The sequence below is a fragment of the Candidatus Eremiobacteraceae bacterium genome (genome assembly GCA_035295225.1).
In the GTDB taxonomy this organism is placed as follows: domain Bacteria; phylum Vulcanimicrobiota; class Vulcanimicrobiia; order Eremiobacterales; family Eremiobacteraceae; genus JABCYQ01.
Genome location: DATGJI010000056.1, coordinates 57,672 through 105,215 on the forward strand (window position 1 = coordinate 57,672; position 47,544 = coordinate 105,215).

Here is a 47,544-nt window from a genome sequence, read left to right on the forward strand (position 1 = left end):
GCCGCACTCGAAGCCGAAGCGGGCGAAGCGGCGTACGTCGGCGACTCGCCGTTGGACGTGGAGGCTGCGGACGGCGCCGGCGTGCGGTCGATCGCGGCACTGTGGCGGCCTGTGAGCGAGAACGCGTTTTCCGCCCGTCAGCCCGATGCGTATGCGCGGACGCCCGCGGAAGCTGCCGATATTCTAGAGGCGTGGCGCGATGGCCGCGAGTTCGGCCTGCGCGAGGAGCATTTGCAGGGGGCGTAGCCGGGGTCACGCGCTGGAGGGAACTTGGGCTTCCTCTTCTCGTTGTTGAGATTCTTCCTCTCGGACACGCGCGGCGACAACCTCACCGCGATGTTCACCGACGACACGATCTCCGCAGGCAGCATTGCCCTCACACCGCTTGCTCCGGAAATGCCGTCCGGAACATTGTCGCCCCCCGATCAGGCGCACGCGCAGATCAGTTCGCTGCAGCAGATGGACCCGGACTTCAACGAAGTCGCGTTTCTTTCGGCCGCTGCGTCCGCGTACACAAAAGCCATCGAAGCCGAGGGCGCGATGTCGGCGGACGATGCGAAAGACGTCGCGACGCAGGCGTTCCACGACCGGCTCGCCGCGCGCATCGCCGATTGGCAATCGCAGGGGTACACCCGCGTCGTCAGCGGACTGAATATCGATGGCACAAAACTTTTCAAGGTCTCGATCGACGGTGTCGCGCAGTTCCTGACGGTAAGAATCACGGGATCGAGCGTGCGTTGCACCAAAGACATAAGCTCAGGCGTTGTCGCCGAGGGCAACATCGCCAGTCAGATGTTCACCGAATATGCGACCTTCACCAGACCGGCCGGAACCGTGACGCCGAAAACCACCGCTTTAGGAGGCACCGCGCACTGTCCGTCGTGCGGTGCGCCTGCTCCGGCCACCGCGACCGTCTGCCCGTTCTGCGGCACGCCGCTCACGCCCGGCGGCGCCCCGTGGCTCTTAGATAAGATCAGCCAAACCGCGTACGCCTGATTTAGGGCGGCGCTATACGGTCCGCCTCACGTCTTGTTTATGTGCGCTTCGTTGTATTCGCAAAACGGTATGCGCGGCAATACTTTGACAGCACCGTTTGCGAAAATCACCTTCACGTCGCGATAGACCGATGGGCAATGCTCGTATGAGTTCTGCTCGAGGCGTATATAGAATGAATGACCCGGCAGCACCGGGCTAGTCAAATCGTCGATACCCCAGAACGATTGGCCGGACTTGCGGTCATAGAGCTCGACGATCCGAACATTGGTGTCGTTGTAGATCGTGAACGTCACGTACTTCGCCGCTTGTGCGGCTTGCGCACGAAGTAGTCCGCATGCCGTGAGTGCGAAGATCGCAACCAAGAAAGCTCGGAGCGTTGTGTGCCGTTTCATGGGAATATTATTGCGGCTTATGCGGAATCGGAGGCGGCATCGGATGGGGGATCGGATGCGGCATCACCGGCCGGGGCATCGGCATCGTCGGGATCGGCATCGTCGGCAAAGGCATCGTCGGCAACGGCATCGCGATCGGGCGTACGAAAACCGAACCGCCCGGGTACATCACGCGGCCTTGCTTGGGATTTGTCGGGATGGGCCGCGATAAGATCGGATCGTAATGACGGCCCACCGGCAAACCCGTGACGCGCGGGATCCGCACCTCTATCGGGGCGCGACGTTCGATCGGCAGCGTATGGAACGCAACCGCGACGCGCGGTGACAATGGTCGATTGACGATCGACGGCATGACGGCATAGCGAAGATCGATCGGCGCAGAACGGCGCGTGCCATCGACATGCAACGGCGCAGTCGAATGCACCACGACCGTGCGCCCGTCATCCGTCTTGAACTTGGCGGCCAGAACCGACAATCGCGGGTGGATGCCGAACGGTACGGGTACCATGCCGAAGTAGTATCCCGGATATCCATACCACGGCTGCAATGGATACGATCCTGGGAAGCCGCCGATCGTGATAAAGCCATTTCCGTACGGAAAGAAGCGGCTGAAGAAAATCACTTCGACGACGTTGCCGCCGTACAGCCAGAGCGGCCCGGGTGAATAGAGCGAGAATCCCGGCGGGCAGAATCCGTAGCGGCGATAGCCGTAGCCGTATGATTGCGGATAGTAACCGATGACGGACGACGCATAGTCGTAACTGTTGCCGGCATCGACCGTGAACGTCCAGGTCTGATAGATCGGCGTGCCGTCAAGCGCTTCGCCGCTCACGGTCACGCTATGGGAGCCGTTCGCCAATCCGGCGCTCGGCGTATAGGCGACGTACGCGGAAGAGATCGTCGCGAGATTGGTGACGTCGCCGCCGTCCACTTCTAGTCGAACGGTGGACGGATCGATGGAGGAGTCGCCGCCACCGAGGCGCGCGTAGATCTGCGGATACGTGGAGCCTACGACGCTTTGCGGAGCGGGCTGCACGTCGCTGATCGTGGGCGGCGACGAGTACGACGAGGGCGCGCTCGGCACCGATGAATCCGACCCCGGCAAAGTCGGCACCGACCCCGTTGCGTTCGCGCGCGAATACGAGCCCTTGGCCGGACCAGAGAGCGTGGCGACAAAATTGCCGTGCGATTGACCGGTGACGATCGCAACGGTGTTCGTTCCCGCATCGTAGTCCGCGTTGACGTTGAAAGCTTCATTCAGGAGATGGAGCGGCACTTCCATGCGGCCTGCGAAGACGCGCGGTGCGACGTCCATGACCATTCGCGCGCCATCGACCGTTGCGATAAGCGAGCCGGCGTTTATCTTCGCATCGACGCCGCGCCACTTGATGTCGGCCGAGCCCGAGGCTGCATCGAACGAGACCGTCGCGCCGAGCTGCTCGAGGACATGGAGCGGCACGAGCATGTGCACGCCGTCGCCGATCGCGGGAACATCGGTGCTCGTCTCGTGGCCGTCGATCAGAATGGTCGGCGGGGCGGCTGACGCGGCAGTTCCGCGCGCAAAAGAAAGCGCGAGGACGAGACCGAGGGCGACGAAGTGGAGTGAACGCATGGCGGGAGATCTCCGTGCCCGCGGTCTTCGCGAGTCGCGCGCGGCCGCCCCCTGCTTTTTCATCTTGGAACTTGCCTAGGGCTTCCTGAAGGGGCCGACGCCAGTCGGCCCACTTTATGTTCGCCCGGGCCGACTAGCGTCGGCCCCTTCAGCAACAAAAGGCCGGGCGAAGGTCAGGGCAGCGCGATCGCAACCGGCCACGCGGCGAGCGGAATCGGTTCGGACAAGCCGTGCGTTCTTACGTCCACGACGACGCAGTCGTTGTCTCCAAGGTTGACGACGAACGCGCTCGCGCCATCGGGACTGATGGCGATCGCGACGGGCTCGTAACCGACGACGATCGGGGCGAGCGCAGTCCGCGTTGCGAGGTCGATCGGCGTCACCGAATTGCCGCCGGAATTCGCGACAAAAAGCTGCTTCCCGTCCGGTGACAGAGCCAACGCTTTCGGCAAAACGCCGACCGGCACGGCCAACGAACTCACGGCTGCGCTTCCGGTGCCGGACGCGCTTGCGATCGTCACGGTATTGCCGCCCTTGTCGCTCGAAAAGATCGTCGCGCTATCCGCCGAGACGAGCACCGTACGCGGTTGCGCGCCCACCGGGATCGGAGGCAATGCCTTGCCGACGCGCGTGTCCACCGGCGTGATCGCGTTGGCCGACTGGTCGGCGACGTAGAGCATGGCACCGTTCGGTGCAATCGCGATCCCGCCGGGCTGCGCACCAACCGCGATCGGCGCGCCGGCGAGGAGCGTCGCCGTATCGATAGGCTGCACGGTATTATCGCCGCTGTTCGCGACCCAGACGGTTTTGCCGTCGGGCGTCACGCGGATGCCCCACGGAGCATTGCCGACTTTAACGGTGGCGATCGTCTTCTGCGATCCAGTGTCCACGACGCTGACGTCGTTCGACCCGTTGTCCGCGACATACACGCGCGCGCCATCCGGGCTGAGCGCAAGATCGCGGGGATTCAAACCCACGGGAATATCTACGCCCGTCACATCGGTGTTGGGATCGATGGGCGTGATCGAATCGCCGAAGAAGTTCGCGATGTATCCGAGACGTAACGATTCGCCCGGGCGCACCACACGGACGACGATGGAAGAGCGCGGCAGCAATGCGCCGTCATCGGTTTTCCCCGTGGCATAGGCGCGGTAGAGTCCGGATCGTGCGCCGGCGGTCACTTGCACGTCCGTCACGTCACTCGTATCGCCGACCGGACCCAGGTGCGCCACTGGACCCACGGTGAGTACGCCGGGCACACCGGTGAACGATACCGCAATTGGAATACGCGGACCCGAGGGCATGCTTTCCGAAACGCCAACATTTGCCGAGCCTCCAGGCGCTATGTCGATTTCCTGCCGGCTGAATTCGACCGTCGCCGACGATGACGGCGGAAAAGACACCGGTCCAAGCGCGTACGATGGCGGCGCGTCCTGCGATGCCGCGGCCCAGCTCGTGTTCGGCCGCGTGCCGACCGCAATCGCAAGATGCATCGGATGTGCCAACGCGAACGGCACCCAGCTCCTCTGCCACGGGCTGCCGTTCACAGCGACCTTCTCGATGTACGCGGCATCGTCGGAAGCCTGCGGCGCATCGATGGAGATCTGCGCGCCGTCAGGAACGGCGATACGAGCGTGCGGAAAAAGCGGGGTGCCCAGATCGAGCACCGGCGCAGCCGGATTCTGCGGGTACAGCCCAAGCGCGCACCAGACGTACCACGCGCTCATCGTACCGAGGTCGTCGTTACCGGGAATGCCGTCAGGCGTATCGCCGTACAACTGCACGAGCGCGGCGCGCACGACCGTCTCTTCCTTATATGGCGCGCCGGCCGATAGATAGGCCCACGGGCTGCCGAGGCTCGGTTCGTTGCCAAGCCACGCAAAAGGCTTGTCTTGGCCGGCGTTGATCTGGCTGAAGTAATCGTCGAGCTTTGCTTGCGCGGCCGCATCGCCGCCCATACCGCCGATCAGCGCCGCGTAGTTCTGCGGAACCATCCACGTGTATTGCGCGGCGTTGCCTTCCTGAAAACCGCTCTGGCCTGCATCGGTGACCGGCGTCTGTTGAAACGCGCCGTCCGCGTCGCGCGGCGCGATGAGGCCGGTCGAGCGGTCGAAGAGCGTCGCCCAGTTCTGCGCGCGGCGCATCATCGTCTCGTAGGTCGTCCGATCGCCGATCGCTTTTGCGAACTGGGCGATGGAAAAATCGTCAAGGGAGTATTCCAAGGTCAGCGACGCCCCATTGGGCACCGGCGAGACGTTGGTGGTGTGCGTGTTGACGACGTAACCGCGCGTGAGATATTCGTCGAGCCCCGGCCGCTCCACGTACCACCCGAGGCCAGGCGGCGACGAGATATCCGTCGCGCCTTTCACCATGGCTTGGAGCGCTGCGTGCGCGTCGAAATCGCGTGCGCCGAATGCGTACGCGCCGGCGATCGACGGATCTGCCGGATCGCCGCCCATCACGCCGCTCTCGGTGTTCGCGAGCGACCAGCGCGGCAGAAAGCCCCACGCCTGCGCGGTATGCACGAACGAACGCATCATATCGCTCGTGCGTATCGGATCAAGCATGGCGATCAGCGGCATTTGGGTGCGATAGACATCCCAACCGGAGAAGTTCGCATACTCCACATGACCCGCGTCGGTCTTGTGGATCTGATCGTCAAAACCGCGATACGAACCGTCGGCATCGCTGAAGACGTTGGGATGCAGCAGCGTGTGATAGAGCGCAGTGTAGAAAATCCGCTCATCCTTATCGCTGCCGCCGCTCACGCTGATGCGGCCAAGCTCTTGCGCCCAGAGGGACTGTGTCACGCTGCGCACGCGGTCGATGTTCCACGTCGTGGCCTCGGCACGCAAATTCGCGTGCGCGCCGGCCACACTTACGTACGAGATCGCCGCCTTGATCTCAACCGTTGGGTTTTGCGTGGTGTCGAAGGTGACCCACGCGCCGACGCCGCTGCCGTGCGCGGCGGTTGAGTTCGGCGTGAGATTCGTGCCGCCGAGCATCCACGTGCCCGATGTCGCCCACTTCCGATTGAACTGCAGCGCGAAATACACGGTGTGCGTATCAGGCATGCCGCAGAACCAGCCGGTCTTGACCGAGCCCGTCAACATGTCGCCGTTTGAGAGCTGAACGGTTGTGTCGCCCGACCCGCCTTGATCCGACGACGCATTGATGATGATGTTCGCCATCGGCGATGACGGGAACGTGAATCGCCCAAGTCCGCTTCGCGTGGTCACGGCGAGCTGCGACAGGATCGGCTGCGCGCCGACGAGCGACTGGTAATATCCGGGTTGCGCGACTTCGGATGCGTGCGCGAATGGCTGCTGCAGCTTTGAGAGGTCGGGTGCGTCCGGCGGTCCGAGCGCCCCGACGAACGGCAGAATGCTGACATCGCCGCCCACGCTGCATCCGGGACCGCTCAAGTGCGTGAGACTGAAGCCGGTGATCGTGCCATCGTTGTAGTTGTAGCCGCCGCCTGCAGGTTGGGATGGCGTATCCGGGCTCCATTGCAGCATGCCGAATGGCGCGTCGGCGCCAGGGAACGTATCGATCTGTCCGCCGATGGCTGTCGTGGACGTTCCAACCAGAGGATCGACTTTATCGAGCGGCGCCGGCGGATCGGCCAAAGCCGGAGCACCGACGAGCAACGCGACACACACGAAAAGCCAACCGCGCATGCACACCCTCCGCTTCGTTAGATTCGCCAATTCTGAACGTTCCAGAAATCGGAGTTAACTGTTTCGGGCATAAATCCGCGCAAGTCGGTGTTGACGGCGTAGATGAAGCGCGGCCAAGCGATCGGGATGTCGGGCATATCGTAATTGACTTGGCGCTGCAGCTGCGCGTAGTACTGCGCCCGTTGCGCGCGATCGTACGTCGAGGCGCCTAAATCGATCAGGCGCTCCACCTGCGGCGTGCTGTAGCGAGCAAGATCGTTGCCCTTCGGCGGAAAGGACTGGCGGCTCAGAAGCGTGTCGCGCGACGGATCGACGTCGAAGCCGATCGTCGCGTAGAAAACACCGAACGTGCCGTTTTCGGCCGGGCCGCCCGGACCGCGGATGACGTTCAGCGGCATCGGCTTGACGGCGGCGTCGACACCAACCGCGCGCCAGTACGCCTGCACTTGCTGCGCGCCGGACAAGCCCGAGGCGCTCGCCGCGTCCACTAAGATCGCCGCCTCGAGACGGATGCCGTTCTTCGCGCGTACGCCGTCCGGACCCGCGACGTATCCGTCCGCATCGAGCAGCTTGCGCGCGGCCGCAGGATCGAAGGGCGGCGCGCCGTTGTCCTTCGTATAGCCCCAACTGTACGGCGGGATGACTGAATCCGCCGCGACCGCGAATCCATCGTACGAGCGCTGTGCGATGGCCGGACGATCGATCGCGAGCGCGAGCGCTTCGCGCACCGAGCGATCGTCAAACGGCGGGCGCCGAACGTTGAATTCCACGTAGGTCAGCGAATACGCCGGCGCCGCGATGACATTGATGCCGGGAACTCCGCGCAGTGTGACCGCCTGCGATGGGGTTGTCAGCTGTGCGACGTCAATCTCGCGCGAGCGCGCCATCGTCAGCGCTGTATTGGCATCGGGGATCGTGAAGATATCGACTTCTCGAAGCTGCGGCGCGCCGAGAAAATAGTGCGGGTTCGGCACGAGCACGATTTCGGTGCCGTGCTCCCAACGAGAGAATTCCAGCGGACCGGTGCCTATCGGATGGTTGCCGAACGGATCGGTTAACAGATTGTTGGAGTGGTCGAGGAGATGCTTCGGCACGATCTGCCCGTTCTCGCCGTCGCAGAAGAGTTGGTTGAGCGCCATCGCGAGCGGCTTCTTCAAACGCACGACCACGGTATATGCGTCGGGTGCAGTTACGGACGCGACGTCGGAGAACGTGCTTGCCGCCGGAAACGGTACTTTGGGGTTTGTCATCTCTTTATATGTAAAAACAACATCCGCCGACGTGAACGGCGCGCCGTCATGCCAGACCACGCCGCGTCGCAAGCGGTAGGTGATCGTTTTCCCGTCACGGCTCAAGCCGCCGTTCGAGAGCGAAGGAACCACTTGTGCAAGATCCGGCAAGACGGTACCGTTCGAATCGAGCTTGACTAAGCCATCGAAGATCGCTTCTTGGATATAATTCTCTATGTAGAGGCCGCCGATCAGCGGATTGAGCGTGTTCGGCGAATCCGGCCGCGAGACGCGCACCACGCCAGGAATTGTTCCGGACGAACGCACGGAATTGGTGGATTCGGAAACGTGCGAACAGCCGCACACGAGTACGGCGATGACCGCGCAAACGAATATTCGCTTGTGCATCAGGCAGAATTCGATTCGGTCTGGCCCAGGCGCGTTCCTCAACCTCTTGCGGGTGTCGATACAAATCGCCGAGAAGCGCGGCATTATGCAATCCCCCCGGTGTGCGTGCGGAAGGGTGGAAATCGAAGCCGTGGGCGCGCCGATCACGAGCGTTGTCTGCTATTGCGATTCTTGTCAAGAAGGCTCTCGGCAGATCGAGGCATTGACTAAAGCAGCCCCAGTCTTAGGACCAGACGGCGGAACTGCTTATATTCTTTACCGTAAAGATCGCATACACTACTCAAAGGGCGCCGAGCTTCTAAAAGGCTACAAGATAGACGAGAAATCGGCGACGAGTCGAGTAGTCGCTACGTGCTGCAATTCTGCCATGGTCATGCGATTTGACGATGCGAAGCACTGGGTCCCAGTGTATCGAACCCGATTTCGGGGCGATATCCCTCCGGTGCAATGGCGCATTTGCACGAAGTTCAAGCCCGATAATGCCGAGATTCCGACGGATGTTCCAAGTTCCGAGATGTACCCCGCCGGATTTATGTGGAAGCTTCTAGCCTCAAGACTCTCGATGCTGTTCGGCAGATAATTTCAGGTGTAGCGTCGCTCCATTTCTGACGGCAATCGCGCGAGGATTTCGTATGCGATCGTGCCGGCCGCAGCGGCTATTTCTTCTACGTCCAACTCGGCTGCATCGCCGCGCCGCACCGGCGGCTCAAGGTCCGTGATGTCCACCATGCATGCGTTCATGCAGATGCGACCGACGATCGGCGCGTACGACTTGCCGAAGCGGACGCGCCCGCGCTCATTGCCGGCGGCGCGCGGCAAGCCGTCTGCATAGCCCAAAGAGAGGACGGCAATGCGCGACGCGCGTGCGCATTTGAACTCACAGCCGTAGCCCACTGTCTCGCCGGCGGCCGCATCGCAGATGTGCACGACCGGCGCAAACCACCGCAGCGCAGGCTCCAACACAAATGATGGATCGCTCTCGCGCATCCGTTCGCGCACGCCTTCGGACGGCCAGAGCCCGTACAGCGCAATGCCGCCGCGCACCATGTCGAGCCTGAACTCCGGCCACAAGATCGCGGCGGCAGATGCCGCGATGTGACGTTGCGGCCGCGAACCGCTCGCAAGCCCGACGATCTCCACCGAATCAAGAAGCCGCGCCAGTTGCTCGCGCGCGAACGCGGCGTCGAGTTCTTCCGAATCGGCGAGATGCGAATACACGCCGACGATTCGCGCGCCGGCATCACGCAGTTCCGCGGCAACCGCGCTCACTTGATCCCACTGCAATCCGAAACGATGCGTTCCCGTCTCGATCTTCAGGTGCACCGTTGCGCGCACGCGCCCGATCCGGCCGACGTCGGAAGCATCGAGCAGCGCGATTTCCACACCCTCGCGCACGAGGGGTTCAAGATCGGCGTCGGCCACGGGACCGAGCAGCAGAACCGGCTCGGAGACGCCCGCATCTCGTAGTGAAATCGCCTCGTGCGGTGTGAACACGCCGAAGCTCAAATGAGGGATGCCGGCCTCGGAAAGCGACCGGGCGGTCGGAATCAAGCCGTGACCGTACGCATTGGACTTCACGACCGCGCAGAGGCTCGCCGGAGCGGCTCGAAGGCTTATCGCACGGGCGTTCGCTGCTAGTGCACGGGGGCTGATCTCGAGCCAGGGCCGCACGTCAAAACCCCCTTGTCAAAGCGAACGAGGCAGGATATAATGCCTTTAGCACTCAAGTGCCAAGACTGCTAAGACGTCGCAGACCGGCCGCTGACGAGCCTTTTCCCAGCACCCCGGTTCTTGCCGTCGCCCTGCGCGCCTCCCCTCTATCAGAGGGAGATGCGTAGGCGGCTAAGTTGTCTGCGCGGACGTCATGCGCCAACACCGCATCCCTCAGAAGGAGGCAACCTCCGTGCCCGAAACCGCGACGAGAACAGAATTGCAACCGCTCGGCGACCGCGTGGTCGTCGAAGCCGTCGAGCAGGCCAAGACATCCGCCGGCGGCGTCATCCTCCCGGATACCGCGAAAGAGAAGCCGCAAGAAGGCATCATCATCGCCGTCGGACCGGGCCGCAAGACCGACAAAGGCGAGATCATCAAGATCGATCTCAAAGTCGGCGACAAAGTCATCTACTCGAAGTACTCCGGATCCGAGATCAAGCTCGACGGTAAAGAGTACCTCATCGTCAGCGAAAAAGACGTTCTCGCGATCGTCAAACGCTAGCTTGCCCACCAGCACGTAAGGAGCACTAGAACACACATGGCTGCTAAAGAATTACTCTTCGACGAGAACGCGCGCCGCGCGCTCGAGCGCGGTGCCAACGCTCTCGCCGATGCCGTCAAGGTGACGCTCGGCCCCAAAGGCCGCTACGTCGTCATCGACAAGAAGTTCGGCTCGCCGACGATCACCAACGACGGCGTGACCATCGCGAAAGAGATCGAGCTCACCAACCACTTCGAGAACATGGGCGCGCAGCTCGTGAAGGAAGTGGCGAGCAAGACCAACGACATCGCCGGCGACGGCACCACCACCGCCACGGTGCTCGCGCAAGCGATCATCCGCGAAGGCCTGCGCAACGTCACCGCCGGCTCGAACCCGCTTGCCATCAAGCGCGGCATCGAGAAGGCCGTTGAAGCGGCAGTCGCCGAGCTCAAGAAGATGTCGCGCAAGGTCGAGACCAAAGCCGACATCTCACAAGTCGCATCCATCTCCGCCAAAGATAAGGCCATCGGCGACATCGTTGCCGACGCGATGGAGAAAGTCACGAAAGACGGCGTCATCACCGTCGAAGAGTCGCGCACGACGAAGACCGAGCTCGAACTCAAAGAAGGCATGCAGTTCGACAAGGGCTACATCTCGCCGTACATGGTGACGGACCCGGAGCGCATGGAAGCCGTGCTGCAGGATCCGTACATCCTCATCACCGAGCGCAAGGTCTCGGCCATCGCCGACATCCTTCCGCTGCTCGAGAAGGTAGTGCAGGTCCAGCGTCCGCTCGTCGTCATCGCAGAAGATGTCGAGGGTGAAGCGCTCGCCACGCTCGTCGTCAACAAGCTGCGCGGCACGTTCACGTGCGTCGCGGTCAAGGCGCCCGGCTTCGGCGATCGCCGCAAAGAGATGCTCAAGGACATCGCGATCCTCACCGGCGGCACCGTGATCTCTGAAGAGCTCGGACTGAAGCTCGACAAAGTCACGATCAACGAGCTTGGCAAAGCCAAGACCGTCAAGATCACCAAAGAAGACACGACGATCGTCGACGGCGCCGGCAAGAAGGAAGAGATCAAAGGCCGCATCGAGCAGATCAAGCGCCAGATCGAAGACACCGATTCCGATTTCGATCGCGAGAAGCTCCAAGAGCGCCTCGCCAAGTTGTCGGGCGGCGTCGCGGTCATCCAGGTCGGCGCAGCAACCGAGACCGAGCTCAAAGAGAAGAAGCACCGCATGGAAGACGCGGTCTCAACGGCTCGCTCGGCTGTTGAAGAGGGCATGCTGCCGGGCGGCGGCGCTGCACTCATCCACGCGCTCAAGGGTCTCGACCAAGCGAAGGCCGGACATCCGGACGAGCAGGTCGGCATCAACATCGTGCGCCGCGCGCTCGAAGAGCCGCTGCGTCAGATCGCCGAGAACGGCGGCTACGAAGGTTCTGTCGTGGTGCAGAAGGTCAAGACGCTCGACAGCAACCACGGCTTCAACGCCGAGAACGCAGAGTACGGCGACATGTTCAAGATGGGCATCGTGGACCCGCTTAAGGTCACGCGCTCGGCCCTCGAGAACGCCGCGTCGATCGCTGCGCTCCTGCTCACCACCGAGACGCTGATCTCCGAGAAGCCGGAAGAGAAGAAGAACGGCGGCGGCGGGATGCCCGGCGGCGGCGGCATGGGCGGCTACGACATGATGTAATCCCCGCGTGGGGACAACGGAGAAACAAGAAGGCCGGCGCAATGCCGGCCTTCTCTTTCTTTTTGAATGTCCTCTCGGACATCTCACTTGCAGCGCGTTAACGTCGCGTACGTTATGAGGTCGTCACCCTCTGAAGGCAGCGCCGATCCGACGGCCCAGACGCCGCGCGCGGCGTGAAAAAGCCCAGCCGGTTCGGACTGAAGCCCATTTGCGGCCGTCGCAATGACCGACCACGAAGAACCGTCGAAGTGCTCGAGAAACGGCAGTTCTGAATTGGTGACAAGCGTTGGGTTGTAGTGACCCGCAATCCAAACGTTTGAGGGCGACAGCTCCTCCACGCTGGTGAGAAAGACGCCTTGCAGCTCCGGCAGGTCCAACACGGTCCACGTCGATCCGTTCCAGTGCTCGACGAAGCTGCGAAGGTGTCTACCGTAGTGAAAGTTGACGACGCCGCCAACCCACACGTCCGAGTTATTTGTGGCCGCAACCGACGTCAATATGCCGCTCGTGACGGCGCTCCGTACTATTGTCCATTCGCGCCCGGTCCACCGTTCAACCAGAGGTCGATTGGAGTAGTCGCGCTTTTCGTCTGAGCCAACAGCCCACGCGCTTCCGTCCGGGAGGGAAACGACCGAATTCAGTTCACCAACCCCGGGATCCTGATCGACCGGCACCTGTTCCGATACCCAACGCGACCCTTTCGGTTGCCACCGCATTGCTATAGGAAAGGCGCAACCCGCTGGCACGCGGCAATTCGGAGGGTACGTGAAGAGCCCAACTGCCCAGACGCTCTCTGGATCACCCGCGACGCTCGATACCGCAAGCAGATCGTTAAACGAATTGCTCGGGATCAGCGTCCATGTGACGCCGTTCCAGTGTTCCGCGAGCTGCCTCGAAGAACCGCAACCGCTAGAGCACCACGTTCCAACCGCCCACGCATCGTTGCGTGAAACCGCGGTGACACTGTCGAGATTGTCGGACGTGGAGCCGCGAACATTTGGGCTGGGCACGATCGCCCACGAATTGCCGGTATAGTGCTCAATGAGCGTCAGAGACGTAGGGGAAACGTATGAGCCTCCAACCGCCCACACGTCGCTATCGCCCGATCCGCCAACGCCGGAAAGGGTTGCGTCGGTCGACGCGACGGTCGGAGTCGCCACAAGCGCGGATGTGCACGATGCGAATGACGGCAAGGGAATAGCAAAGACGACGGTTGCCGTCGCCGCGACCGCTCGGATGGCTTTATTCACGGTGACCCCCAATTTGAACATCGGGGCGCGAGCATATCGCATCCCGATAATGCGCCGAGGCTTCTCGCCACCTACGGAGATGTTCCTAGCATCTCGAAGCCAAATGCTATGCGGCTTCTCATATGCAACCGGACGAAATGAACGAAATCACTGTCGAAGCCGTCGGATCACTTACAGACGAAGTTCGAGCGCTGATCGGTGAACTCGATCAGACGCTCGCGCGCGAGTATTCGGCCGAGCAACAACACGGCTTGCGACCCGAGGCGATCTTCCAACCGCACGTGCGCTTCTTTCTCGCTCGCCTCGATGGTGTTGCTGTGGGCTGCGGCGGCGTCGCGTTGTTCGAAGATTTCGCCGAGGTCAAGCGCATGTACGTCCGCGATTCCGTGCGCGGTCAGGGTATCGGGCGCGCGCTACTTTTGCGCATCGAGTCGGCGGCGATCGAAGGCGGCCATGACGAGTTGCGCTTGGAGACCGGCGACAAACAGCTCGCCGCGATTCGGCTGTACGAGCGGGCCGGATTTCAGCGTTGCGCCGCGTTTCACGATTACAAATCGATGGCGCCGAGTGCGATTGCGACGAGCCTTTTCTTTGAAAAGCATCTGACCGGCACGAATATCGCTGAGCCAAAAAAAGACGGGCCGTAGTCAGTACGGCCCGTCGTTTCTCGTGATCCGTTATCGTCTCGGTTCTGACGTTCTCGCTCCAACTGCTCCAGTCACGGTGACGGAGACCGCCGCGCTATTGCCGATGGCGTCGCTTACCGTTATCGTGCATTTTCCATCCGCGACAGAAGTCACGACAAACGTGTTCGCCGGAGTTCCTTGCGCGACTGTCGCGACGGATGTGTTGGAACTGGCTGCCGTCCAAGCGCTCGCGCTCTTCTCGGTGACGGTGATATTCTGCATCGAACCTAGCGAGGTAAACGTGAGGTTCTTCGGAGCGACGGAGATGGTCTTGATGATGTAGACGTCGATCTTGCCGGCAGAATCCACCGCCCAGACGTTGCCGTCCGGACCGCTGGCGATGCCGTAGTCGAACGCGTAGTTCGTGGGAGGAAGATAAATGTTCAACGTCGTTTGACCGATATTGAACTCCGCTATAGCATTGCCAGACCCAAACGCAAACCAAGGATTTCCGTCAGGGCCCACTGTCATGCCCGATGGATATTGCGGCGCAGACGGCACAAAATACGAGGTCGTGTTTCCGCCCGGCGTCAAACGGACGAGTGTATCGTTTGTGCAAATGGTCCAGAGATTGCCGTCTGACGGGGCCACGAGTCCGTTCGGTGTGCAGGGAATTCGGTATGCGACAATGTCGCCGGTCTCTGGATCGACGTCGTCGACAACGTTTGAGCCGGAATCGCTGACCCAGACATCGCCGTTAGGTCCTGCCGCAACAGCCCCTTCAGAGTTGCCCGTTTCGCCATTGGGGTATGGATATTCGGTAATTACTCCGCTCGGAGTAATCCGCCCGATATGGGCAAGCTCCGCGAACCAGATGTTGCCATCTGGTCCAAGCGCCGGATTGCCGTCGTACATCCGGTCACCGCTTGGGATCGCGACCGTCGAGAACGAGCCCGATGTGGTAGCTATGCCGATTTTGGCCTGACCGTACAGACCCATGTAGAATTTTCCATCGCTGCCAACTGCGATGCCGATCGGCCCCGCGGACGGTAGAGGAAATGCGTGTGTGGCACCGCTCATCGTCATCTTGATAAGGTCCGAGTCGGAGTAGTCCGTGTACCACATGTTGCCGTCCGGTCCGGCGACGATGCCCTGCTCCTGGGGCCCGCTGGCACCGCCCCATTTGAACTGCGTCCAATTCACCGGCGTCTTACCGGACTGAAGTACTCCCGGTCGCGCGCCTTGAGCCATTGTGTGACCCGGTATTCCCGTCAGTCCCTGATGGCCGCCGCAGCCGGCGAGGACGACGAACGCCGCGGCCGCGAGAGCGAATCGCTTGATCATGTCGTTACCTTTCCAGCTCATTGCACAACGACGTGCACGGCGAAGCTATTGCCAATGGCATCGGTGACGACGACCTTTGTGGTTCCAGCGCCAACCGATGTGATGTTGAAGACCGAATGATTCGAAGTGGTCGCGACTGTCGCAACGGCCGTGTTGTTGCTGACGGCGGTCCAGGTTGTCGTGCCCTTCTCGGTCACGGTAACGCTTTGCATCTGGCCCGTCCCCGTAAACTTGAGACTTGCCGGACTGACGCCGATGATGTTAAGGATATAGACGTTTATGCCGCCGACGTTGTCCACCGACCATATGTTGCCGTCAGGTCCGGTGACGAGCGCTTGTTCCGCGCCATAGTTTGTCGGCGGATAGTAGACCGTGACCGTGTTGGTTTTTGTGGCAAATTCCGCTATGTTATTGCTGAAGAACGGAATGAACCACGGGTTGCCATCCGGTCCCTTTACAATTGTCTCTGGACTGTTTGGAGCGGATTCGCCCACATAGTAGAGAGTTGAAACGCCCGACGTGGTTACCTTCGCGATGTAGGGCGAGCAGTTTATCCAAAGATTGCCGTCAGATGCAGCCGCGATATCTGTGGGAGAACAGCCGAGGGGATAGTTGGTCATCGCGCCGGTCGACGGCACGATCTTGTCGACAGAGCCGGGGCTGTATTCAACCGCCCAGATATTTCCATCAGGCCCAGCTGCGAGGTTTGCATAGGGGTTTGAGGTGCTGCCGCCAGCATACGCATATTCGGTGATAGTGCCGGACGTCGTGATCTTCCCGACATGACCATATTCGCCGAACCAAATGTTGCCATCTGATCCGAGAGTGAGGCCCGCGGTACCGAATGTGTCACCGCTCGGAGCGGTGTGCGTCTTCACCACGCCGCCCGGCGTCACAACTCCCACAACGGTTGTCGATGCGGAATAATTAAGCGTGTAGAAATTACCGTCCGATCCGACCGCCAGTCCTTCGGGGGAGAATGCGAGCGCGATCGATTGCGTGTGCCCAGTCATCGTCATCTTGATCAGTTTTGCGTCGCTAAGATCGGTGTACCAGACGTTGTTGTCAGGTCCTACGACAATGTCGGGTAGCGTCGCGGAGTTCAAACCGCCCCAAGCGAACGTCCGCCACTGAACCGGAACTTCGCCGGACTGGCGTACTAACGGTCCGCCGCTGTGCAACGGGCCTTGCTGCGAACCGCCGATCGGAATCGAACTCCGGCTCGAGCAGCCGCTCGCACAAAGCGCGCACACGCCAAATACTAGGAGAATCTTTCGCATAAGAGCTCCTCTTCAAATGCCGAAATGCCCCGCTCGTCAGAGACGCCGGGGTCTACGCGGTACGTGCGTGCGCTGACGCCTACCTGCAGATGTTATGTAAGCTTCTTACAGCGTAGCGGCTATGTACGGACCGTTCGTGTCCGGTTGGGCGCGAACGCGGTTTACGGCTCGAGCTCGCGCGCGTGATACTGTCGCACTTCCTCGCGCAGCGTGCCCGCTGAGATGTTCACCTCCACGACGATCGTCGCGGTGGCGACGAACAACACGAATCCGCCGAGGATGACGATGATCGGCCCCGCGTACGGGTATCGGTCGCCTAAGATCTGATTGAGTGCGATGATCAGACTCGCCAACAAGAACATCGCGATCGCAAGATAGTAGCCGCCCAGTGCGCGTCTCGCAAGTTCGGCGCGACGAACCTGCACGTCGAGCCGCTCGCCGATGATCGACGCGGCCTTCATATTGCCAGCGCGGTGGAACAGATCGCCTTCGACGATCAACTGGCGCGTGCGATCCACGGTACGTGCAAGCCGCACGAGCGTCGAATTGGCAAGGGACCCGGCTGCGAGGATGAGGATAGCCGGTGTCAGCATGGCCGAGATGACGGCCAAAGCCGGGTTCGGCGTGCCTAAAGCGCTGCCCATGGCCCGCAGTTAGCCCTACGCGGCCGCCGCCCTGCGGGCGCCAGGGCCTGAAACTAACGGGCCGCGAAACGGTACTACTGAACATGAGGCGGGGCAACCGATGCCTGCCATACGAGAGCCCGCAGTAGGGCGAACAGCGGTCGCCCACCGCCCACGCAGGAGCGCACGTATGTCCCGAGTCGTCATCGTCGTCATCGTTCTTGTCGTGTTGGCAATCGCGCTTTCGCACGTGCCGTCGGCGCCGAATTTCGCATTCGCGTCGTGGCCGCACGACGGCGTGACGGAGAAATCCCAAGGATCGTATCGTTTCGCGCCGCAGGGCACGCTACAGATCAGCGACGCGAGCGGCGACGTCACGATCCACGGCTCCGACAGCAACGTGAGCACGATCGACATCACGGTCACCAAACACGCCGACAACCGATCGCAGCTCGAACAGCTCGTGCCGCAAATCGGCGCGTACAACGGCGGCGTCGCGATCGAATCGCAGTACCCGAGCATGTGCATGAACTGCGACATCTCGTACACGATTGACGTGCCGCGAAGCGCGCAGGTCGCTGTCAGTGACGACAGCGGCGATGTGAAGATCACGGGCACGAACGGCATCATCACCGTCAAGGCTTCGAGCGGCGGAGTCACGCTCGAAGACGACAGCGGCCCCACGAGCGTTGATCTCGACAGCGGCGACGCATCGTTGACCGACGTGACAGGCACAGTTCGGGTCGCCAATTCATCAGGCGACATCGACGCGAGCGGTCTTGAGAATAGCGTCGATTTCGTCAGCTCGTCGGGTGATATCAAGGCCAACTATGCGCGGTTTGACGGCGTGAGCACGGTGCACATGCAGGCGCATAGCGGTTCGATCGAACTAAAGCTGCCTTCAGGCGCCGGCGCGAAGATCAGCGCATCGACTTCGAACGGCAGCCTTGATTCTGATATACTGCCGGTTCACGAGAACGATTCGGGCGCCGATGCGAGCGGAACGATCGGCGACGGCCACGCGACCGTGAACGTGACCACCGATAGCGGCGACATCTCGATCAACGGCCACTCCTCATAACATCCGGGATTGAATCGCGCAAAAGGGCCGACTCGCGTCGGCCCCGTCAAATAAAAGGGCCGACTTGCGTCGGCCCCTTCGATTTATCCCTAACGTGTCAGAACGGCGGGAGCGAAGACGTCTGCACGACGCGTTCGTCGTGGAATCCAGTGACGCTCACCTGGACGTAGACGTCGCCGTGGTAGCCGCGCGGCAGCGGCAAGAGCAGCCGCGAACGCATGCCGCGGACGCCGCCTTGCGCGATCAAGGTCCCGCGCGCGTCGGTCAACTGAACAGCGGCGTTTGCTTGCGCGTACGACGCCCACGCGATCACGACGGCGCGGCCAAGCCGCGTGTACGTCGCGTCGACCGAGTCGATTTCCGGCAGCGCGCTGCGATCGATCGGCGCAGGACGCGGGGCAACCTTTCGGGCGATCGCGCGCGGCGACAACACCGCAAAGCTGCCCGGCGCTGCCGTGGCCGGCGATGCTTGAACAGGCTTCGTCTGCGCTACGGGTTTGGCTGTCGCTTGAACTGCCGGCGTCGGCACGGGCGCCGCTGAAGGCGCGACTTTTACCGGCGTCGCGGACTTCGCTTTTGCGTTCGCGGAATTCGAGCGCGCGGGCTGCGACTTGTGCGCAAGCGATGCTTGCCCTACGACGGGTTTGGAATCGGACTGCGATGCGGGTGCAGCCGCCGGTGCGGCGGCAACCGCAGCCGGTGCCGAGACTTGCGCTGTGTCCGTCGGTGCATGCGGCCGCGAGATGAGCACGATCAGCGCCAACGCGACCACGCCGCCCGCAACCCAGAGGCTGCCGCGCCCGATCGGCACTTTCGGCTTCTCCGGTTGCGTGGTGATCGGATGATAGATCGAGTGGGATCCCGTGATGACGACGGAGCCGTCGAGATCGCCCGCGACCAACGAGCCGGTTGAAGCGTGCGCGGGGTCGTCGTGCAGCGAGAGGCCGGTCTGCGGTCGGACGGCGGCGGCGGTAACTGCACCCATCTGGAACGCAGGATGGTAGCCTTCGAAATTCTTTTCGACGTCGCTCTTGATGTCGCGCACCGATTTATGGACATCCGCATGCTCGACAGCCGGCGCCGGCCGCATGTCTTCGCGGTAGTCAGAAATTCGCTGTTCGAGCGGCGTCGTCGGCGCGGGTGAGGGCGGCGGCGCAGGCGGCGCGGCGGATGCCGCGATCTCCGCGGGCTGCGGCGCAGAAGCGGGAAGCTCTAACGGTAACGCCATGACGAGCGACTGCGGTGCATCCGATTGCTGCGCGGCAGCTTGCGGCGGCACGGCGACTTGCGTCGGCGCGGCAACTTGCTGCTGCCCCGAATCTTTCTTTTCGATAGAATCGTTTCGTTGCGCCGCATCCTTCGCGGGCGCCGAGCCATTCGTCGGCGCGGCATCGCTCGCGGCCGCGGAAGTTTTCGCAGACGCCGCGTTTTTCGCGGGCGCGGAATCTTTCGAAACCGCGGCATCCTTCGCGGGCGCGGAGTCCTTCGCGGGCGTCTCAGCGGCTTTGGCGACGCCGTTCTTCGAGATCTGAGCCGCGACTGCGGGCCGACTGACGTCGGCCGCTTCGGCAGGGATCCTTTCGGCAGGGGTCCGTTCGGCAGAGGGTTTCGGCGCGTCGGTGTTCGCTGCGGGCTGCGGTGCCGCGCTCGGAACAAACGCCGGTGCACTTGCACGCCGCTCGACGAATGGCGATTTGTCCGCGCGATCCAACAGATCTCCCGCCGCGCGCTGCACGACATCCCAGACCATGCGCGTGCTGCGCCGTCCTTGCGAAACGGCGACGGACGCCTCGATGGCGCGCGGATGATTCCATCCTTCGTTATCGCGTTTGGCGCGATCCCAACGGATCGGCAATTCGAGCATCGCGGTGGCGCCCGGCTCGAGCCAGACCGGCTCGTGTTTCGGGAACGTCAGCGCCGGATGCGCCGTGAAGTCGGGTGTGAAATCGTCGGCGGTGCCGCTCAAACTGCGGATGTTGCAATACAGGATGAAGCCGCGCAGCACGCCCTCTTCAACGATAGGCTCTTTCCACGAGAGCACCAGCGTGGCGTCGGTGCTTGCGCCCGAGACCAGCTCGCGCTCGATCGTGCTCAATGTCTGACCGGCCGCGTCCTTGACCGTGATCACGGCCTTGCGATCGCGCGGCAGCTGGGCGTCGGCCCCGAAGGTCACGGCGACTGTGCGGGTCTCATGCGCCTGGAGGGTGAGCGACTGGGGCTTGACGGATGCGGTCTCGAGGTGCGACGCAACTGTGACGCGGCACAAAACCGCTCGGTCTGTGTCGTTGTGCACTTGTAGGTCGTATGTGGAAGCCGTCCCTGGCGTGATGTACCAGCGCACGGACTTATCAGCGGAATCTACGGTTAAATTCTTTGCCATTTGCTTGCTCGCTAAGTCGTGTTATCGTCAGAACCACGCGGTTTCCGCATCATCCAGGGTGGGACGCGCAAGCGAGCGAATCCCCAAAATCGGACGCCTCTATGCCCCCTCGAAACCAGAGTCATACGACCGTCCGTTCGTATAGGACAAGGACAACTACAAAACGTGACCGGGAACCTGAACCGCGAGCTATCCTGGCTGGATTTTAACGCCCGCGTCTTGGCGCTTGCCGAAAACGACCGCCTGCCGCTGCTCGAGCGCGCACGCTTCCTGGCCATCTGCAGTCAGAATCTCGACGAGTTCTTCCAAGTGCGCGTGGGCGGTCTCAAAGTGCAGATCAGCGCCGGCGAAAGCGCGACGTCCGCCGCTGCCGTCACGCCGCAATCGCAGCTGGTCGAGATCCGGCCGCGCGTCGAAGAGCTCGTCACGCGAGCCGCACGCGCCTTTGAAGATTCGATCGTGCCCGCGCTCGCGCAAGCCGAGATCGCCATCGTGCCGTTCGCCGCGCTCGACCAAGCCGAACGCGAACACATGTCGTCGGTCTTCGCCGATCAGATCTTCCCGGTGCTCACGCCGCTCGCCGTGGATCCCGCGCATCCGTTTCCGTACATCTCCAACCTGAGCTTGAATCTTGCGGTCGTGATCGCAGCGGAGGGGGACGAGCCGCGCATCGCCCGCATCAAAGTGCCGGGCTCGCTGCCGCGCTTCGTGCCGACGCAGCGCAACCGCTCGAACTTGAGCGATGTCGGACGGTTCGTGCCGCTCGAGCAAGTCATCGCCGCGCATCTCGACGCGCTCTTCCCCGGCGTGCAGATCTTGGGCACGCACCTCTTCCGCGTCACGCGCAACGCCGACATCGCGCTCGAAGACGAAGCCGAAGATCTGCTCGCGGCCGTCGAAGAAGTTCTGCGCCTGCGCCGCCGCTCACCGCACGCCGTGCGCTTGGAGATCGCCCCGGGCATGACGCCCACCGTGCGCGCGTTGCTGCTCGACGAACTCGAAATCGAATCGTCCGACGTCTACGTGGTGCCGGGCACGCTCGATCTCGGTTCGCTCTGGAGCATGTACGCGCTGCGCCGCCCCGAGTTAAAGTTCGACCCGTGGATGCCCGTGACGCCGCCGCGCCTCGTACCCGCAGAACCGGATCGCCCGGTCGATTTCTTCCGCGTGCTCGGCAACGGCGACGTGCTGCTGCACCATCCGTACGACTCGTTCGCCAAATCCGTGGAAGCGTTCATCGACCAAGCGGCGCGCGATCCGAACGTCATGGCGATCAAGCAGACCATCTACCGCACGTCGGGCGGCGAAAGCCGCATCATCAAATCGCTGATCCGCGCGGCCGAAGCCGGCAAGCAAGTCGTGGTGGTGGTGGAAGTGACCGCGCGCTTCGATGAAGCGGCGAACATCGAGTGGGCGCGCGCGTTGGAGCAAGCCGGCGCGCATGTCGTCTACGGCATCGTCGGCCTGAAGACGCACGCGAAGCTGCTGCTCGTCGTGCGGCGCGAAGAAGGCGGCCTGCGCCGCTACACGCACGCCAGCACCGGCAACTACAATCCGAAGACGGCGGAACTGTACGAAGACATCGGGCTTTTGTCCGCCGATCCCGTGCTCGGCAACGACGTAGCGGAAGTCTTCAATTACCTCACCGGGTATTCGAAGCAGAGCGAATACGACAAATTGCTCGTCTCGCCGGTCGGCTTGCGCCGCCGCCTGAACGACATGATCCGTGCGCAGGCAAAGCCCGGCGGCGAGATCGTCATCAAGATCAATCATCTCACCGATCCGGAGATGATCGGCGTGCTGGAGTCGGCGTCGCAGGCGGGCGCGCGCATCGAGCTGATCGTGCGCGGCATGTGCTGCCTGCGGCCGGGCGTGCCGGGCGTCTCCGACAACATCCGCGTGCGGTCGGTGGTCGGGCGTTTTCTGGAGCACTCGCGCGTCTATCGCTTCGGACCGGCAGGCAGCGGCGCGGCGTACTACATCGGCTCAGCGGATCTCATGACGCGCAATCTCGACCGCCGCGTGGAGTCGCTCGTGCCGGTCGCCGACCCGGCGTTGCAGGCGCGGCTCGAAGACGTCCTGGCCGTCAACTTGACCCACGACGCCATCGCGTGGACGCTGCAACCGGACGGTTCGTGGCGGCGCATCAACGGCGATCACGGCGTGCCGAGCCAGCGCCGCTTCCAAGAGATCGCTCTGTCGCGCGTGCAGCGCCAGGCCGAGCCAGTTGGCTGAGCGCGTTCGGCAAGTCGACGCGCCCGTTCTCGCAGGCACGCGCCTCGTACGCGGCGCGGGCGGCGTGGTGTCGCGCTCGCTGCCCGGCGGCGCGGTCGAAATCGCGTTGGTGCATCGGCCGGGCTACGACGACTGGACGCTGCCCAAAGGCAAACTCGATCCCGGCGAGATCGAAGAGTACACGGCAGTCCGAGAGATAGAGGAAGAGACAGGCTTACGCTGCCGCTTGGAGCGTTGGCTCGGCACCACGCGCTATCTGGATCACAAAGGCCGGCGCAAGGTCGTGCACTATTGGCTCATGCGGCCGCTGTCCGGATTTTTTGCTCCGAACAAAGAGGTTGACGAACTGCGCTGGGTCGCGCCGCACAAAGCCGCCGATCTCATGACATACGAACACGATCGCGGTCTTTTGGGGCGGCTCGACGGCCGCATGGAATTGCCGCACCAACCGCATCTGCGCGCCGTCTATCTCGTTCGGCACGCCAAAGCCGGCGACCGCGAAGAGTGGGAGGGTCCTGACGAAATGCGGCCGCTCACCAAGAGCGGTCTGAAACAGGCCGAGACGTTGGCCGAGCGCTTAGCCGCATTTTCTGTCACGCGCATCATGTCGAGCCCGCACGTGCGCTGCCTGGAGACGGTCGAACCGATCGCGCGCCGCTTGGGGCTCCGCGTCGTGTTGTCCGACGCGCTTGCCGAGGGTTCGGATCCCGCGGCAGCGCGGGCGATCATCGACGAAGCCGCGCAAAGCTCCACCGTCTTGTGTTCGCACGGCGACATCATCGCCGGCGTCATGGAACATTTCGCAGAAGCGGGCGTCGTCTTGGAAGGCGAGCCGCGCTGGGAAAAAGGTTCCGTGTGGGCGCTGGAAACCGACGGCTCGCGCGTGCACGCGGCCCGCTCCATCCCCGCGCCCTGATCGTATTTTCTGAAGGGGCCGACGCCAGTCGGCCCTCCGTTCTGTCCCCTAAGGCGGTCTTGCGTAGATTAGATGCTCTAATCTACGCAAGAATTGCGTAGAATCGCACCGGGCAAGTCAATTTGAACCTACGCGGCCTCCGAACTTGGCGACCTGGCAAGTCCGCCCGGAAATGTTCTAGAACCGCTACGCGGTGACAGAAAAGGGCTGCATAGCATACGGATCAACGACCAGAACCGCATCTGCTTCCGATGGACCGGCGACGGCGCGGCCGGCGTCGAAATCGTTGACTATCACTGAAAGGATCGTTATGTCATCGACCATGAGGCTGGCGCCCGTAACGCCGGGTGAAATCCTTCTCGAGGAGTTCATGAAGCCGTCTGGTCTGAGCGCCAACGCGCTTGCCATCCGTCTGCGCGTGCCGGCGACGGAATCGCGGCGGTGCTAAACGGCCGACGCAAGATCACGCCGGAGACGGCGATGCGCCTTGGTGTGTTCTTCGCCACCAGCGCAAAGTTTTGGTTGAATCTGTAATCCGCGCACGATCTTCAAGTACTGGATGATCAGATTGGCGGCACAGTGGAACGCGACGTGCAACCGCTGGCTCTGCCATCTCGGAAGAAAGGATGGTCAAGATCAGCGACGAGGCGCGCATCGAGGTCGGATCTCTCTCGCTAGAGGCCGATCAGTTTTCCGATATTCTCGCAGACTTGATCGATGACGCCCGAGCTCACGCGGCCTTTGCGCGACGCGTTTCGCGCTCGCCAGTCAAGCGACGTTACTTGATCCGATAGAACTGCGCCGGTGACGTGTTGGTTTCCCAGGATCGGGACTTCGAATGGATAGCCTTTCGGTTGGCCCGTGATCGGACAGACGATTGCGAGTGACGTTTTCCCGTTATATTCGGCGGGTGACAACACGAGGGCTGGGCGTCGCCCGGCCTGCTCGTGACCCTTTTGCGGATCGAGCGTCAGCCAGACGATATCGCCGGCATCCGGGATGTCTCCCGCACGTGCGCGGGTCACCAAGCCTCGTTACCTACCGGACCTTCTGCGAACATCTCTCCGTGGAGGTTGTCAGGCGTGATCTGCGCGAGCATTTCTTTAAGACTTCTTCGGTGACGCGGTCGCAAGACGAGCCCTTGACCGGACGCCTCGACATCAAGTTCGTCACCTTCGTTCATCCGCGCCCGTTCAAGCATCTGCTTCGGCAGTCGAACCGCGAGGCTGTTTCCCCACTTGGAAATGAAGATCGTCAAGACGTCCGCTCCTCAATGTATATACTCGGTATATACAATTATGCGTATTCCCGGCAAGTACCTGCGTGGGATCTTTGAGAGTTCGTTCAGCCCGCGCACGTTAGAGATACAAGGCTTCTGATCGCGCCCCGATTCTCGCCGTAACTATCGCGAATTCGGCGCCTTCGTCAATATTTGTGCTCAAAGATCGACGGCTAGAGCGCTTGTGCGGAGCCGCCCCAACGTAGGCCGACATGAGGTCGGCCCCTTCAGGCCGAACGCATCCGTCCCCCCAAAACACGAGGAATACAGAGCCGATGTATCCCGACGATTTGTTCCGCGAATTTGACCGCATGTTCGCCGAGCTAAGCCTGCCGATGACGAGCCACGCGCGCCGCGGCTCGTTCAATCCGAACGCCGACGTGCAGCTCACCGACGGCGGCCGCACGGTGCTCGTGCGCGTGGAACTGGCCGGCGTGCTCAGCGACCACATCAAGCTCGTCGTGGAGGGCGCAACGCTCTACCTCGCCGGCGCCCGTGTAAACGACGCGCGCCGCGCCGACGCCATCTTGCAAAAGGAGATCGACTACGGCTACTTCCTCAAGAAGATCCAGCTCCCGTCCCCCGTCGCCGTCGGCGGCGCGAAAGCCGAGTACAACGACGGCATGCTGACCATTGTTCTGCCGATAGCCGCGGAGCGACGCATCGGTCGCGCCGACCGCACTGAGATCCGCATGATCTGCAAGGCGCGCGCCTGATGCCAAAGACCCCGCGCGAATCCAGCAACGTCCCGTCCGAACTCGCGATCCTGCCGCTGCAGGACGGCGTGCTGCTCCCGAACACCGTCATGCCGATGGCCGTGACCAAGCAGTGGGGCATCAAATTAGTAGAAGACGCGCTCAAAGCCGGCCTTCCGGTGGGCGTCGTCGCTTTGAAGGACCGCGATGCCTCACCGCCCGGTCCGGACGACGTGCATCTCGTCGGCACGGTCGCGATCATTCAGAAGATGATCAAGGTGCCCGACGGCACGCTGCGCTGCATCATCTCCGGCACGGTGCCGTTCCGCATCGAAGAGTTCAGCCAAGCGCAGCCGTATCTCGCCGCGCACGTCGAGCAGTTGGAAGAGATCACGCCCGAGTCCGACGAGCTCACCGCGCTCTCGCGCAACCTCGCAGGCCAGTACACGCGTCTGCTCGGCTACCTGCCGTCGGCGCCGAAAGAGCTGGAACTCGAAGTCAACAACATCAGCGATCCGAATCTGCTCTCGTACTTCGTCGCGTCCACCATGCGGCTGGACGTCGGCGATAAGCAGGCGGTGCTGGAAGAACGCAACACGCTCGAGCGCCTGAAGATGCTCACCGCGTTCTTGTCGCGCGAGCTGGATGTATTGGAACTGGGTCACAAGATCCAGACCGACATCCAAAAAGAGATGGACAAGAACCAGCGCGAGTACTACTTGCGCCAGCAGCTCAAAGCCATCCAAGACGAATTGGGCGAGACCGATCCCACGCAAGCCGACATCAAAGACCTGCGCGAGAAGATCGAAGCCGCCAAGATGCCTGAAGACGCGAACAAAGCGGCCATGCGCGAGCTGGACCGGCTCGGTAAAATCCCGTCCGCTAGTCCCGAGTACTCGGTGATCCGCACGTATTTGGATTGGCTGGTCACGCTGCCGTGGTCGGTGACGACGCAGGACAGCCTCGATATCGAAGAAGCACGCAAGATCCTAGACGAAGACCACTACGACCTAGAGAAAGTCAAAGACCGCATCCTCGAGTATCTGGCGGTGCGCAAGCTCAAGAACACCTTGTCCGGACCCATCTTGTGCTTCGTCGGGCCGCCCGGAGTGGGCAAGACGTCACTTGGTAAATCCATTGCGCGTGCGATGGGGCGCAAGTTCGTGCGCTTGTCCGTTGGCGGCGTGCGCGACGAAGCCGAGATCCGCGGCCACCGCCGCACCTACATCGGCGCGATGCCAGGTTCGTTCATCCGCGCCATCCGCGATTCGGGCTCGGCCAATCCGCTCATCATGATCGACGAGATCGATAAAGTCGGCGCCGATTTCCGCGGCGACCCGTCATCCGCGCTGTTGGAAGTGCTGGACCCGGAGCAGAACAACACGTTCCGCGATCATTACCTCGATCTGCCGTTCGACCTGAGCCGCGTGTTGTTCATCGCGACGGCCAACCAGTTGGATACGATCCAGCCGCCGCTGCTCGACCGCATGGAGATCATCCCTCTTGCCGGTTACACGCAGGCCGAGAAGATCGCAATCGCGCGCAAGTATTTGATCCCGAAGCAACTTGCTGCGAATGGTTTGACGGCGAAGAAATGCCGCATGACGACCGACGCGGTAGCCGAAATCGCGGGCAACTACACGCGCGAAGCCGGTGTGCGCAACCTCGAACGCGAGATCGCGACTGTTTTCCGCAAAATCGCGCGCAAAGTGGCGTCCAATCCGAAATTCACAGCAGTCGTCACCGCCAAGAACGTGCACGAGTACTTGGGCAAGCAGCGCTTCTTCGCGGAAGTCGCAAAGCGCACAGCGTCTAAGGGTGTCGCGACAGGCCTAGCAGTCACCTCGGTTGGCGGCGACATCTTGTTCGTCGAGTCTACGGTTATGCCGGGCTCCGGCAAGTTGACCTTAACCGGTCAACTCGGCGACGTCATGAAAGAATCTGCACAAGCTGCGCTGTCGTTTTTGCGCAGTCGCTCGAAAGAGCTTGGCCTGGACAAGAATTATTTCTCCAAGCATGACGTTCACATCCACGTGCCTGCCGGCGCGGTGCCGAAGGATGGCCCTTCAGCCGGAGTGGCTATGGCCACGTCACTTGCATCAGCCATGCTCAACAAGAAAGTTGATTCGGGCGTTGCCATGACCGGCGAAGTGACGCTGACAGGTCAAGTACTGCCAATCGGCGGCGTCAAAGAGAAGGTTCTCGCCGCTCGCCGCGCGGGGATCAAGCACATCATCTTGCCGCTCCGAAATGAAGCCGATGTCGTCGAAGACGTGCCGCCGGAAGTTCGCAAGGTGATGAAGTTTACGTACGCGGACGAGCTGTCGCAGGTCCTGAAAGCCGCGCTCGGCGAGAAACTGATTTCGCCGGCGGTCGTCGTCAACGGACGACGGAACGGTAACAAGCTGCCGGCAGCAGCGCGCCGCTGAGTACGATCTAAGCTCTTTATCACGCTATCGCGCATTCGGTTTTGAATCTAACCCGCAGATAGCGATTCCGGCGGTCGCTAAAGCGTCGAATTCCAGATCGCCTCTAAATTCGTGCGCGCTGACAGCTCAGCCGGCAGTGCAGGGTCAGAGACACGGCGGTTTGCGGGATCGGCACTTGGGCTCCATTCGCAGTTGGAACGATATCGCGCTCTCAACGCCGCCACTTATAGTCTGTAGACTCATCGTCATCAGCGCTATAAACTCGTTAAATAGCTGCATGAACAAGCTGACCGGACGCACGCGCCAGGCAAAGACCAAGCCGAAGCTATCTGAACAGGAAGCCTTCGGACTTGCAGTCCGGGAGCGCCGCTTAGAATTGGGCGTGTCACAGGAAGGCCTGGGTGAACTTGCTCGCCTTCATCGGACGTATGTTGGTAGCATCGAGCGGGGCGAACGCAACGTAAGTCTTCGTAACATATTTGCGATCGCGAGTGCACTGCGAATCCAGCCTTCCGATCTAATGTCGGAGGCTGAGAGCCGAACGCTAATATGAGAGGCGCGGCGATCAGTGGCTAAGTCCGCCGCTCCAACTTGGGCCGATGATCTTGTCCTTTACTTTCGCGAGCTTGGAAACAGAGCGCATTACTCTGAGCTTTACAAGCACATTCAAGCGAATCCGAAGCGTAAGCTAGTTCGCGAGTGGCAAGCTGTCGTACGGCGCACAATCGAAGAGCACTCATCAGATACAACTATCTGGTCGCGACGACGTCTCCCGGACTTGTTTAGGTCTGTCAACGGACTGGGAGCTGGCGTTTGGGAGCTCCGTGACGCCGCTTACGTGCCGGTCTTTTCGCTGGCTGTCGGCGAGGAGGTCCGAAGGACCGATCTGCATCGGGAGTTCGGAGGCAGCGGACAAGGAGGCATAAGTCCGTCAACCAGGAGCTCAAACGTGTTTCTTTTTTCGGATCCGACAACCGGGCTTCAGCACGGATATGTCGATGGTTGGAAAAGCGACGGTTGTTTTCACTATACGGGCATGGGGCAGCGCGGCGATCAAGAAATGACATCTGGAAATGCCTCCATTTTAACGCATAAAAAGCGCAGCCGACCGCTCCGACTTTTCGACGGGAGCCGAGGCACGGTGACGTATATGGGGCAGTTTGAGGTCGATGCAGATGAGCCGTTCTACTTTACCGATGCGCCAGAAACCGGCGATGGCCCGACCCGAACCGTAATCATGTTTAGGTTGCGCCCCGTCGGCGATGTAGCGCGAAGTATGATCGTAGAAGAGGCGCCGCCTTACTCGTTGATAGTTACTGAAGTGCCAATTGAAGCTCAGCTTACAGAACGGATGTTCATAAACCCGCGCGCTCAGGTCACCGAAGCCGAGCGCAAAGAGTCCTCGTTGGTTCAATTGTTCAAGAACTACGCGGAACGAAATAGCCTGACTCCGATTCGGAACAAGATTGTGCCGGCCGGCGAAGCAAAGCCACTATTTACCGACATATACGTAAAGGAGCTTGACCTGCTAATTGAAGCAAAAGGGTCTTGTGAGCGAGGCGCAATTCGGATGGCAATCGGACAAATCGCAGACTATCGGAGATACCTCCCGCGCGTACGTTGCGCGATACTGTTGCCGTCGAAGCCGAAGCGGGACTTGCTAGATTTTGCGGGTGTTGAGATGATAGGTGTAATTTGGCCCGTCAGGAATGGATTCGAATCCACACTGGATATCTTGCCGTAGGGCGTCCACGTTTATCGTCGTAACTCTGGTCGAAGGTCTTTCTTGGTTCGCTGAGCCCGATTGATTAAGACCTTTAACTTTTAATGAAACGGACGCCAAATTGGAACCAAATCGGCTTGAAGTCAACCTCAAAAGCGATGTAAATGCCAAGGCGGCATACTGCGCGTTGCTTCGGAAACGAGGTTATGTAGACGTAAAGGTGTGCTCGAGGCCAGCGGACATCGTAGCGTTCAAGGGTTCTGAACGTCATCACTTTGAGATAAAGTTCACTCGGAGGCTAAAGCATTATTTCGGCGCGGCGACCCTTACAGAGTGGGAGGCAGCGGTCTTAAACCCCCACCGGTATACCTTCGTCGTTGCGTATAAGCTCAACGGGGCGTGGAATTTTGACGAGTATAGCGTCGAAGAGTTCATGGCGATAAGTTCGATCCCGCCTTTCAAGATATTCTTTAGGGCAAGCGTGCCGAAGGCCGCTCCAGTCGTAGTCAGGAAAAAATCCAGGCAAGTAGCGGTTACCCTCGCTAGGCTACAGATACTTGTGAAGCTATATGGGGAATTGAGGGAAAGTTTCGCGGAGCCCCGCTGAGCGTCTGGACCGGAAGGCGCTACTAGGGCACTCAAAACCACGTTATAGCGCGTGGATGCCAACGGGGATGCCCTTACCGACAGGGGAGTGGATGATGCGGGAGCGGCCCAGCGATGCGATGATTCTGCTTGCAACGATCCTTGGCTCGAGCATGGCATTTATAGATGGGACTGCGGTAAACGTTGCCCTTCCGGTCATGCAGCGCGATCTACAAGCTTCAATGGCAGACATTCAATGGGTTGTCGAAGCGTTTTCGCTCTTTCTCGCGGCGCTCATACTTGTAGGCGGTGCGTTAGGCGACCGCTACGGACGAAAGCTGATATTCGTTGTGGGAACCGCGCTGTTTACGGCGTCATCAATCGTCTGCGCTCTTTCGCACGGAATCGTTGCGATTGCTATCGCACGATCTATTCAGGGAATCGGAAGCGCGCTGATGGCGCCGGCTAGTCTTGCGATCCTGAGCGCTTGTTTTGAGGGCGATGCGCGCGCGAAGGCCATAGGCACGTGGTCCGCCGCAACCGCGGTTACCGCCGCGGTCGGACCGGCTCTAGGCGGGTGGCTGGTGGACCACGGCGGATGGCAGTGGATTTTCTACATCAATGCGCCGATCGGAGCGGCGGTGATCATCCTAACGCTGTTGTTCGTGCCGGAGAGCCTTAACGAGGAAGAACAAGGCAAGAGCCTAGACTGGCTCGGGGCGACACTCGCTACGGCAGGGCTCGGAGCCGTCACTTACGGTTTGATCCTGGCCGGCTCGACGGCTGCCAACGTAGGTCAGACGATTACGTGGTCAGTCGTCGGAGCCGTCTTGTTAATTGCATTCGTCCTGTCCGAACGCACCGCGTCCAATCCTTTGATGCCGCTGCAATTGTTTAAGTCACGTGTCTTCTCAGGCGTCAATCTCGTCACGCTTCTTTTGTACGGCGCACTATCTGAAGCGTTGTACTTCGTTTCGTTCGACATGATCCAAGTGCATCGATACACGCCGACTCAGGCTGGATTGGCGCTCATGCCGTTCATCGTCTTGATCGCGACGCTGTCGCGCTGGGCGGGCGGCCTCGTCGCGAAGGTCGGCACGCGCACGATGCTTATCGTCGGACCCACGGTCGCGGCTATCGGATTTGCGCTCTTCTCGCTGGCCGGCACGGACGGATCCTATTGGACGACGTTCTTCCCGGGCAACGTCGTTGCCGGACTCGGCATGGCGTTGACCGTTGCGCCGCTCACAACTGCTGTCATGGGCGCGGTCGACGAGAGCCGCCTTGGAATTGCGTCGGGCATCAACAACGCGGTATCGAGAGTCGCCGGGCTTATCGCGATTGCAGCGATGAGCGCTATCGTAGTTGCCGTATACGCGGGGCAGCTTGATCGGCGCCTAAGCGCGATTCAATCTCCTGCGGAAGTCGTCCAGCAAGTGCGGGCGCAAAGCGGCGAGATGGCAGCGGCGCAGATTCCGGCGAGCGCGAACGCCCAAGTCCGAAATCAAGTACGAAGCGCCATGAATGATTCGTTCGCGTTCTCATTTCGCGTGGCGGCGTTGATCGGGGCGGCGCTCGCGGCGGGTGGCGCGCTCATCGCCTTATTGACGATCGGCCAAGACCAGGAGCTCAGAACACGCCCAACCGGTTAGTCCACGCCAGGTAGTCAGGCCTCCAAACCGCGAATAACGCGTGCCCACGCCACCGCCTTTTGCTTGGCGGCCGTTGATGTTTTTGGGAGCGGAAAATGGCTCAAAAAAGAGTTCGAAAAGGCGCGCTAAATGAGCGATGCACGCGCGACGCCGTGGTTGTTCTTGCCAACAATCTCGCAGACACGCTCGTCGCCACATACGGGTTAAAGTCGAAAACTATCTTGGACGGCGGTGGAGTACACGTCGGTCCACCGCACGGTATGCCTCCGAGAGGACATTCGAAAACGAAGAAAGACGCACCAGGTTACGGTTTCTCATTCAAATTAGAGATAAGCAAGTCCGACGATAAGTGGCTCGAGACAGTATTCGATAGGTTGATCGGGGGCGGTCGGCGGACGTTCGATCCAAACGGCAATGAATGGGGCAACGGTCACTCCTAGTTGGTCGCGAGTTCGAACTTAGCCTAATAACGTCGCGGCTATCCCCCGCGGCGATCGGCCAGGGCAGCGTCGTGCTGATCTCGGGCGAACCCGGGATCGGCAAGACGCGCCTTTTGCGCGAAATCGTGTATCAGGCAGAGTCGCTGCGCGCAATCGCGACGGTCGGGCAGTGTTATGAGTACTTGCAGAGCCCACTCGGACCCGTCGCCGATATCCTTGTCGATCTGCACGAGAAGGACAAGCATGCTCTTGAGCGCTTCCCCGACATTCGAACCGTCGTCGACGCCCTAACTTCAACGGCGGCGAACGAAGCGGCCATCGAAAACCTCGATAAGCGCAAACTCTTCACCGCTGTAAGGGGCGCGATCGATGCGTACGCACGAGAGCGACCGGTGCTTCTCGCGCTCGACGACTTGCACTGCGCAGACGCCCTGACGCTGGACCTCGTCCAATATCTGGCGGAGCATGTTCCTCGGTCGCGCCTCGTCATCGTCGCCACTTACCGGTCGGGCGATACCGAGCAAAGCGATAGGCTGCGAAGAGCGCTCGCGAATCTCGCGCGGGGCGCGAACGCGTTCCACAGCGAACTATCCCCGCTTTCTCAGGAACATATCCGCGGAATCTTACGATCCGTTGAGGCGGCCACGTCGTCGGACGATATCCGGCGCATCGCCATCGTGGCGCAGCAATCCGACGGCAATCCGCTTCTCGCAGAAGAACTGTTCAAGGCCGCGGGCACGGCGACCATCGAGCGGACGGAGACGCTGCCGCTGCCGGTGAGCGTTCGGGCGGCGACCCTCGCACGAATCGCGCTCCTCGAGCCAGACGAGCGCCGACTGCTCGTCTGCGCCGCCGCAATTGGTCGGCGCTTCACACCGGCATTGGTCGAGCAGATCGCCCAGCAGTCGGCGGCTGACGTTCTCGCGGCGCTGAAACAGGGCGTCCAACTCCAACTCATCGAGCCGGATGCGGATGGTAAGTCGTTTCACTTCCGGCACGAACTCGTGCGCCGCGCGATCTACGATGATCTCTTGCCGAACGAGGCGCAGGCGCTGCATGCGCGCGTCGCCGCGGCGTTGGAGTCCGCTCCGGATTCGCCGCAGCGTATCGCGGACCTCGCTTATCACTATTGGATGGCCGCGCAGACTGTGAAGGCGGCAGACTTCAACGAAGAATCGGGGGACCGGGCTTTCCGGCTTAGCGCCTACTCCGTCGCAGCAGAGAACTACGAGCGGGCTTTACGCAGCCTCGGGTCGGGCGCGCCGGAGCGTACTGCCGCGATCCAAGAACGCCGCGGCGACGCCCTCTATCACCTAGGTCTGGGAGAAGCGGCCCAGGCAGCTTTTTTCGACGCGCGCGAGTTTTACGAGTCGCGGCGGAACGTCGAAGCGATCGCACGGTTATCGGTCAAGATCGGAATTCTCTACCTCGCCGAAGGGCGCAGCGGCGACGCGATAAAGGCGTGCGAGCTCGCGTTGACGCTCGTTGATGAGAACAGCCCGACGTTCTTCCGCGCTCATTCGTATCTCGGATACATGCTGACGGATAGCGACGGCGACGCCGCCCGGGAGCACTTCCGTCTGGCCGATCGATATACGGGAGTGCGCGCGCCAAATGACGCGCTCGTCTTCCATCAATGCCGAGCGCTTGCGCTTGGGCAGCTCGGCGACGTCGACGCCATGGCTGCAAATTTCCACGACGCATACAGAATTGCGCGAGAACAGGGCGACGTCTCCCTGGCCGTGCGGTGCCTCGGTAATCTTGGTCTGAAGCTGATGGATCTCGGCGAGCGGACTCGCTCGTTGCGGGCCTTCGCCGAGGCCGCAACGCTCATGGAAGAGGAAGAACTATGGGATCTCGATTGCGCGGTCTGCGTGCGGCAAAACGCGTGGGCGAACGTGCAATTCGGCGATCTTCCCGTCGCGAAGACGTTGATTCTTCGCGCGCTTGAATTCCCGACCGATAGCCTGAGGCTTCGTTCCTACGCGGCGCAGGCGGCGCTGCTCATCGGCGTTCGGACGATGGACGATGAGCTCGCCCGTCGTTTCGATAGTTCCAGCGAGCTCGAATCGATTCTCTCGCCCGGCAACGAGTCGCTGCTCGTGACGGCGCTTGCATTCGCCGAACGAGAAATCGCTCTCGGCCGCGCAACGGAAGGCGCAGCGCTGATTCACCGTGTCGTAGAGGCATACGCGGCCGTGCCATTCGCGCGTGACGACGACGGCGCGTTCGTGCTGGCCGCACTCCACAGCTCTGATTCCGACGCTCGGACGGCGCGAGCGTTCGTCGCTCGCTACGTCGACGATACGAAGTCGAAGATCGCGTCGGCGCACTTACTGCTCTACGACGCCGTTCTGGCGCGGCGGTCCGGCGATACGGCACAAGCAACGGCACGTGCCGAATCGGCGCGCGATCTGTACGAGAAGCTGGGTTGGCGCTGGCATGTGGCGCGCTCGTTGGAGATAAGCGGAAAGCTTCGAGACGCAATTGTCGCATACGAACATACCGGAGACGTGCGTTCTGTCCAGCGCCTGAAAGAAATACTCGACCCGGTCAATCGTCGCGGACGCACAAAATCTGAGCTCACCGAACGCGAGCGGGAGATCGCCACGCTCGCGGCCGCCGGCCGCTCGACCAAGGAGATCGCCGATGCGCTCACCTTGAGCCCCCGGACGATCGAAACGCACTTGGCTTCGATCTTCGCAAAGCTTGAGGTTCGCAATCGAGCCGAGCTGATCGCGAAGTGGCGAGACCTGCCCGGAGCGGCGCAGGCCTCGCCGTAGTTGTCGTCACGTTAGATCTTCACTCCCCAGCCTCCGAAGATGCTTGAATCCGCGCCCCGCGGGATCCTGACCAACCGCGTGCGCCCATCGTTCTCGTCGGCCTCGTCCGCGATCGGGTACGTCGGTTTGACCTTCGCTCTGAACTCTTCCATGATAGTCCCCTTTCATTTCGCTCGCCGTGGCGAGCAGCAGTTGATGGGGATATCGTAGCGGTTTGGGTTAGGCGGCCGAATCCGGGGAAGCACGGGGAATTGGCGGCGAGTGTACGGAGAATTGCGGCTCGGGGCAGGCGGTTACCCGAAAGTCCCACGGATGCGCCGTGCGCCGCACAGTGAATTGGCGACTGCGGTCGGACGCAAATCAGACGGCCGACTATTACACTCTCCACCATAGGGCTGGCGATGACCGGCACGGGGAGGATGTATGAGAGCCGCAAAGGCGCTTCATGTTTTCGGCATTTCGGTGCTCTGCCTCGGCGGCATCGCCGTGGGAAGCGCGCTGCACTTGCCCGCGATGGCGGCGCAGGTCTATCAGCAATATCTATCGCCTGACACGACGTGCACGAGCAGTTCACCGTGCACGACGACCACGAACAACGGCAGCGGTCCGGCGAGCGCGAACACGAGCGTCGGCGGCACGGCGCTGACCGGCACGACGAAATTCAACAGCACCTCAAAGACGAAGTTCGCGGTCGGCGTCCTCGGGACCGATTCATCGACGAAGGGCAAATTTGACGTCGGCGTCGAGGGCACGTCGGTCAGCGGTACCGGCGCGCTCGGCAACACGAAGTCGGGCACGGGCGTGAGCGGCGTAGCGACGACCGGAACCGGAGTGAGCGGCGTTTCCACAAACGGATTCGGCGTGACCGGATCATCGACGACCGGCTTTGGTGTTGTAGGTTCGAGCCAAACCGCCGGTATTCTCGGGCAAGGCAATGCCACTGGAAGCACCGGTGTCGAAGCGATTTCGTCCACGAGCAACACAAATGGCACAGGCGTGCTGTCGTATGCGCTCGGCACGGGCGGCGTCGGCGTGTCGGCGAACGGCAACAGCTTCGGTCTGCAGGCGAGCGGCAGTACAGCCGTTCAGGCCACCACTGCAACCGGCACCGCACTTGAACTCGATTCGAGCGGCGGGATCTTGATCAACGGATTTAACAGCGGCACGGAGACCTTTTTCGTCGATGAGCTCGGAGACCTTGACACGACTGGAAGTATCCAAGCAAACTCAGCCGGTATCAGCTCGACGACTTTGAGCCCGTCACTGCAAGCGATTGGCCCGGAATCCGCGTTCGAAGCGATATCCACGGACTCGTCATCCACCACCCCGGCCATTCGGGCCTTTTCGAACGGCGGCCCGCTGTTCGCGGGATACAAAGGCGAAACGCAGGTCTTCTACGTCGACAGTTCCGGCAATGAGATCATTAGCGGCTTCCTCTACACAGCAGGCTCGTGCAACAGCGGATGCATCACGCATGGTCCGCAGCAAAAACGCGTCGTATCGTACGAGTCACGCGAAAGCCAACCCACGATCGAAGACTTCGGCGAAGCGCAACTCGTGAACGGTGAGGCACAGGTCGCGCTGGACTCGTCGTTCGCAAACGTGATCGACAAAAACGCAACCTATATGGTCTTCACATCGCCGGAAGGCGATTGCAACGGCCTCTTCATCGCGCACAAATCCACCGCCGGTTTTGAGGTGCGGGAATTGCGCGGCGGCCATTCAACGCTGACCTTCGACTATCGCATCGTCGCCAAGCCGTTCGGCGACCATTCGGCGCGACTGCCGATGATCGCGTCGCGGGCGCAATTCCCCGAAAACCTCATCCACAAGATGCCGAAATTCAAACCGGCGACGCGCCACTAGTTGGACACATCACATCGCTTCTATAGGGCCGGCGATAACCGGCCTGGAGAGGAATCATGAAATCTCTTAAGTCCTTTCACCTCGTCGGCATTTCCACGTTGTGCCTCGGCGGCATCGCTGTGGGAAGCGCGCTGCACTTGCCCGCGATGGCGGCGCAAGTCTACCAACAATACTTGTCGCCGGACACGACCTGCACGAGCAGCTCGCCGTGCACCACGACCACGAACAACGGCAGCGGTCCGGCGAGCGCGAACACGAGCGTGGGCGGCACGGGGCTGACCGGCGCAACGAAATTCGTCGGCACCTCAAAGACCAAGTTCGCCGTCGGCGTGCTCGGCTCCGATTTGTCCACGAAGGGCAAATACGACGCCGGCGTGGAGGGCACGTCGGTGAGCGGCACCGGCGCTTTAGGGAGCACGAAGTCGGGAACCGGCGTGAGCGGTGTGGCGACAACCGGAACGGGCGTGAGCGGCGTCTCCACGAGCGGAACCGGTTTGGTCGGTACTTCAACCTCCGGCACGGGCCTGTACGCGAGCAGCTCCGGTTTGGCCGCAGAAACCCAAAGTAGCGGCAATAGCGGAATAGGATTGGAAGCGATCTCAAACGTCAGCGCCACGAACGGCACCGGCATACTCTCGTATGCCAACGGCACCGGCGGTGTCGGCGTGTCGGCAAATGGCGCGAGTTTTGGTCTGCAGGCGACGGGCGTCACCGGAGTACAAGCGCAAGGCGGCAATAGCGGTTCGGCGTTCGAGGCCGACAGCAACGGCGGATTGTTTTACACCGGCTACCTGAATGGAACCTTAAATTATGTCGTCGACAGATTCGGGAACGTCGAATCCAACGGCGGCCTGTCGGGGGCTAACGCTTCGTTCAACGAAACCGGCGGCGGAGTTCCGACCCTCAGTGCCGGAAATCCGGAGGGTGCGATCAACGCAGTTACAACCGATCCGTCGTCTGCAACCGGAGCCGTCCGATTCTTTACGCAGGGCGGTCCCTTCATGCAGGGGTACAACGGAAGCACCCTTGAGTTCACAGCAGACGGTGCGGGCAACATCTTCATGAACGGTCTGATCTACACGGGTGGAGGTTGCAGCAGCGGCTGCATCGCGCATGGTCCAGTCCAAAAACGCGTCGTGTCGTATACGCCGCGCGAGAGCCAGCCAACGATGGAAGATTTCGGAGAAGGCCAGCTCGTCAATGGCGTAGCGCACGTGGCGCTCGATCCCGCGTTCGCAAACGTGATGAACCAAAATGCGAGCTATTTGGTCTTCGCGATGCCGGAGGGCGACTGCAACGGACTCTTCATCGCGGCGAAGTCGAAGACGGGGTTCGATGTGCGCGAGCTGCGCGGCGGACATTCGACGCTCAGCTTTGAGTACCGCATCGTGGCGAAGCCGTTCGGCGATCATTCGGCGCGGCTGCCTATGGTCGAACTGCGGTCGCAGGCGAACAACAGCGTGTTCCACACGATGCCGCGCCTCAAACCGGCCACGCGGGGCTGAAGCCGCCATGGAGGGCGGTCCGTATGGGCCGCCCTCCATGCTTATGCGTGTGCCCGAAAGTCCCGCAAGCACGCCGGAAAGCGGGAACCCAGCGTTTGGATACTACATTTCTCCCGGGAAGCCGGCGATGTCCGGCATGAGGAGAGATGATGAGAGTTCCAAACGTCCGTCAACTGGGCGTCGCTTCGGCGCTCTGTCTTGGCAGTTTTGCCCTCGGAAGCGCGCTGCACTTGCCGGCGATGGCGACGCAGGTCTACGAGCAATATCTGTCGCCGAATACGGCCTGCAACAGCAGCTCGCCATGCACGTCTACCACCAACAACGGCAGCGGTCCGGCGAGCGCGAACACGAGCGTCGGTGGCACGGCGTTGACGGGCACGACGAAATTCAACGGCACGTCGAAGACGAAGTTCGCCGCCGGCGTGCTCGGCACCGATTCGTCGACGAAGGGCAAGTTCGACATCGGTGTGGAGGGCACGTCGGTGAGCGGTGACGGCGTTCAGGGTACGTCGAAGAGCGGAATCGGCGTCAACGGCGTCGCCAATAGCGGTTTCGGCGTCAGCGGCACTTCGTCGAACGTCGGCGTGTTGGGTAACGGTTCTACCGCCGGCGTCGAGGGAAGGGGGAATGCCGCGGGTGTCCTCGCGATCGCGAACGACAGCGCAGGCAACGGGACCGGTCTGGTTGCAGTCGCAAACGGAGCCGACGGCGTCGGCGTGGCGGCAATCGGTGCGAGCTTCGGTCTGCAGGCTTCCGGTCCAACAGCAATTCAAGCCATAGGAAACAACAACGCGGCGGACACTGCCGTGGAAGCGGTTTCCAGTGGCTCCGCCTTCTACACCGGCTTCAGTGGCGGAAAATTGACATTCATCGTCGACGGAAGCGGCAACGTGGAAACCGAAGGTTTCGTGTCTGGAACTGCCGCTTCGTTCGATAACGCGTGCTGCGACCCGGCGCTCGACGTGGTGTCGCCCCAATATGCACTCTTCGCTACTACGACCAATTCGTCATCGACAAATGCAGTTATCAACGCCTTCACCGCAGGCGGGCCGCTCTTTCTCGGAGTCAACAGATCGGCCGACACATTCATCGTCGACGCCGCGGGCAACGTCACCATCGCTGGTAAGATCTTCACCGCCGGAATGTGCAGCAGCGGTTGCATCGCACACGGCCCGCGCCAACAACGCGTCATCTCATACGCGCCGCGCGAGAGCCAGCCCACGATAGAGGACTTTGGGGAAGGCCAGCTCGTCAACGGCGAAGCGCGCATCGCGCTCGATTCTGCCTTTGCGAACGTGATCGACAAAAGCGCGAACTATCTCGTCTTCGCTATGCCGGAAGGCGACTGCAACGGTCTCTACATCGCGGCGAAATCATCGATGGGATTCGAGGTGCGCGAACTGCGCGGCGGCCATTCCACGCTCGGCTTCGAATATAGGATCATCGCCAAGCCGTTCGGCGACCATTCGGCACGGCTGCCGACGGTCGTGATGCCGGCGCCGCCGCCGCATCCTGAGATGCGTAGGATGCCGAATCTCAAGCCGCCGCAACGAGGCATTCATAAATGACGTGGGCCGACTAGCGTCGGCCCCTGCGGACAAGATGCCGGCGGACCGTAAAGGTCCGCCCTACGTTCATAACAGGGAGGCGGCGGCGCGGTCCACGAGCCACGTGAGCGCGCCGCGCTTAGGCACGACGCCTTGCGCGGGTAACAATGCGGGATCGACAGGACCCGAAAGAACCTTTTGCAAGATCTCTGCCTTGGCGGAACCTTCCGTGAGGAACACCGCCGCGCGGCCCGCGTTGAGCGCTGAATACGTGAGCGTTAGCCGCCATGGCGAAGCAACGCCGGAATCCACGCGATTTGCGGCGCACGGTTGATCCGCGACCTTCAACGCCTCTGTGTGTGGGAATAGCGACGCCGTGTGGCCATCCGGGCCGAGGCCGAGATAGATCAGATCGAAGACGGGCGTGGTGACGCCGAAAAAGGACCGCAGCCGCAAATTGTAATCGAGCGCGCCGACGTGCGGCTCCAGTTCACCCATCATGCGGTGGACGTTCGCATCGGGGACGAGACCGCCAGACAATAGCGCGTGGCGCGCCATGCCGTAGTTGCTGTCGGGATCTTCCGGGCCCACGCAGCGCTCATCGCTCCAGAAAAGATGCGTGTGCCGCCAGTCCACCTTGACCGCGTGCGGGGCCTCAGCCAACAATGCGAGCATCGCCTTCGGCGTTGATCCGCCGGAGAGCGCCACGGCGAACCGGCCGCGCGCCGCAATCGCAAGCCCGGCCGCTCGCACGAACGCCTCGGCGCCCGCTGCGGCGACGTCCGCGGGCGACTCGAGCACGCGCACGTTTGGCGTGGAGGTCTTGCTCATTCGGCGCGCAGCACGGCGTCGAAGCGCGCGTCGCGATCGAGCGATCCGATGCAGCGGTCGAGTAACACGGCTTCCTCTTGCGGATCGGCGGCAAACGCAAGCCGGCGAACTTCCGCGCCGCGTGCATCGAACGCGCGCCCTTCGATGCGTTGCGCATCTACATCCCACGTGACGTCAAGCGCCGCCGACGATTTCGACGATCCAAACGTGAGCCGCGTGACTGAGCCGAGATCGCCGCCGTGGTTCGTGACGCCGACGATCGAGCCGTGACCGGATAGGCGCGGCAGACACGTCGTGATCCAGCCTGCCAAGAGCAGCGCGCGCGCCGGCGGCGGCACGACGCCATCGGCTGAAGCCGAGCACTCGATGACGCAGTGATCGAAGTCGGGGATGAGCGCCGTGACGACCGGATCATCGCAGCACGCGGCGATCGTTTCTCGCCACGCAGTCGTGCGCTTCCAGTTCAGATCTGCCACCGCGGTCGAACCGCCGTGGAACTCGGACAGACGACGGAGCGTGTCGAGTGCGGCGGCGCCATCGCCGAAATCTTTCGAATCCACCACGATCTTCGTCGCGAGCGGCGCGATCAAACGGAAGAGCCGGGTGGAGAACGGCGAGCCGCCGTTCCACCACAAGACCATGGGCAGGTCGCGGCTGAGCAGGCTGATGGCGGTAGAAGCAAGACGCGCTGCTTGATCGGTGTGCGCGAGCAGCACGATGCGCTCGCTGCAGACCGACGAGTCCTCGCCCGCATCCGAGCACTGGCTCAAGACCCACGCGAGCACCTGATCTTCGGGCGCGGCAAAATCCATCGCGATGCCGATTGAACGGATCGGATGCGTGGCCGCAAGCTTCGCGACCACGGATGAGATGGCGGGCGCGTCGTGCAGATCCTCGAGGTAGGTGACGAGATTCATCGCGCACGAGCGCGACGGAGCGGGCGTGGCGCTGCCGGCCGGGCGCTCCCAGCGCTTGGCCAATACGGATTCGACCGCAGAGACCTCCACCGGCTCGAAGCCGTTCGGCGCGGGTCTGGCGCTGCCGTCTTGTGCGATCATAGACGCCGCCACTCGCGGCCATCATCGGCGAGCAGTTTGTCCGCTTCCGGCGGTCCCCACGAACCGGCCGCATAGTTCGGAAAATTCGCCGGCGGTTTTTCGGCCCACGCGGTCAGCACCGGATCGATGAGGGCCCAGGCCGCTTCCACGCCGTCGGAGCGGTCGAAGAGCGTCTGCACGCCTTTCATGCAATCCAAGATGAGCCGCTCGTACGGCGACGAGTCTTCGCGGCCGAACGTGGCACCGTAGCCGAAATCCATGTTGACCGAGCGGATGCGCATGTTCGGGCCGGGCACCTTCGCGCCGAACTTCAGCGTGATGCCTTCGTCGGGCTGGATGCGCAGCGCGAGCACGTTGCCTTCCAATTCGGAGATCTGCGCGTTGCGAAACGGCAAGTGCGGCGCTTGTTTGAACTGCATGACGATTTCCGTCACGCGCTTGGCCATGCGCTTGCCCGACCGCACGTAGAACGGCACGCCGGCCCAGCGCCAGTTGTCCACCACGAACTTGAACGCGGCATAGGTGGGGGTGGACGAATCGGGCGCGATATCCGGCTCTTGACGATAGCCCACCGCATCGGCGCCGGCGATGAAGCCCGGGCCGTACTGACCGCGCACCGCGTACTTGTCGACTTCGTGCGGTGCGATCGGGCGCACCGCCTTCACCACGCGCACCTTCTCGTCGCGGAAATCCGTGGCATCGAACGACGTGACCGGCTCCATGGCGACGAGCGAGAGCAGCTGCAGCGCGTGGTTCTGGATGACGTCGCGCACCACGCCGGTCTCTTCGTAGAAACTCGCGCGGCCTTCGATGCCGAGACTCTCGGCCACCGTGATCTGCACGTGATCCACATAACGCCGGTTCCAGATCGGTTCGAAGACGCCGTTGGCGAAACGGAAGACCAAGATGTTCTGAACGGTCTCTTTGCCGAGATAGTGGTCGATGCGGTAGATCTGATCTTCGCCGAGGTAGCGCAGCATCTCGGTGTTGAGCTGCTTTGCCGACGCGAGATCGCGGCCGAACGGTTTTTCCACGATGATGCGCGTGAAGGCGCGGTTTTGCGATGCGTCGGCGGCCTCGATCATGCCGGCATCGTGCAATTGCTGGACGATGTCGCCAAACAGACTCGCCGGTGTGGCGATGTAGAAGATGCGGTTGCCGGCGGTGCCGTACTTGGGATCGAGTTTGGCAAGTTCGGCCTTCAGCTGCGTGTAGCACTTCGGGTCGTGGAAGTCGCCCGAGAGATAGTACGTCCGCGCCGAGAGGTCTGCGAGCACGGCGGCGTCTTGCACGCGCACGTCGCCGGATGTGGCCACCGAGTCGGACAGCCGCTTGCGAAATGTCTCGTCGTTGCACGAGTCGTCGCGCGAGAATCCGACCATGCAGAATCCCGGCGGCAGCAGCTGCGCTTGCGCCAGGTTGTAGACGGCGGGGAGTAGCTTCCGCTTTGTGAGGTCGCCGGTCGCGCCGAAGATGACGAGTTGCGCAGGCTGCGTGGCGCGGTCTTGCGTCACGCCTTGCGCGAACGGATTTTCGATCGTGGAAGTCGCCAAGGCGATCAGGCCTTGGGCCGACTAGCGTCGGCCCCTTCGGATGACTTCGCGTTGGGCCGACTAGCGTCGGCCCCTTCAGACGACGATTTTGCGCCGTTGGCGGCGGGTTCGGCTTTCACCGCGTGGCCGCCGAACTGGTTGCGCAACGCGGCGATGACTTTGGCCGAGAACGAATCCGTTTGCCGCGAGCGGAAGCGCATCATGAGCGAGAGCGCGATCGTGGGCGCCGGCACGGCGAGGTCGATCGAATCTTGCACCGTCCAGCGGCCTTCCCCGGTGTCGTCCACGTAGCCGGCGATGCGTTCCAAATCGGGATCTTCCTTAAATGCAAGTTCCGCCAGTTCCAAGAGCCACGAGCGGATGACGCTGCCTTGATTCCAAAGATGGCTCAACTGTCCTAAGTCCACGCCTTTGCCGAATTCCGATGCCTGGATGATCTCAAACCCTTCGCCATAGGCTTGCAGCATTGCATACTCGATGCCGTTGTGCACCATCTTGACGAAGTGCCCGGAGCCGGCGGGGCCGGTGTAGAGATATCCATCCTTCGGGGCAAGCGTGAGGAAGATCGGTTCGAGGCGCCTGCATTGCGCGGTATCGCCGCCAACCATCAGACAGTAGCCTTCTTTCAGTCCCCAAACGCCGCCCGATGTCCCCGCGTCGATCAGCGCGATGCCTTTCGGTTCCAATTCCTTGGCTTGCGCCTGCGCGTCTTTCCAATACGAGTTGCCGCCGTCGATGATCGCGTCGCCGGATTGCAAGAGGCCGCCCAATTCTTGGATCGTGCTCTTCGTGGGCGCGCCCGACGGCACCATGACCCAAACGGCACGCGGCGGCGCGAGCGCTTTGACGAGGTCGGCAAGCGACCCGCTACCTTTCGCGCCGGCGGCGGCGGACTTCGCCACCGCATCGGTCGAGCGATCGTAGACGACTACCGAATGGCCCCCTTCCAAAAGACGCTGCGTCATGTTGGCGCCCATGCGCCCCAAACCGATCATGCCGAGCTGCATCAGACTTTGCTCCCCTGCGCGGACAGCGCCGCGCTTAGCGTGCGCGCAAACGTGGCGAGCCCGCTGTCTACGTCGGGTTCCAACTTCACGCCGAGTGCGCGTCGGCCGTGCGTGCGTAGCGATTGGAGATCGCCGAGCGCTTGCGCGCGGATCAGCGTGCCGAAGTCGAACGGTTGGCCGGGGATCGGCAGCGTCTCGCCGCCGTCGGGGATGACGAACTGGATGAAGACGCCGGTGTTCGGACCGCCTTTGTGCAGTTGGCCCGTGGAGTGCAAGAAGCGCGGGCCGAAGCCGGCGGTGGTCGCCACGCGCAGCGCTTCGCACAGCGATCTTCGGTTCTGGGTGATGAGCGCGTCGCGGCTCTCTTTGACCGCGATGAAGGCAGCGAAGTCGATGTAGTCGCCCGGCTGCACTTGTTTGAGCAAAGCTTCGAGTGCGGCGGCATCGTCCGGCGCCACGTAATCGGTTGCCGTTGCTTGGGCGTGTTCGGCCAATATGCGATTGGTGTTATCTTTGCTCTCCTGCACGTTAGGTTCGTCGAACGAGTTGATGCCGAGCATCGCACCCGCGACCGCAGTGGCGAATTCCCAGCGATAGAACTCGGCGCCGATGTCGAGCTCGTCGGCCAGCGCGATGCGCGTGACCAGATGGCCCGCGCGCACGAGGTCGGCGAGCTTCGCGTCGTTGGACGTGTCGCCCGCGAGCGTCAATGCGACGAAGTGGCGGTCGTTGCCGTACGCGCTCGGCGCGAGGAGCGGCTCGCCCGAGATCGGGATCAGACCTTTGCCTTCCTTACCCGTGCTCTCTGCGATGAGCTGCTCGAGCCATAAACCCATGCCGGCGATGCCGGGCGACGTCACAAACGTGATCTTGTCGCGGCCCGCGCCGAGTGCGCCGTGCGCCAGCGCAACGCCGAGCGCTGCTCCGGGATTGGAGGTCTCGTCGGTCGTGCCGCTGCCGCAGCTGCGCGCCATTGCCACCGCGCGCGCGAGCAGTTCGCTGATGTCCACGCCCGCGCACGCGCCGGGCACGAGTCCGAAGTACGAGAGCGCCGAGTAGCGCCCGCCGATGTCCGGCGGATTGATGAACACGCCGCGATAGCCGCGCTCGCGTCCCTGGATTTCAAGCGGCGTGCCTGGATCGGTGATGCAGGCGAAGTGCTGCGCGGCCTTCGCCGTGCCCATCGCCTCGCAGAGTTTGGCCCAGAAATATTCGCCGAAGCAGCGCGGTTCAAGCGTCGTCCCCGACTTGCTCGACTCGATGAAGAGCGTCGTCTCGAGCGTGAGATGGCTCTCGACCATCCGCACCGTCTCGGGCGAGGTGCTATCGAGCACTTGCAAGGTCGGATACCCGTCGCGCCGGCCGAACGTCATGGCCAAGACAATCGGGCAAAGGCTGCTGCCGCCCATTCCCATCACCACGACTTGGCTGATGCCGTCGCGGCGTAAGCCGTCGACGAACGCGTTCATCTCGCCCACGCGACCTTGCATGAGCTCCGGTACCGTCAGCCAGCCGAGGCGGTTTTTGATGACGGCCGCGGCTTTTGCGTCGCCGCGTTTCCAGAAATCCGGATCGCGCTGCCAAACGCGATCGGCAAGCGCCTGCAGATCGGCGGAGGTTCTCCCGTACGCCATTATTCGCCCGCGCCCGCGCCGGCCAAGGCCGAGGCCTTTTTCTGGATCACGCCGAGCAGTTCGTCGTACGATTTGTCGAAGGATTCGAGGCCTTCGTTCAGCAGGTCATCGGTGATTTTCTTGAGCGAGATGCCGAGCGATTCAAGCGACTGCAACTGCTCCTCGGCCTCTTCCATGCCGGTTTCGAGATGCGCGCCGAGTTTGCCGTGATCGCGGAACGCGTCGATCGTGGCCGGCGGCATCGTGTCCACCGTGTCCGGTCCGATGAGCGCCTCAACGTAGTACGTGTCGGGATATTTCGGATTCTTCGTCGACGTGCTCGCCCAGAGCGGCCGCTGCTTGTGTGCGCCGGCGCCGGCAAGTTTCTTCCAGCGCGCGCTCTCGATCGATTGCAAGAAGACCGTGTAGAGACGCTTGGAATTCGCGATGGCGACTTTGCCGAGCAGCGCGGTGAGCTGCGCTTTTTTCGCGTCGTCGGTTGCGGCGTCGGCCGCAGCCTGGATGAGCTTGTCTGCGGCGGTGTCGACCCGGCTCACGAAACACGAGGCGACCGATGCGATGCCGCTCAGCGGCTGATTCTTCGCCATGCGATCTTCAAGGCCGGCGAAGTACGCGTCGATGACTTTTTCGTAGTATTCGGCGCCGAACATCAGTGTGATGTTGACGTTGATGCCTTCGGAGATGAGCTGCCGGATCACCGGGATGCCTTCATCGGTCGCCGGCACTTTGATCATGACGTTGGGTTTGTTGATGAGCGGCCACAGACGCCGCGCTTCCGCGATGGAACCGGCCGTGTCTTTGGCGAGATGCGGCGGCAGCTCGATGGAGACGAAGCCGTCCCCGCCTTTGGTCTGCGTGTAGAGACCGTGGAACGTGTCGCAGGCTTCACGGATGTCGTCCGTCGTGAGCCTGTCGTACATCTGTTCCGGCGTCTTGCTCTGCGCGGCTAGTTCGCGGATGGCGTCGTCGTAATCGTCGCTAGAGCCAACCGCCTTTTCGAAGATCGTGGGATT

37 protein-coding genes and 1 pseudogene (1 of these 38 cut by a window edge) are annotated in these 47,544 nt (G+C 61.9%); 18 read left to right on the plus strand and 20 right to left on the minus strand.

Annotation, left to right across the window (positions count from 1 at the left end; all coding sequences use genetic code 11):
• A protein-coding gene (locus VKT51_11135; GenBank protein ID HLJ84718.1) for an HAD-IA family hydrolase crosses the window boundary here: on the plus strand, window positions 1-246 show its end. Its footprint begins 462 nt before the window's first position; the window shows 246 of its 708 coding nt (coding positions 463-708); the start codon falls outside the window, past its left edge; it ends in the stop codon at window positions 244-246.
• Window positions 247-270: 24 nt separating this feature from the next.
• On the plus strand, window positions 271-996 hold the full coding sequence (locus VKT51_11140) for a transporter (protein ID HLJ84719.1): 726 nt from the start codon (window positions 271-273) through the stop codon (window positions 994-996).
• Between the two features lie 26 nt (window positions 997-1,022).
• On the opposite strand, the gene VKT51_11145 is transcribed toward VKT51_11140, so the two are convergent.
• The 5 genes from VKT51_11145 to alr form a co-directional block, all read right to left on the minus strand.
• Entirely contained in the window at window positions 1,023-1,388 is a 366-nt protein-coding gene (locus VKT51_11145) for a hypothetical protein (GenBank protein ID HLJ84720.1), read from the minus strand.
• 7 nt (window positions 1,389-1,395) lie between these two features.
• Entirely contained in the window at window positions 1,396-3,000 is a 1,605-nt protein-coding gene (locus VKT51_11150; protein ID HLJ84721.1) for a stalk domain-containing protein, read from the minus strand.
• A 173-nt stretch (window positions 3,001-3,173) separates the two neighbouring features.
• Window positions 3,174-6,680: a GH92 family glycosyl hydrolase gene (locus VKT51_11155; GenBank protein HLJ84722.1), complete on the minus strand. Its 3,507-nt coding sequence runs from the start codon at window positions 6,678-6,680 to the stop codon at window positions 3,174-3,176.
• Window positions 6,681-6,697: 17 nt separating this feature from the next.
• Window positions 6,698-8,317, minus strand: a complete 1,620-nt coding sequence (locus VKT51_11160; GenBank protein ID HLJ84723.1) for a peptide ABC transporter substrate-binding protein — start codon at window positions 8,315-8,317, stop codon at window positions 6,698-6,700.
• Window positions 8,318-8,899: 582 nt separating this feature from the next.
• Window positions 8,900-9,988, minus strand: coding sequence for an alanine racemase (gene alr / locus VKT51_11165; GenBank protein ID HLJ84724.1), 1,089 nt, complete (start codon window positions 9,986-9,988; stop codon window positions 8,900-8,902).
• Between the two features lie 232 nt (window positions 9,989-10,220).
• Between alr and groES the strand changes: the two genes are divergently transcribed.
• Both groES and groL read left to right on the plus strand, forming a co-directional pair.
• The gene (gene groES / locus VKT51_11170) at window positions 10,221-10,532 is read left to right on the plus strand and encodes a co-chaperone GroES (protein HLJ84725.1); all 312 of its coding nucleotides are present in this window, start codon (window positions 10,221-10,223) and stop codon (window positions 10,530-10,532) included.
• A gap of 36 nt (window positions 10,533-10,568) precedes the next feature.
• Window positions 10,569-12,209 (plus strand): chaperonin GroEL, encoded by a 1,641-nt coding sequence (groL, locus tag VKT51_11175; protein HLJ84726.1) that lies wholly within the window; start codon window positions 10,569-10,571, stop codon window positions 12,207-12,209.
• An 83-nt stretch (window positions 12,210-12,292) separates the two neighbouring features.
• Here the strand turns inward: groL and VKT51_11180 are convergent, their stop codons facing one another.
• Window positions 12,293-13,459, minus strand: coding sequence for a hypothetical protein (locus VKT51_11180; protein HLJ84727.1), 1,167 nt, complete (start codon window positions 13,457-13,459; stop codon window positions 12,293-12,295).
• Between the two features lie 137 nt (window positions 13,460-13,596).
• Between VKT51_11180 and VKT51_11185 the strand changes: the two genes are divergently transcribed.
• A complete protein-coding gene (locus VKT51_11185) occupies window positions 13,597-14,106 on the plus strand; it encodes a GNAT family N-acetyltransferase (protein HLJ84728.1) in 510 nt (169 codons plus the stop codon).
• A gap of 30 nt (window positions 14,107-14,136) precedes the next feature.
• On the opposite strand, the gene VKT51_11190 is transcribed toward VKT51_11185, so the two are convergent.
• From VKT51_11190 to VKT51_11200, 3 genes are all read right to left on the minus strand, one after another.
• Complete coding sequence (locus VKT51_11190; protein HLJ84729.1) at window positions 14,137-15,429, minus strand: hypothetical protein; 1,293 nt, start codon at window positions 15,427-15,429, stop codon at window positions 14,137-14,139.
• Window positions 15,430-15,446: 17 nt separating this feature from the next.
• Window positions 15,447-16,709, minus strand: coding sequence for a hypothetical protein (locus VKT51_11195; GenBank protein ID HLJ84730.1), 1,263 nt, complete (start codon window positions 16,707-16,709; stop codon window positions 15,447-15,449).
• Window positions 16,710-16,870: 161 nt separating this feature from the next.
• A complete protein-coding gene (locus tag VKT51_11200; GenBank protein ID HLJ84731.1) occupies window positions 16,871-17,353 on the minus strand; it encodes a DUF2721 domain-containing protein in 483 nt (160 codons plus the stop codon).
• A 169-nt stretch (window positions 17,354-17,522) separates the two neighbouring features.
• On the opposite strand from VKT51_11200, the gene VKT51_11205 reads away from it, so the two are divergent.
• Window positions 17,523-18,413, plus strand: coding sequence for a DUF4097 family beta strand repeat-containing protein (locus tag VKT51_11205; GenBank protein HLJ84732.1), 891 nt, complete (start codon window positions 17,523-17,525; stop codon window positions 18,411-18,413).
• A 97-nt stretch (window positions 18,414-18,510) separates the two neighbouring features.
• Here the strand turns inward: VKT51_11205 and VKT51_11210 are convergent, their stop codons facing one another.
• A complete protein-coding gene (locus VKT51_11210) occupies window positions 18,511-20,754 on the minus strand; it encodes a hypothetical protein (protein HLJ84733.1) in 2,244 nt (747 codons plus the stop codon).
• Window positions 20,755-20,958: 204 nt separating this feature from the next.
• Here VKT51_11210 and ppk1 point away from each other — a divergent pair, with 204 nt between their 5' ends.
• Window positions 20,959-23,028, plus strand: a complete 2,070-nt coding sequence (ppk1, locus tag VKT51_11215) for a polyphosphate kinase 1 (protein ID HLJ84734.1) — start codon at window positions 20,959-20,961, stop codon at window positions 23,026-23,028.
• On the plus strand, window positions 23,021-23,944 hold the full coding sequence (locus VKT51_11220; protein HLJ84735.1) for an NUDIX hydrolase: 924 nt from the start codon (window positions 23,021-23,023) through the stop codon (window positions 23,942-23,944). Before ppk1 ends, VKT51_11220 begins: the two co-directional genes overlap by 8 nt.
• A gap of 186 nt (window positions 23,945-24,130) precedes the next feature.
• Here VKT51_11220 and VKT51_11225 read toward each other — a convergent pair whose 3' ends face one another.
• The 3 genes from VKT51_11225 to VKT51_11235 form a co-directional block, all read right to left on the minus strand.
• Window positions 24,131-24,268 (minus strand): hypothetical protein, encoded by a 138-nt coding sequence (locus VKT51_11225; protein ID HLJ84736.1) that lies wholly within the window; start codon window positions 24,266-24,268, stop codon window positions 24,131-24,133.
• 350 nt (window positions 24,269-24,618) lie between these two features.
• Window positions 24,619-24,969 carry an endoribonuclease MazF gene (gene mazF / locus VKT51_11230; protein ID HLJ84737.1) on the minus strand — a complete coding sequence of 117 codons (351 nt, stop codon included), beginning with the start codon at window positions 24,967-24,969 and terminating at the stop codon, window positions 24,619-24,621.
• The gene (locus tag VKT51_11235) at window positions 24,966-25,202 is read right to left on the minus strand and encodes an AbrB/MazE/SpoVT family DNA-binding domain-containing protein (GenBank protein HLJ84738.1); all 237 of its coding nucleotides are present in this window, start codon (window positions 25,200-25,202) and stop codon (window positions 24,966-24,968) included. The genes mazF and VKT51_11235 overlap by 4 nt, the downstream gene beginning before the upstream one ends.
• Window positions 25,203-25,498: 296 nt before the next feature.
• Here VKT51_11235 and VKT51_11240 point away from each other — a divergent pair, with 296 nt between their 5' ends.
• From VKT51_11240 to VKT51_11270, 7 genes are all read left to right on the plus strand, one after another.
• Window positions 25,499-25,939 (plus strand): Hsp20/alpha crystallin family protein, encoded by a 441-nt coding sequence (locus VKT51_11240; GenBank protein HLJ84739.1) that lies wholly within the window; start codon window positions 25,499-25,501, stop codon window positions 25,937-25,939.
• Window positions 25,939-28,347, plus strand: a complete 2,409-nt coding sequence (lon, locus tag VKT51_11245; protein HLJ84740.1) for an endopeptidase La — start codon at window positions 25,939-25,941, stop codon at window positions 28,345-28,347. The genes VKT51_11240 and lon overlap by 1 nt, the downstream gene beginning before the upstream one ends.
• Before the next feature lie 277 nt (window positions 28,348-28,624).
• Entirely contained in the window at window positions 28,625-28,900 is a 276-nt protein-coding gene (locus tag VKT51_11250) for a helix-turn-helix transcriptional regulator (GenBank protein HLJ84741.1), read from the plus strand.
• Window positions 28,901-29,296: 396 nt separating this feature from the next.
• Window positions 29,297-30,091: a hypothetical protein gene (locus VKT51_11255; protein ID HLJ84742.1), complete on the plus strand. Its 795-nt coding sequence runs from the start codon at window positions 29,297-29,299 to the stop codon at window positions 30,089-30,091.
• A gap of 100 nt (window positions 30,092-30,191) precedes the next feature.
• Window positions 30,192-30,677 carry a hypothetical protein gene (locus VKT51_11260; protein HLJ84743.1) on the plus strand — a complete coding sequence of 162 codons (486 nt, stop codon included), beginning with the start codon at window positions 30,192-30,194 and terminating at the stop codon, window positions 30,675-30,677.
• 118 nt (window positions 30,678-30,795) lie between these two features.
• Window positions 30,796-32,307, plus strand: coding sequence for an MFS transporter (locus tag VKT51_11265; protein HLJ84744.1), 1,512 nt, complete (start codon window positions 30,796-30,798; stop codon window positions 32,305-32,307).
• Window positions 32,308-32,725: 418 nt separating this feature from the next.
• On the plus strand, window positions 32,726-35,530 hold the full coding sequence (locus VKT51_11270) for an AAA family ATPase (GenBank protein ID HLJ84745.1): 2,805 nt from the start codon (window positions 32,726-32,728) through the stop codon (window positions 35,528-35,530).
• A gap of 11 nt (window positions 35,531-35,541) precedes the next feature.
• Here VKT51_11270 and VKT51_11275 read toward each other — a convergent pair whose 3' ends face one another.
• Window positions 35,542-35,682, minus strand: a complete 141-nt coding sequence (locus tag VKT51_11275) for a hypothetical protein (GenBank protein ID HLJ84746.1) — start codon at window positions 35,680-35,682, stop codon at window positions 35,542-35,544.
• Window positions 35,683-35,953: 271 nt separating this feature from the next.
• On the opposite strand from VKT51_11275, the gene VKT51_11280 reads away from it, so the two are divergent.
• From VKT51_11280 to VKT51_11290, 3 genes are all read left to right on the plus strand, one after another.
• Entirely contained in the window at window positions 35,954-37,396 is a 1,443-nt protein-coding gene (locus VKT51_11280; protein ID HLJ84747.1) for a hypothetical protein, read from the plus strand.
• 56 nt (window positions 37,397-37,452) lie between these two features.
• Window positions 37,453-38,901 (plus strand): hypothetical protein, encoded by a 1,449-nt coding sequence (locus VKT51_11285; GenBank protein ID HLJ84748.1) that lies wholly within the window; start codon window positions 37,453-37,455, stop codon window positions 38,899-38,901.
• 149 nt (window positions 38,902-39,050) lie between these two features.
• Window positions 39,051-40,469, plus strand: a complete 1,419-nt coding sequence (locus VKT51_11290; protein ID HLJ84749.1) for a hypothetical protein — start codon at window positions 39,051-39,053, stop codon at window positions 40,467-40,469.
• A gap of 66 nt (window positions 40,470-40,535) precedes the next feature.
• Here the strand turns inward: VKT51_11290 and pgl are convergent, their stop codons facing one another.
• The 6 genes and pseudogenes from pgl to tal all read right to left on the minus strand — a co-directional run.
• Window positions 40,536-41,279, minus strand: coding sequence for a 6-phosphogluconolactonase (pgl, locus tag VKT51_11295; protein HLJ84750.1), 744 nt, complete (start codon window positions 41,277-41,279; stop codon window positions 40,536-40,538).
• Complete coding sequence (locus tag VKT51_11300; GenBank protein HLJ84751.1) at window positions 41,276-42,337, minus strand: glucose-6-phosphate dehydrogenase assembly protein OpcA; 1,062 nt, start codon at window positions 42,335-42,337, stop codon at window positions 41,276-41,278. Before VKT51_11300 ends, pgl begins: the two co-directional genes overlap by 4 nt.
• Window positions 42,334-43,890, minus strand: coding sequence for a glucose-6-phosphate dehydrogenase (zwf, locus tag VKT51_11305; GenBank protein HLJ84752.1), 1,557 nt, complete (start codon window positions 43,888-43,890; stop codon window positions 42,334-42,336). The genes VKT51_11300 and zwf overlap by 4 nt, the downstream gene beginning before the upstream one ends.
• Before the next feature lie 5 nt (window positions 43,891-43,895).
• Entirely contained in the window at window positions 43,896-45,221 is a 1,326-nt protein-coding gene (gnd, locus tag VKT51_11310; GenBank protein HLJ84753.1) for a decarboxylating 6-phosphogluconate dehydrogenase, read from the minus strand.
• Window positions 45,222-45,700: 479 nt separating this feature from the next.
• A pseudogene (locus VKT51_11315) lies at window positions 45,701-46,531 on the minus strand (hypothetical protein).
• On the minus strand, window positions 46,531-47,544 hold a 1,014-nt coding region (tal, locus tag VKT51_11320), incomplete at its 5' end, for a transaldolase (GenBank protein HLJ84754.1). The pseudogene VKT51_11315 and the gene tal, both read right to left, overlap by 1 nt.

Coding starts and splice junctions, on each gene's coding strand:
- VKT51_11145 (HLJ84720.1), bottom strand. CDS start 1,388: ATGAAACGGCACACAACGCTCCGAGCTTTCTTGGTTGCGATCTTCGCA.
- VKT51_11150 (HLJ84721.1), bottom strand. CDS start 3,000: ATGCGTTCACTCCACTTCGTCGCCCTCGGTCTCGTCCTCGCGCTTTCT.
- VKT51_11155 (HLJ84722.1), bottom strand. CDS start 6,680: ATGCGCGGTTGGCTTTTCGTGTGTGTCGCGTTGCTCGTCGGTGCTCCG.
- VKT51_11160 (HLJ84723.1), bottom strand. CDS start 8,317: ATGCACAAGCGAATATTCGTTTGCGCGGTCATCGCCGTACTCGTGTGC.
- groL (HLJ84726.1), top strand. CDS start 10,569: ATGGCTGCTAAAGAATTACTCTTCGACGAGAACGCGCGCCGCGCGCTC.
- VKT51_11185 (HLJ84728.1), top strand. CDS start 13,597: ATGAACGAAATCACTGTCGAAGCCGTCGGATCACTTACAGACGAAGTT.
- VKT51_11190 (HLJ84729.1), bottom strand. CDS start 15,429: ATGATCAAGCGATTCGCTCTCGCGGCCGCGGCGTTCGTCGTCCTCGCC.
- VKT51_11195 (HLJ84730.1), bottom strand. CDS start 16,709: ATGCGAAAGATTCTCCTAGTATTTGGCGTGTGCGCGCTTTGTGCGAGC.
- VKT51_11200 (HLJ84731.1), bottom strand. CDS start 17,353: ATGGGCAGCGCTTTAGGCACGCCGAACCCGGCTTTGGCCGTCATCTCG.
- VKT51_11205 (HLJ84732.1), top strand. CDS start 17,523: ATGTCCCGAGTCGTCATCGTCGTCATCGTTCTTGTCGTGTTGGCAATC.
- VKT51_11225 (HLJ84736.1), bottom strand. CDS start 24,268: ATGGTCGATGACATAACGATCCTTTCAGTGATAGTCAACGATTTCGAC.
- VKT51_11240 (HLJ84739.1), top strand. CDS start 25,499: ATGTATCCCGACGATTTGTTCCGCGAATTTGACCGCATGTTCGCCGAG.
- lon (HLJ84740.1), top strand. CDS start 25,939: ATGCCAAAGACCCCGCGCGAATCCAGCAACGTCCCGTCCGAACTCGCG.
- VKT51_11250 (HLJ84741.1), top strand. CDS start 28,625: ATGAACAAGCTGACCGGACGCACGCGCCAGGCAAAGACCAAGCCGAAG.
- VKT51_11265 (HLJ84744.1), top strand. CDS start 30,796: ATGATTCTGCTTGCAACGATCCTTGGCTCGAGCATGGCATTTATAGAT.
- VKT51_11270 (HLJ84745.1), top strand. CDS start 32,726: ATGGGGCAACGGTCACTCCTAGTTGGTCGCGAGTTCGAACTTAGCCTA.
- VKT51_11275 (HLJ84746.1), bottom strand. CDS start 35,682: ATGGAAGAGTTCAGAGCGAAGGTCAAACCGACGTACCCGATCGCGGAC.
- VKT51_11280 (HLJ84747.1), top strand. CDS start 35,954: ATGAGAGCCGCAAAGGCGCTTCATGTTTTCGGCATTTCGGTGCTCTGC.
- VKT51_11285 (HLJ84748.1), top strand. CDS start 37,453: ATGAAATCTCTTAAGTCCTTTCACCTCGTCGGCATTTCCACGTTGTGC.
- VKT51_11290 (HLJ84749.1), top strand. CDS start 39,051: ATGAGAGTTCCAAACGTCCGTCAACTGGGCGTCGCTTCGGCGCTCTGT.
- pgl (HLJ84750.1), bottom strand. CDS start 41,279: ATGAGCAAGACCTCCACGCCAAACGTGCGCGTGCTCGAGTCGCCCGCG.
- VKT51_11300 (HLJ84751.1), bottom strand. CDS start 42,337: ATGATCGCACAAGACGGCAGCGCCAGACCCGCGCCGAACGGCTTCGAG.